The organism is Clostridium sp. J1101437_171009_A5, assembly GCF_015547905.1.
In the GTDB taxonomy this organism is placed as follows: Bacteria; Bacillota; Clostridia; order Oscillospirales; family Oscillospiraceae; genus Pseudoflavonifractor_A; species Pseudoflavonifractor_A gallinarum.
The window spans coordinates 57,023-113,074 of record NZ_JADMVY010000003.1 but is presented as its reverse complement, the minus strand read 5'-3'; the positions used below and the strand labels follow the sequence as shown (position 1 = coordinate 113,074).

Here is a 56,052-nt window from a genome sequence, read left to right as displayed (position 1 = left end):
GAGCCCAAGGTGGTGGGCGATCAGACCGGGCTTCCCCCCGTGGTCTCCCTGATCAGCATCTATGTGGGCATGCAGCTGGCCGGCGTGCTGGGGATGATCCTGGGCCCGGTGGTCTGTATGGTGGTACTCAACATCTGCCGGCTGGGGATTTTTAACCCCGTGCTGGAGGACATCCGCCTGGCAGCCGCTGATCTCTCCGCCTTTTTGAAGCACCGTCCAGGCGGGGATACGAATTCAAAAAACGTGTAAAGTTTCTTCACGCTTTGGACATATTTTGTGGGTATCCTAAGAGCAGTTCAAGAGAGAACCCTCAAAAGGAGCGAGTGTTATGTTTGACAATCAGGAATTTCGTCCCCAGTCCGATGGACCGGATACCAATCCCATAGAGACCACCCAGTTCCACGTACACAGCGACCCCTGGGATACCGGCGCCCAGCCCCCCAAGCCGCCCCGCAAGAAAGGCGGCATGGCCGGCAAAGTCGTAGCCCTCGGCCTGTGCTGCGCCCTGGTCGGCGGTCTGGTGGGCGGCGGAAGCGCCTGGTACATCTCCCGCTCTTCCAACAATACCGTCCTCTATGAGGGCGGGAATCACCCCACCGTCAATGTAGATACCACCAGCGTCAAGTCGGGCGAGGCCATGACCCCCGCCCAGCTCTATGCCGCCAATGTGGATGCCTGTGTGGGTATCACCACTGAGGTCAACACCAATGTCTACGGCTATGTGGTGCAGGGCGCCGCCGCCGGTTCCGGCTTCGTGATCTCCTCGGACGGCTATATCGTCACCAACTACCACGTCATCAAGGACGCCACCTCCATCAAGGTCGCCTTTGTGGACGGCCAGACCTATGACGCCAAGCTGGTGGGCGGCGAGGCCGAGAACGATGTGGCCGTGCTCAAGATCGAGGCCACCGGCCTCCACGCGCTCACCCTGGGCGATTCCGACTCCCTGGTGGTGGGTGAGCCGGTCTACACCATCGGCAACCCCCTGGGTGAGCTGACCTGGTCCCTCACCGACGGCCTGGTCTCGGCCAAGGACCGCTCGGTCACCACCAGCGAGGGGCAGACCATGAATATGCTCCAGACCAACACCGCCATCAACTCCGGTAACTCCGGCGGCCCCCTCTTCAACGCCTACGGAGAAGTGGTGGGCATCACCTCCGCCAAGCTCTCCAGCAACGGCGACTCCTCGGAGGCCAGCATCGAGGGTCTGGGCTTCGCGATCCCCATCAACGATGTGCGCAGCATGATCACCGACATCATTGAGCACGGCTATGTCACCGGAAAGCCCAATGTGGGCATCCTGATGACCGATGTGCCCGACTACGCCACCAAGTACGGCGTGCCCGCCGGTGCCTCGGTGGAGGCCGTCCTCGAGGGCTCCTGCGCTGAGAAGGCCGGCATCCAGAAGGGCGACATCATCTGCGCTGTGGACGGCACGGAGGTGGATTCCAGCACCGCGCTGAAGGACGCCGTGCGGGATAAAAAGGCCGGCGATACCGTCACCTTCACCATTTACCGCGACGGGGAGAAGCAGGACCTCTCCGTGGTCCTGGATGAGGACAACCAGGAGCGGCAGAACGCCCTGAGCGACCTGCAGGAAGAGCTTAGCCAGGAGAAGCTGGAGGCCTCTCAGCAGCAACAGCAGTCCCAGCAGAACAACGGCTACTACAATTGGCCCTTTGGTTTCGGCTATTGATCCAACTGGATATTTCCCCTCTTTCTCAAGTCAGGCGGTCCGGTCAAAGCAGCAGACCGGGCCGCCTGTTCTATTCTGCGGTGTCCCCTGCGCCGCATGCTTTTCCGCAGAAAAAGTTTTCTTTTTTATGATCTGTTCTATTTTTATTTCTATCTTATTTTTGTGTATATTATGCTGTATATGACTCATTTTCCGCAAATATAAAAATAAAAAGTTTTTATATTTTTATTTTTTCTTCATTTAATATAGAAAAGTATCTCCATTCTGTGGTATACTATATAATATTAATAGAAGAGGAGGCCAACTCATGTATCCCGTTGGATCGTTGCTTGTGTACGGCCGGAACGGCGTCTGCCGTGTCCGGGAGATCGCCACAAGGCCCGGCAATGGAGAGGCACCTGAGCGGCTCTATTACACGCTCAAGCCGCTCTATACCACCGAGACCATCATCATCCCTGTGGACACCAAGGTCGCGCTGCGCCCTGTGCTGACCCGGGGGCAGGCCGAGGAACTGGTGCGCAGCATTCCCTCCATCGAGACTGAGGCCATCCGCATCACCAGTCTCCCCGCCCTGTCCCGCTATTATCAGGATGCCTATCAGACCTCCGACTGTGTGGAGCTCCTCCGCCTCATCAAGAGCATTCATGAGAAAAACCGCTCGGCCACCGACAACGGGCGCAAGCCCGGCAAGCTGGATGAGCGCTATCTCCGTCTGGCCGAAGATCAGCTCTACGGTGAGCTGTGCGTCGCCCTGGATTTAGAGCGGGAAGAGGTCCCGTCCTATATCCGTGAGGTGCTGGCCAGCGCCTCCTGAAGCGCCACACATGCAGAAAGCCCCGCTCTCGAAAACGAGAGCGGGGCTTTTTTGTTCCGGGCTCAATAGCGCCCATACTGGAGGGTGGTGTCAAACCACGCCTCCAGATTCTCCTCTTTGTAGTGGTCCAGCACGATGGAGCAGTCCATCAGGAAGCCGCCGCCGGGGGCACAGGTGTCCAGCAGGCGCCGGGTCTCGTCCACCACCTCGTGGGGCTTGCCGTAGAGCAGGAGGGAGGTGGGGAGGTTGCCGCAGATGCAGGCGGTGTCGCCCAGCACTGCCTTGGCCCGGGCGATGTCCACCTGCTCAAACATGTAGATGACCTTGCCCCGGGGGACCTCCCGCAGGACTTCCAGGCGGGTGTCATACTTGCCCTCGCAGAACACATAGGGGATCATGCCGCAGTCGATGATCTCCTCCATCACCCGCCGCAGGGAGGGCCAGTAGAAGGTGCGGTAATCCTCCAGGCTCATGAAGTCGTCCGTACCGCCGTGGAGGGGCATAAAGCAGTACTTGGAGCCGGTGTTCTTCAGGCGGCGCACATTCTGCAGGGCGTACTCCGTCATGATGTCGATGGCCGCCGTCACCTTCTCCGGGATCTCATAGAGGTCCATGGGCACATTCAAAAAGCCCCGGATGTTGTCGGCCAGCATGTCATAGGGGGCGTTCTGCCCCGCCAGCGCACCCAGAGGGGTCTGACAGGCCAGGGCGGTCTCCCGCAGGAGGGCGGAGTTCCGCTGCCACTCCACCGCCTGCTCTCCGGCGAACATGAGGGTCAGAAGGGCCTGCCGGACCTCCGGATCGGCAAAGGCCGCCATGGATGCATAGTGACCGAACTCCACCACCTCGTGGAAGTTCAGCTTGGCCAGCCCCGCCAGCTTCTTGTGCTTGCGGGGAAAGACCTTGGTCATGCAGAAGTGAGAGGGGTCCCGGAGGAACTCGTCGTACTCGTCCTCCTCCATATAGGTGCCGTCTACGATCTGGAAACCCTGGTTCAGGGGCACGCCGCAGGTGGCGCCCGGCCAGCGGATGGCGGTAGTCCCCAGGGTCTCCATCATGGGGATGGGGTAGCCCGAGCCGGCCCAGAACAGGTCGCAGGGATAGGTCTGCAAAAATTTCTCCACACCAGGCCGGAGAAGACGGGCGTCGTTGAGCGCCTCATACCGGTCAATGCCGGCGGTCTGGGCGTAGGCCATGCCAATCTTAGGGGCCATGGGGACCCGGTCGCCCTCCCGCAGGGCGACGGCCGCATCCACCCGGGCGATGCGCTGTTCCAGGTTATTTTCCGTTGTCAATACCATGGGGTGCTCCTCTCAGTCGTCCTTGTGTGTGACCCGGTGCTTGGTGCCGTCGGGCTCTACGATATAGGTATTCTCCAGCTGGCCCACCAGGTTGGCCCGCACCGAGGCGATATAGGCCCGGCGGAGGATGTCCCGCTCCTCCACCTCCGCGGGGGTGAGGCCCTCCGGCGTCTTCGCCTTACGGGCCAGCTCATTGATCCGGTCGATCTGCGCTTGTGTAATCATAAGGGATGTTCCTTTCTTCGTTGGGTTGGGGGGGGAGGGGATTACAGATAGCGCTCCAGCACCACCATGATCCGGCCTTTTTTGGAACGGCCGCCCAGCTCCCGGACGGTGGCCTTGCCCAGTCCCCGGCAGGAGAGCACGTCCCCTTCTTCCACCGCCTTGTCGGCCTTGGTGCACTCCCGGTGGTTGAGCTGTACCCGCCCCGCGGAGATAAAGTCCGCCGCCTTGCTCCGGGAGGTGGAAAAGGCGCAGGCCACCAGGGCGTCCAGCCGGGGGGTGGCTACCGTGTCCCGGATGGTCTTGATGCGCACCTCCGGCGGAGAAATCTGGGAGAGGGAAATGGGTCCCGTCTTGAGGCGGGTCCGCCCGGCACTGTCCAGATGGAGGAGCAGGTAGTCCGCCAGCTCTTCCAGCACCAGCACGTCACAGCTCTCCGGTCCCACCAGCAGGTCGCCCACCTTCTCCCGGGTGATCCCCTGGCCCAGGATGGCTCCCAGGATGTCCCGGTGGGTAAGTCCTCCGTCGGCGTTATAGGTACAGCGCAGGGCCTTCACCGGCCCCTCATCCGCCATGGCCAGGGCCAGGGCATCCTCCGGCTCCTGCCAGTCGGGGAGGAAGAGACAGATGGTCCGCTCCGCCCCCGGGTACCCGCCGAAGAACAGGTGAGGGGGATGGCCGTTGGCCGCGATCAAGTTTTCCACACTGACCCGCTCCGATGGGGATAAAAAGCCGGTGGCCGCCGGGATGTTCTTGCGCCGGGCGGTCTCCAGCTTGTCCAGGGCCCGGGCCAGGAGGAGCCGCTCCTCCCCGTCCCGGGCCAGCTTGTCCAGTTGTTCGGTCTTGGTCATGGCTCTCTCAGCTCCAGCTCCACGGGGCAGTGGTCGCTGCCCATCACCTCAGGCAGGATGCGGCTGTCGGCGATCCGCTCCCGCAGGCGGTCGGAGACGATAAAATAGTCGATTCTCCAACCCGCGTTCTTTTCCCGGGCATGGTACATATAGGACCACCAGGAGTAGGCCCCCGTCACCTCGGGATAGAGCCAGCGGAAGGTATCGGTAAAGCCGGCGGAGAGCAGCTCGGTCATCTTACCCCGCTCCTCATCGGTAAAACCGGCGTTGCCCCGGTTGGATTTGAAGTTTTTCAGGTCGATGTCCTGATGGGCCACATTCAGGTCCCCGCAGAGGATGACCGGCTTTTGCCCGTCCAATCCCTTCAGATAGGCGCGGAAGGCGTCCTCCCACTCCATGCGGTAGGCAAGGCGGGTCAGCTCCCGCTGGGCGTTGGGGGTATAGCAGCACACCAGGAAGAAATCCTCATACTCGGCGGTGATGACCCGCCCCTCCGTGTCGTGCTCCGGCATGCCGATGCCGTAGGTGACAGAAAGCGGCTCCTTCCGGGTAAACACGGCGGTACCGGAATAGCCCTTTTTCTCTGCCGAGTTCCAGTACTGATGGTAGCCGGGCAGCTCCAGCTCGATCTGATGGGGCTGGAGCTTGGTCTCCTGCAGGCAGACCACATCCGCGTCCGCCTGGTGGAAAAAGTCCAGAAAGCCCTTGCCCAGGCAGGCGCGCAGTCCGTTGACGTTCCAGGAAATCAGTTTCAAAGATCAGTCCTCCCGCCCGCTCAGGGCACGGCCCAGGTGGGGCAGAAAACGCAGCACCAGGGGAATATAGGCGGCCACAAAGAGGACCGCCGCCCCCAGCGCGGCCCACTTGCGCCCCCGCTTGGGAACGGCCAGGCCCAGCAGCATTCCCATGGCGCACAGGCAGAACTTGACCAGGGCCATGTCTCTCCAGTCCATCTCGGCAATACAGGCATTTCCGGCTTCCAGCAGACGTTTCATCGTGCTCCCTCCAGTTCCAGTAGTTTTTCTTTCAGGTCCAGCCCCCCGCCGTAGCCGGTGAGCTTCCCCGATGCGCCGATTACTCGGTGGCAGGGGATGAAAATGGGCAGGGGATTGCGGTGATTGGCCTGTCCCACGGCCCGCACCGCCTTGGGCTTTCCGATCCCGGCGGCCACCTGGGCATAGGAACGGGTCTCACCGTAGGGGATGCGCCTCAGCTCGGCCCAGACAGCCTGCTGAAAGGGGGTTCCCATGGGGTCCAGGGGCAGGTCAAAGGAGCGCCGCTCCCCCCGCAGATAGGCCAGGATCTCGTCACGGCCCTTCGAGAGCAGGGGCGTCTCCCGGCTGACCAGGCGCGGGATCCCCTCTCCGGGGAGGAAGAGGCGAGTCAGCGCGCCGCTCTCCTCCGCCAGGGCCATCTGCCCCAACGGCGTATCAAACACCAGGAATTCCATGACTTAATACCGCCGCACCACGGCCACCACTTTCCCCAGGATCTGGGCAAAGGTGCCGTCAATGGGCTCGTAGTCCGGGTTCTCCGGCATAAGCCAGGTCTTTCCATCCTTCCGGCGGAGGGTCTTGACCGTGGCCTCATCCTCAAAGAGGGCCACCACGATCTCGCCGCTGCGGCACTCCTGCTGCCGGTGGACCACCACCAGGTCCCCGGGGAGGATGCCCGCACGGAGCATGGATTCTCCCCGCACCCGCAGGGCAAAATACTCCCCGGCGCGGCCGCCGGTATCAAAGGTGAGATAATCCTCCACGCACTCCTCGGCCAGAATGGGCGCGCCGGCCGCCACATTGCCCACCACGGGCACCCGGTCGGGCCGGGGATCCAGCTCCTCCAGGACCGGATGGGCGGGCGCGCCCACCACGGTGATGGCCCGGGTCTTGCCCTCGGCCTTCGTGATGAGTCCCGCCCCTTCCAGTCCCTTCAGGTGGAAGTGGACGGTGGAGGGGGACTTGAGTCCCACTTCTTCGCCGATCTCCCGCACCGACGGGGGATACCCGTGCTCGGCCTGGAAGGCGATGATAAATTCATAAATCTGCTGTTGCTTGGGGGAAAGCGCCTTCATGGCAGGTCCCTCCTGTTCTATTCGACTGCTCCCCGCACCGATGCGGGGAGAACCTAAATCCTTATCTGGTGCTATTTTATCATACCCCCACCCAAAACGCAAACGTGCGTTCTAAGCGTCTCGGTTTGGGCAGCCCTTTGGTTGTCATAAAATTTTTACAATTTTTTGGTTGACAAATCGATCTTGCCTCCGTAAAATAAGTAAGCCCCCTAATCATTAGTATACTGATGATTTGGGACTCTTTCACCGGACGGGAGGTGATCTCGATTGAAACCCAACTGTAAAATGCCTGGCATCCTGTTTCACGCCCTGCACCGGGCCCATCAGAAACGGGCTCAGGCACAGCTCAACGCCGGCGGTCTGGAGGATCTGGGTTCTCCTCCCATGCTCTTTCTGATCCGCCACTGGAGCGAGCAGGGGAAGCTGGCCTCTCAGAAGGAATTGGCCGATGCCCTGCACGTCACGCCGGCCACCGTGGCCATGTCCCTCAAATCCCTGGAGCGGAGCGGATATGTGGAAAAGAGGGGAGACCCCTCCGACCAGCGGTGCAAGCGGATCGCGATCACTCCAAAGGGGAGCCGGGCCGTTGAGCAGTGCTTTACGATCCTGGGGCAGGTGGATGAGCAGATGTTCGACGGGTTCTCCCCCGAAGAACAGGAGCAGCTCAACAGCTACCACCGCCGGATGCTCCGCAACCTCCGCGGCAGTGATTTTCAAGGCCCGGATGACTTCTGTTAGGAAAGGATGGAACAAGAAGGTATGTTTCGAAAACTGCTTCCATACCTGGGTGAGTACAAGAAATACGCCATACTCACCCCGCTGATGGCGATCCTGGAGGTGGCCTGCGAACTGGCTCTCCCCCGGCTCATGGCCGCCATCGTGGATGTAGGCATTGTCAATCAGGATCTGGCCTACATTCTTCAGACCGGCCTGGGTATGCTGATCCTGGCCATGTTCAGCATGACCTGCGGCATGTTCTGCGCCAAATTCGCCGCAATCAGCGCCCAGGGCTTTGGCGCCAATCTGCGCCGTGGCCTCTTCAATCAGATCCAGGAATTTTCCTTTGCCGACATTGACCGCTTCTCCTCGGCCTCCCTCATCACCCGCACCACCAACGACGTCAACGCCATTCAGATGATGGTGGCTATGGCCCTGCGGATGCTGGTGCGGGCCGTGGTGATGCTGGTGGCCGCTCTCGCGGTGGCTATCACCATCAATGCCCAGCTCACCCTGGTGATGGCGGTCATCATTCCGCTGATGGCGCTGGCCATCGGCCTGCTCATGCGCACGTGCAGCAAGCTCTTTGACCGCATGCAGCGGCGCATCGATGCCCTCAACAACACCACCCAGGAGAACCTGGTGGCCATCCGGGTGGTGAAGGCCTTCGTGCGGCAGGTCCATGAGAAGGCCAAGTTCAAGAAATCCAATGACGAGCTGACGGCCGCCACCATGAAGGTGGATATGACCGTGGTCCTCATCCTGCCCATCATGACTCTGAGCATGAACGCGGCCACCACCGCCGTGCTCTACATCGGCGGCGGCCAGGTCATGGGCGGCACCATGCTCATCGGCGATCTGAGCTCCTTTATCACCTACATCTTCCAGATCCTGATGAGCGTCATGATGCTCTCCATGAGTCTGCTCCAGCTCTCCCGCGCCATCGCCTGCGCCCGGCGCATCGACGAGGTGCTGGAGACCCGCCCCTCCATCCGGGACGGCGCCCGGCGGCCTCTGCCTGCGGGCTATGTGCCCAAGGCGGAAGAGCGGGACCTCTATCTGGAGGCTCCCCGGGGCGAGGTGGAGTTCCGCAATGTCTCCTTCAAGTATCAGGCTCAGGGCTCGGGCGACGACGTACTGGAGGACCTGAACTTCCAGGTCAGGCCCGGCGAGTTCCTGGCCATCGTGGGCGGCACCGGTACCGGCAAGTCCTCTCTGGTCAACCTGATCCCCCGGTTCTACGATGTGACCGAGGGCGCGGTGCTGGTGGACGGCGTGGATGTGCGCGAATATCCCCTGGATGAGCTGCGCGCCCGCATCGGCATGGTGCTCCAGAAAAACGTGCTCTTCTCGGGTACCATCCGGGAGAACCTCCTGTGGGGCCGTCCCGACGCCACCGAGGAGGAGATGATCCAGGCCGCCAAGAACGCCCAGGCCTATGACTTTGTCATGAACCTGCCCGACGGCTTTGACACCATGCTGGACCAAGGCGGCACCAACGTCTCGGGCGGTCAGAAACAGCGGCTGTGTATTGCCCGGGCCATGCTGCGCCATCCCTCCATCCTGATCCTGGATGACTCCACCTCCGCCGTGGACTCGGCCACCGAGGGTCTCATCCGTGCCTCCTTTAAGGAAAACCTGGCGGGCACCACCGTGATCATCATTGCCCAGCGCATCTCCTCGGTGCAGTATGCCGACCGGATCCTGGTCCTGGATGACGGCCGGATCAACGGCATCGGCACCCATGAGGAGCTCATGGCCACGAACCAGATCTATCAGGAGATCTATCAGTCTCAGCAGGAAGGAGTGAAGGAGTAATGGCCAATACACACGGCGCGCCCCGGCGGGGCCCGGGAGCCCACGGCGGCTTTGAAAAGCCCAAGGACCTGAAGCGGACGGTCTCCCGCCTGCTGGGCTACCTTACCAAGCGGAAGTGGCCTCTTTTTCTGGTGCTGGTGTGCCTGCTGCTCTCGGTAGGCACCAACATTGGCGGCTCCACCTTCATCAACCTCATCATCATCAACAACATCGCCTACGGCGGCTATACCGGCCCCATGGACCTCCTTGTGGATATCCTCAAGCTGGTTGGCATCTATCTGGTGGGCGTGGTGGCGGTCTACGCCCAGTCGGCCATCATGGTCCAGCTGGCCCAGCGGGGCACCAACCGCCTGCGCAAAGACCTCTTTGACCACCTCCAGACCCTTCCGCTGTCCTACTTCGACAAGCACACCCACGGCGAGCTCATGAGCCGCTTCACCAACGACGCCGACTATGTCCAGATGGCTCTGGAGCAGAGTCTGGTCTCCCTGGTCTCCAGCGCTATCATGTTCGTGGGCATCGTAGTGGTCATGCTGGTGGTGAGCCCTCTGCTCTTCCTGGTATCTGTTCTGACTCTGGGCTCCACCTTCCTGGTCTTCAAGGTCTTCGGCGGACGCAGCCGCCGGTATTACAAGAAGCAGCAGGATGCCCTGGGTGATGTCAACGGCAACATCCAGGAGATGATCGAGGGCCTCAAGGTGGTCAAGGCCTTTACCCATGAGGAGCAGGCCAAGGAGCAGTTCCAGGGCCTCAATGAGACCTACCGGGATGCGGCTACCAACGCTAGCTTCTATTCCACCGCAGTCATGCCCATCTCCATGAACATTATGAACGTGGGCTATGCCCTCACCGCCGCTTTCGGCGGCGTGCTCTCCCTGCTGGCCGGGTTCAAGCTGGGCTCCTTTACCCTGTATCTGGGCTACTGCCGTCAGGTAGGCCAGCCTCTGAGCCAGATCTCCCAGCAGCTGACCACCATCCTGTCCGCCCTGGCGGGCGCCGAGCGCATCTTTGACGCCATGGACGCCCAGCCTGAGGAGGACCAGGGCGTGGTCACCCTGGTCCCGGCCGAGAAGGACGCCAACGGCACCCTCTCTGCCCACACCGGCTCCGGCCATCCCCACACCTGGGCCTGGAAGACGCCCCGCACCGCCGCCATGTCCCTGGTTCCCGTCCTCCGGGAAGAGGGGAACCTCATCGAGCTGGGGCAGGCCGTCCGGGCAGGAGAGGGGCTCAAGCTCCTGCCCCCCCATCAGGATTCGGAGGAGAGCCTCTGGGTGCGGGTGGAGGCCGACGGGGCCCTGACTCCCATCGCCGACCTGTCCCTGCTCTCCGCACACGGCTGGGCCTGGAAATACGCCGATCCCAACGGTAAGACCACCCTCCACCTTATCCGGGGCACGGTGCGCAATGTGCCTGGCGAGGACTACTACCTCACCGAGCTCAAGGGCGCGGTCCGCTTCGCCGATGTGGACTTCTCCTATGTGCCCGGAAAGCGCATCCTGAAAGAGATCAATGTCTATGCCAACCCCGGCCAGAAGATCGCCTTCGTGGGCTCCACCGGCGCGGGCAAGACTACCATCACCAACCTCATCAACCGGTTCTATGAGATCGAAGGCGGCATGATCACCTTTGACGGCATCAACGTCCAGTCCATCCGGAAGGACGATCTCCGCCACGCCCTGGGCGCGGTGCTCCAGGATACCCACCTCTTCACCGGCACCATCATGGACAACATCCGCTACGGCCGGCTGGACGCCACCGATGAGGAGTGCATTGAGGCCGCCAAGATCGCCAATGCCCACTCCTTCATCCGCCGCCTGCCCGACGGGTACAACACCTTCGTCACCGGCGACGGCGGCAACCTGAGCCAGGGCCAGCGGCAGCTGCTGGCCATTGCCCGGGCGGCGGTGGCCGATCCCCCGGTCATGATCCTGGACGAGGCCACCTCCTCCATCGATACCCGGACCGAGGCCCTCATCGCCCAGGGCATGGACGCCCTGATGGAGGGCCGCACCGTCTTCGTCATCGCCCACCGCCTCTCCACCGTGCGCAATTCCGACTGCATCGTGGTCATCGAGCACGGCGAGATCGAGGAGAAGGGCTCTCACGAGGAGCTTCTGGAGCAGAAGGGACGCTACTACCAGCTCTACACCGGACAGTTCCAGCTCTCCTGAGCCGATCTTTTTTCCGGCCCCCGGTACGGGGGCCGGATTTTTATTTACAGGAGCAAGCCTCCATGATAAAATTTGACAAAAGGAGGGGCTTCCCATGCATTGATGGTATGTTTCACCGCAGATATCATCCATTTATGTGGTATGTATAGGTCGGTTGAAGGAGGTGGCCCCTGTGAGTAAGCGGACCATCGGATATATCGTCTACTATGTCCTCTTTGCACTCTTCGCCATTTACGGCACCGTGAAGCACTGGCCCATGCAGATCTTTGTGGCCATCATCCTGCTGGTGGAGATCCTATGCTGTGTGGGTACGGATGGCACCATGAGCAACCTGAGCTATTACACCAGAAGTCCCACCGTCGCTTCCGAAGCCCCACCCCCTAAACGGGATATTTCCAGTCTGCCCTTTGTCTCCTCTCTGTTAATCCTCCTGCCGCCCATCCTGTATTTTGTGATTTACACGGTGGTGTGGTGCCTGCTGTAAGGGGTTTGGCGGCCCCCGGCTCTCTGAGAGAGCCGGGGGCTTTTTTGCACGCAGCCTTGTGTTTTGCCCCGGTATCCAGTATAATAGATAGGCTAATTTCGTATTTTCACACCGAAAGGACGTCTTTGATATGAAGCTCGGCATCGTGGGTCTCCCCAACGTGGGCAAATCGACCCTCTTCAACGCCATCACCAACGCCGGCGCGGAGAGCGCCAACTACCCCTTCTGCACCATCGACCCCAACGTGGGCGTGGTGGCCGTGCCCGACGCGCGGCTGGACTGGCTCTCGGACTTCTACAAGCCCAAAAAGACTACCCCCGCCGTCATCGAGTTCGTGGACATCGCTGGCCTCGTGAAGGGCGCCTCCCGGGGCGAGGGCCTGGGCAACAAGTTCCTGGCCAACATCCGGGAGACCAACGCCATTGTCCATGTGGTGCGCTGCTTTGACGACGAGAACGTCATCCACGTGGAGGGTTCCACCGATCCCGTCCGCGACATCGGCATCATCGACATCGAGCTCATCATGGCCGACGTGGAGATGGTGGAGCGGCGCATCGACAAGGCCCAGAAGGCCGCCAAGAGCGATAAGAAGTTCCTCCACGAGGTGGAGCTCTTCACCGCCCTGCGGGACTGGATGAACGACGGCAACTCTGCCCGCTCCTTCCAGTGTGACGAGGAGGACCGGGCCATCATCGCCACCAGCGAGCTGCTCTCTCTCAAGCCCATCATCTACGCCGCCAACCTGGATGAGGATGGCTTTGCCGACTACCAGAACGTCTCCTACTACAAGCAGGTAGAGGAGATCGCCGCCAAGGAGGGGGCCCAGGTTATCCCTGTGTGCGCCAAGCTGGAGGCCGAGATCGCCGAGCTGGACGGGGAAGAGAAGGCCATGTTCCTGGAGGATCTGGGTATCCAGGAGTCCGGTCTGGACCGCCTCATCAAGGCCAGCTACACCCTGCTGGGCCTCATCTCTTTCCTCACCGCCGGTGAAGACGAGTGCCGCGCCTGGACCATCACCAACGGCACCAAGGCCCCCCAGGCCGCCGGTAAGATCCACACCGACTTTGAGCGTGGCTTCATCCGCGCCGAGGTGGTGGCCTTTGAGGATCTGAAGGCCAACGGCTCCATGAACGCCGCCAAGGAGAAGGGCCTGGTCCGCTCCGAGGGCAAGGAGTATGTCATGCACGATGGCGACATCGTCCTCTTCCGCTTCAACGTGTAAGCGTAAAAAACAAGTAACCCCCGGGGTACGGAGATTTTCCGTGCCCCGGGGGTTTTTATAATGGGAAGTGCGCCTGTTCGGCGGGCATCACCTGCCCGGCGAGGGCACCGCTTTCTTTTCCGTAAGAAAGCGGTGGGAAAGAACGGGCCGGGGGATGGTTCCCCCGGCGCCCCCTCAAGTACGCCCCAACGGGCTGGGCTCAAGTCTCTGCGATTGCAAAGGTCGGTTGTGCCAAAGGCAATGGCGTTTGCCTATGAGGTACCTGGTGAGCCTGGTAGTAAACTGGGTACTCTCTCCCGACGGCAGTCGAAGTTGGAGACTACCAAAAGCGCCAGACCAAAACCTCTCGTCAGCGGCGGAAAGCTTCCCCGGATGTGGGTACGCACCCCGCAGACGCTGGTCTGCCGTCGCCGCCGGGGGTGCACTGAGGGGGAGGTCCGGAGGGGGAAGCGTCCTCGTTCCCCCTCCGGCGTTTTCTTTCCCCCCTCTTTCTTTTTGAAAAGAAAGAGGGGTTCCCGCCGAACAGGCGGCCCGCGCGGCGAGCGCAGCAAATGCCCCCGCCTAGTAGGCATAATTACGGCTCTTCCTTCAGCTCAAAGAGGTTCTTGTGAAAGTCCAGGATCCCCTCCCGGCGCATTTTCCCCAGCTCAGCGGAGAGGGCACTGCGGTCCACGGCCAGGTAGTCGGCCAGCCCCTGCCGGTCAAAGGGAATGGCAAAGCGGGCCGTCCCCGCCCGCTGGGCCTGCCAGGACAAATAGGCGAGGACCTTGCTGCGGGTGGTGCGCTGGGAGACCTGGTCGATCTTGCTGCTGAGCAGACGGTTTTTCTGGGCCAGCACGCCCACCAGATTGTGGATCAGCCGGGCGTGGAAGGGGCAGGAGGAGGGGCACACCGTCAGAATCCGCTCCACATCCAGGAAGACGATCTCGCTCTCCTCCACCGCCTGGACGCTGACCCCCAGAGGCTCCTCTCCGCAGGCGTAGGCCTCTCCGAAGAGGTCGCCGGGCCCGGCCTGGCCCTGGATGCTCCGGTTGCCCCAGAAGTCGTCCCGCAGGATGTGTACCGCTCCGGAGCGCACCACGCCCACCTCCCGTACGGCGCGGCCCTCCTCCCAGATCATACACCCCTTTTCATAGTGTGCCGACCGGGCCTGGAGACAGTTCCACATAGCCGAGAGCTCCCCGGCGGACACGCCCCGGAAGAGGGGACAGGGGAGAAGGGATGCTGCCAATGATTCCATGATTACCTCCGTTGGATTTCCAACCGCTTTTTTTCTCTTACCATAGTATACTCAGAGCACAAAGTCAAGAAAAAGGCGGCGAAGCCGCCCATCGCTGAGGGAGGAAATCACTATGGTCCGCAAGATCATTCACATCGACGAGGAGGCCTGCAACGGCTGCGGAGCCTGCGCCAAGGCCTGCCACGAGGGGGCCATCGGCATGGTAAACGGCAAGGCCCGCCTGCTGCGGGACGACTACTGCGACGGTCTGGGGGACTGCCTGCCCGCCTGTCCCGTCAATGCTATCACCTTTGTAGAGCGGGAAGCCGCCCCCTACGACCAGGCCGCTGTTCTGGCCCGGCAGGCGGCCGCCAAGGCCGCCCAGTCTGCACCCCTGCCCTGCGGCTGTCCCGGCAGCGCCGCCCGGTCCCTCTCCCGTCCGGCTCGGACGGCCGCGCCTGCTCCCGCCCAGCAGGAGAGTGAGCTCATGCAGTGGCCGGTCCAGATCAAGCTGGTCCCCACCCGGGCCCCCTGGCTGGACGGGGCCAAGCTCCTGGTGGCCGCCGACTGCACTGCCTACGCCTACGCCAACTTCCACCGGGACTTCATCCGTGGAAAAATTACCCTGGTGGGCTGTCCCAAGCTGGACAGCGTGGATTACAGCGAAAAGCTCACCGAAATTCTGGCCAACAACGATATCCAGAGCGTCACCGTGGTGCGCATGGAGGTCCCCTGCTGCGGCGGGATCGAGCTGGCGGTCAAGCAGGCCCTCCAGCGCAGCGGCAAATTCCTCCCCTGGCAGGTGGTGACCATCTCCACCCAGGGCGAGATCCTGCCCTGATCTCTCCGCACGTTTCCAAAAACGCTTCCTGGTTTTCCACATACTCCCCGCTCCTTTCACATATAGTTAGCTGTGCATCTGCAAGCGCAGAGGAGTTGTTGCTATGTGAAGGGAAACATGGAAGAGCGGGCCGTACAGCTGGCCTTGTACATCATCGAGCATAGGGCCACTGTCCGTGCCGCCGCCCAGAAGTTTGGCATCAGCAAATCCACGGTACACAAGGACCTGAGCGAACGTCTGCCCGGGTTTAACCGGCCGCTCTACCACCAAGTCAAGCGCGTGCTGGACGAGAACAAGGCCCAGCGGCACATCCGGGGAGGGATCGCCACCCGGGAGAAGTACCGCCACGCCCACCAAGTATGAACACCAGAAAGAACGCCGCCGGCATCTGCCGGCGGCGTTCTCTTGTTCCGTATGGTCTTCTCTTTTACAGGCAGCACAGCAGCACGCCCACCGTCAGACACAGGATGGCCCCGGTGGCGCACAGATCCAGCACCAGGCCTACCCGCTCACTCCACGGGCGGCTGCGGGCCGGTATTTCCTCCCGCATGGGGGTGGGCAGGGAAGGGGCCTCCTCGGGCTCTGAGGCGCACTCCAGCTGGCGGCGGTAGGCCGCCAGGTCCACCACCTTCCCGGCAGGAGACGGGGCGCAGGAGGGGGTGCGGGACCGCCGGGTAAAACATACCCGATCCCCGCCGCTGGCCTGCTCCTCTACCCCGCGAAAGACCGTCACATAGCGGGCATCCATACTCAGATAGGTTGTCTCCATACCGATCCCTCCTGCGTGGCCCTTGCGCGCTGCCCCGGTCCTCCGTCTGTCCCGGGCGGGGGCCTTTTCCTTTTGGACGCGGCAGCGGGGCACTTTGTTCCCCTTTGGCAAAAAGAACTTTTGTTCGACAAGATTATACAACATACGTTCGATTCTTGCAAGAGGGATTTTCCAGGTATTGTCCACTTTTTTCTGCTTACCTGTGGAAAAGGCGGGACCCGAAACGGGTCCCGCCTCTTGCTGCAAATTTACTTACCGGTGCTCGCCCCGGCTGTAAGCCACCACGGTACGGCGGTTGGGCTCAGTGCCCACCGAGTAGGTGGTGATGTCGGGGTAGTCCTGAAGCGCAGTGTGGATCACATGGCGCTCATAGGCGTTCATGGGCTCCAGCGTGACGTTGCGGCGGTACTTGACCACCTTACCGGCCACCTTGTTGGCCAGACGCTCCAGAGATTCCTCCCGCTTGGCCCGATAGTGCTCGGCATCCAGATGGATGCGCACCCGCTTGTTCAGGCCGCGGTTGACGGCATAGACAGTGAGCTGCTGGATGGCGTCCAGGGTCTCACCCCGGCGGCCGATGAGGGCCCCCAGGTTGTGGCCCACCAGCTCCACCTGGTAGTTGCCGCGCTCGTCCAGCTCGATGCGGGGCGTGGCCTCCGCACCCATATGGGCCAGCAGGCCGGTGAGGAAGCTGTGGATCCGCTCGGCCGCCTCGTCGCCGCTCAGGTCGGCAGCAGGCTCCGCCGCGGGGACAGGCTCAGTCACAGACTCAGGCTGTACCGGGGCAGCGGCCGGGATCACCTCTTCCACGGGAGGAGCGGAAACCACGGGGGCCTCCTCTACCTCGTCCGGGGCCTCATAGGTCACTTTCACCTTGGCAGGGCAGCTGCCGATACCCAGAAAACCGGACTTGGCCCGCTCCAGGACCTCCACCGAGACATCGTCCCGGTCCAGGCCCAGCTTGGCCAGGGCCGCCTCTACGGCGGCCTCCTCCGTCTTGCCGGTGCTCTCAATCCATTTCAGCACGGCTTATCCCTCCTTGCTGTCGTCTTCCGGGGAAGTCTCCTCCTCGGACTCCGGGGCATAGGGCGCCTCGGCCACATCGTCTGCGGACTCATTTTCCACCGCGGGAGTCTCCGGTGTGGAAATCTTGGGCTCCTCCACAGGCGTCACAGGTTTCTCTTCTTCCACCACGGGAGTCTGTACCGGCTCCTCGGCCTTCTTTTTGCGGCCGAAGAGGGACTTCTTCTCCTCCTGGGTGTCCTGGGCCTGCTTGGCGTTGTCCCAGTCCCGGTCGGGATCGTGGTAGGGGGTGGGGCCGTCGGGGCTGAAGCGGTTGGGGTCATAGGCCCGGCCACGGGCATAGGAGCGCAGTCCGATGCCGCTGACCGAGATGACGGCGGTATCCTTGTTGTCCTTTTCCATGGACTCCAGGATTTCCTTCTTCTTCTTGCCCTTGGCGTGCTTGGCCTCCTCGATGCGGCGGGCCCGCTCCTCCGCGGCCAGGCGCTTGCGCTCCTTTTCCTCTTCCTTCTCCAGGCGCTCCCGCTCGGCTGCCTTGGCGGCGGCCTCCTCATAGTCCTTCTTAAGCATCTTGCCGCAGATGAACTCCTGCACCATGGAGAGCAGGTTCTGGATGATCCAGTAGAGACACAGGGCCGCGGGCATGGAGAAGCCGATCCACAGGGAGATCAGAGGCATGGTGATGAGCATGGTCTTCATGGTGGGGTTGTTCTGGGCGTCGGCCGACTGCTTGTTCACCGCGTTGGTCTTCTGGGAGATCAGGGAGAAGATGAAGCCAGACACCGCGGAGATCACGGGCAGCAGGAACAGGGCAAAGCCCCCGCTGATGGTCCAGAACTTGAGCTGGGGCACCAGAGCCAGGTTGAAGATGCCCAGGAAGTCAAAGTTGATGGGGAAGATATTGGCGCCCTCCCCGGCCACGGCCTGGACCGCCGCCATGTTTTCCGGGGTAATGAGGGAGGACAGGTACAGCTGATGATAGCCGCCGTTGTTGAAGGCCTCGCCGGCGGTCTTGATCCAGTTCTGGTCAAAGGCCACCTGGCCCCAGTTGAGCACATCGGCGATGGCGCTCAGGTTGTTCACATCCACGTTCATCAGGTAAACCAGAGGCTCGCGGATGATGGAGTAGAGGGGCAGCAGGATGAACAGGGGGATAAAGGACCACAGGCAGCCGCCCATGGGGTTGACCTTTTCCCGCTCATAGAGCTTTTGTACCTCTGCGTTGTAGCGTTCCCGGTCCTTGCCGTACTGCTTTTGCAGCTTCTGCATCTGACCGGAGAGCATGTTCATCTGGATCATGCTCTTCTTGCCCTTGAGCTGGAAGGGGAAGAGGATGATCTTCACCACCAGCGCAAAGAGGATGAGGGCAAGGCCGTAGCTGCCCGTCATCTGATAAAACGTGTTAAGCACCCATACAAAGGGGGAGAGGAGAATTTTCATGTGTCAGCCTCCAAAGTGATAGTCACGCGCGGGATGGGGGCGCTGGGATACATTTGGAAGACAAACGGCTCAGGGAACGGGGTCATACTGGATGCTCTTCTGCCGGTGAAAGGGATGACATTTCAAAATCCGGCGCAGGGCAAGCCAGCCCCCCCTGCACGCGCCGTACTTCTCCACCGCCTCCAGGGCATAGGCCGAGCAGGTGGGGATGAACCGGCAGCAGGGGGGACGCAGCGGGGAAATGTTGGCGCGGTAAAAGCGGATCAGGGCCAAAAGGAGACCCTTCATACGCTCTCCCTCCGGACCAGTCCCAGCTTGTCCATGGTCTTGAGAAGCTGCCGCTCGATCTCCCGATAACGGGCGAAGGAGGCACGCACCCGCGCCACCACCACGATGTCATAGCCCACCTGGAACTGCCCCTCATGGAGCCGGTAGGCCTCCCGAATGCGGCGGCGGGTCCGGTTGCGGACCACCGCCTTGCCCACCTTGGTCCCCACGGTCAGGCCCAGCCGGTTCTTCCCCAGCTTGTTCCGGCGGCAGTATACCGCCACACAGGGCGAGACCGCCGACTTTCCCTTGCTGTAGAGCCGGCGGAATTCGTGGTTCAATTTGAGCGAGACGGTATCTTTCACGGCGCTTCCCCTTTTTTCTTTCCCGGGGAAGGGAGGACCAGCCTCTTTTCCCCATGATGCTACGCAGGGGCGGTGGGATGAAACTCCCCCGCCCCTTGTTATGACGCTATGCCGTTTGTTTCCCGGAGCGCGAGCTGTTCCAGCTTAGTGGGACAGACGGGCGCGGCCCTTGGCGCGGCGACGAGCCAGCACCTTGCGGCCATTCGCGGTGGCCATGCGCTTACGGAAGCCGTGCACTTTGGAGCGCTGGCGCTTCTTGGGCTGATAGGTACGAACCATTTCCGGTACACCTCCTGTACTTATTCTGGCAGGTTTTCCACCTGCCCGCCACAACGGCCGGATTCCGGCCGCGGTCGTCAAAAGGAAAAATGCTTTACACCAGATAAGGACATGGTGCAATCTGTATTATAGCGTATGAAGAAATACCCTGTCAACACCATTTTTCTGTCTTTTTGGGCTTCATTTTTTCCACTTTTCCACATCCACGCTATATCTTGTACCCGCCGAGGCAGTTTTCCACAACCCTATTTACTATTTTAAAGGTATATGTGGAAAACTCGTTGCCTTGCTGCGGTTTGTCTGGTATAATAAAATGTCAACATATAGAATTGGGGAAATGGACCCTTCCGGCCTCCGGGCCCTCCCATTTCTCCCCCAAGGGGTGGTCTTACTCATGAATTCTCCAGCGGACGTCTGGGCTAAAATACTCTCCCTCATGGAGGCGGACATGACCGCCACCACCATCAACACCTGGTTCGACGACGCCAAGGCCGTCTCCCTGGACGCCAACCGCTTCGTCCTCCACACACCCTCCAATTTCAAGCGGGACATCATCCTCTCCCGCTATCTTCCCTCCATCAAAAAGGCCCTCCACGAGCTCTTTTCCTCCGAATTTGACGTGGTGGTCCTGGGCGAGGGGGAGCTGCAGGAGTTCACCGAGACCGCCAAGCCGGTGGACGACGGCTCCTTCATGCCCGGCACCGAGGACTATACCTTTGAGCGCTTTGTCGTGGGCTCTTCCAATAAATTTGCCCACGCCGCCGCCCTGGCCGTGGCCGAAAACCCCGCCCACAGCTATAACCCCCTCTTCATCTACGGGGAATCCGGCCTGGGCAAGACCCACCTGCTCTACGCCATCGCCCACCGGATCCACCAGAACCACCCGGACTTCCGGGTCATCTACCTGAAGGGGGACACCTTCACCAACGAGCTGGTCCAGGCCATCCGGGAGGGCCGCAACGAGGAATTCCGGGAAAAATACCGCTCTGCCGACGTCTTCCTCATGGACGACGTGCAGTTCATCGCCGGACGGGAGTCTACCCAGGAGGAGATGTTCCACACCTTCAACACCCTCTATGAGGCCGGACGCCAGATCGTCTTTACCGCAGACCGTCCCCCCAAGGAGATGCTGCGCCTGGACGACCGGCTGCGCACCCGGTTCGAGTGGGGCCTGCCCGTGGACATCCAGCCCCCCGACTACGAGACCCGGGTGGCCATCATCAAAAACAAGGCCATCCGCCGGGGCATGAACCTGCCCGAGCCCGTCCTCCAGTATATCGCGGACAACATCACCTCCAATGTACGCCAGATCGAGGGCACCGTCAACAAGATCCTGGCCTTCCAGGAGCTGATGGGGGAGAGCGTGGACGTGGACACCGTCATCCGCGCCGTCCGGGACATGTGCAAGGACAAGGCCGATTTTCTCCCCTCTCCCGATGTCATCATCGAAGAGGTGTGCAAGTTCTATAACATCGAAAACGACGCCCTCCGGGGACAGGGCCGCACCAAGGACACCGCGCTCGCCCGGCAGATCGCCATGTACCAGATCCGCCGCATGACCAATCTCTCTCTCAAGGAGATCGGTAAGGAATTTGAGGGCCGGGACCACACCACCGTCATGCACTCCATCGACCGGGTGGAAAAACTCATGAAGACCAACCCCGAAGTGGCCGAGATCATCAAAGATCTCAACTCCAATATCAACGCCCGCTACGACAATTAAAGCCCCCTTTTCCACCCCGCAGACCCACTGTGTGGAGGGAGCGGCGGCCCGCCGCCGCAGCGATTTTCCACTTTTCCACATCTCCACCGCAAATTGTGGGCTTGTGGACAATTCCCTGTGCAAAACCTGCAGCCGCCCAAAAGGGGTGTGGAAAGCCCCCTTTTTTATCCACACCCCCTGTGGACGGGCAAATCTTAGCGCCGCAAGCAAAACATCCACTTTTCCACATAATTTTCCCCTACTGCTATTACTACGAACTTATTACCCTCTCCTTTTCTCCCCATCGGAGGCCAGGAGCACCGAAACGGAGGTCCCATCTCAATGAAATTCTCCTGCGAAAAAGCCCTTCTTCAGGCAGCCATCAGCACAACGTCACGTGCTGTGTCTCCAAAGAGCTCCATTCCAGCTCTAGAAGGTATCCTGTTAGAAGCCGATCAGGAACTCAGACTCACCGGCTACAATCTGGAAACCGGTATCCGCACCACCGTACCCGCCGAAATCCGCGCCAAAGGTACCCTCGTCCTGGGAGCGCGTCTTTTTGGGGAGATCATTCGTAAGCTCCCCGATGACATCGTAGAATTTACTGCCGAACACTACATGGTAAACATCAAATGCGGCATGAGCGAATTCAACATTCTGGGCACCGACCCGGAGGAATTTCCAGAACTTCCCACTGTCGAGTACCAAAACTCCCTGGAAATTGGGCAAAATAAGCTGAAATCCATGATTTCCCAGACCCTCTTTGCCGTCAGCGACAACGAAAGCCGCCCCATCCACACCGGCTCCCTCTTCGAAGTGGGCCAGGACGGCCTCACAATCGTATCGGTAGACGGTTACCGGTTGGCCCTGCGGCACGAGAGCATCGAAAAAAAGGAAGGGGCGGAAGAATTTTCCTTTGTTGTGCCCGGCGCCGCCCTCTCCGAGGTGGAAAAAATCTGCTCCGATGTGGAAGAACCGGCCTCAATCACTCAGGGTGCCCGCCATGTGATGTTCAAAGTGGGGGAGACCATGCTGGTCTCCCGCCGGTTGGAGGGCGAATTCCTGGCCTACCGCCAGGCCATCCCCCGCAACAATTCCATCAAGGTAGAGGGAGACACCCGTGCCCTCCTCTCCTCCATCGACCGTGTCTCCCTCATCATCAGTGATAAACTAAAAAGCCCGCTTCGCTGCGTTTTTGAGCAAAATATGCTGAAAATCAGCACAAAAACGGCCATTGGAGACGCAGCCGACCAGTGCCCCATCGACGGGGACGGCGGCGGTCTGGAGATCGGCTTCAACAACCGCTATCTCATGGACGCCCTGAAGGCGGCCCCCGCCGACCGGGTCCGGCTGGAGCTGACCACCAGCGTGTCCCCCTGCGTGATCCTGCCCGCCGAGGGAGAAGAAAACTTTCTGTATATGGTCCTGCCCGTCCGCCTGAAGGCCGGGGAGTAAGGGAGAGCCGCACGGGGCGCATAATTATGCAGTCCCGTGCAGGAGAAAGGAAGCACACATGCAAGAAAAGGAAGTAGCCATTACCACTGAATTCATCAAACTGGAGGCCTTTCTCAAGTTTGCCGGGGCCGTGTCCACCGGGGGAGAGGCCAAGAACCTGATCCAGGACAGCCTGGTGCGGGTCAACGGCGAGGTCTGCACCATGCGGGGCAAGAAGCTGCGCCCCGGTGACACCGTGGAGCTGCGGAACGACCGGCTGACCGTGCGATGATGGTCCGCACCCTGGAGCTGGAGGGGTTTCGCAATTACCGCTCCTTTTCCGCCGACTTCGCCCCGGGCGTCAACGTGATCTACGGGGAGAACGCCCAGGGCAAGACCAATCTGCTGGAGGCGGTGCGCTACCTCTCCGGGGCGCCCTCGCACCGGGCCAGGAGCGAGGGGGAGCTCATCGGCTTCGACGTTCCCTCCGCCCGCATCTGCGCCCAGCTGGAGAGCCGGGGGCGGGACTTCAAGGTGGAGGTACAGCTGACCCGTGGCCGGCGCCGGCGGATGACCTCCAACGGCGTGCGGCTCAAGACGGCGGGGGAACTGTCCGAGCGGCTGCACACCGTGCTCTTCTGTCCGGAGGACCTGATGCTCATCCGAGCCGGGAGCGCCGAGCGCAGGCGTTTTCTGGACCAGTCCCTCTGTCAGCTGCGCCCCCGGTATGCCGCCGCCCTGGCCGAGTATAACCGTCTCCACGAGCACAAGCGGCGCATCCTCCGGGACTGGGAGGAGAAGCCCTCCCTCCTGGACCTGCTGCCCGAGTTCAATGACCGCATGGCCCGCTGCGGGGCGATCCTGATCCACTACCGGGCCCATTTTATCCGCAAGCTGGCCCAGTTTGCCGCCCCCATCCACGCGGAATTCTCGGGGGAGCGGGAGAAGATGACCCTCTCCTATGAGACGGTCAAGACGGTGGAGGATCCCCTGATCCCCACCCGGGAGATCTATCCCAGACTGCTGGAGCACCAGGAGAGCCACCGCCGGGCCGAGCTGGAGAGCCGTACCTGTCTCTCCGGGCCCCACAAGGACGACCTGCTGGTCTCCATCGACGGGCGCAGCGCCAAGCAGTTTGCCTCCCAGGGGCAGACCCGCACCGCGGCCCTCTCCCTCAAGCTGGCCGAGCGGGAGCTCCACCAGGAGGACATGGGGGAGTGGCCAGTGCTGCTGCTGGACGATGTGCTCTCCGAGCTGGACCAGCGCCGGCGGGACTTCGTGCTCCGGCGCATCCGGGGCGGACAGGTCTTCATCACCTGCTGTGAGGAGGAGGCTCTGGACGGCCTGGGGGAGGGGAGGACCTTCCACATCCGCGCCGGCGCGCTGGCCGACTAGCCCCCGCCGGGAGAGAGGAACGCAATATGATCCTAGTGCTCTTTACGCTGCTGCCCCTGCTGCTGGGGGCGGCGCTGGAATATACCGTCTGCCGCCTCACCATGCGGGAGACAGGACGGGGATGGCGTCTGCTGCGGCTCTTGCGCCTCCTTCCGCCCCTTGGGCTGCTGGGGATCGCCTGGGCCATCGGGGCGGGGCGCTGGCGCCTCTGGCAGAGCCAGCAGGTCTCCCCCCTGACCCAGATCATTCTGTTTCCCGGCGTGCCCGCCCTCTTTGTCCTGCTGGGCATGGCGCTGGGCTGGCGGATCTTCCGCCGCCGCTGGAGTCCCCGAATTGTAGAGGAGGAATAGCGCCGTGTATCTGCATCTGGGCCAGTCCGTGGTGGTCCCCTTCCGGGACGTGGTGGGGATCTTTGATCTGGACAACACCACCGCCTCCCACCGCACCCGCAGTTTCCTCACCCGGGCCGAGAAGGAGGGACGGGTGGTCAACGTGTCCGAGGATCTGCCCAAGTCCTTCGTGCTTTGCGTGGGGCGGGACGGCAGGCGGACCGTCTACATCTCCCAGCTCTCGCCGGCCACACTGCTGCGCCGGGCCGAGAGCAATACCTTTGATACCTGAGGTCCGCTCTGCCCCCAACGGGGCGGCGCGCCCCTTTTATCCGGAAGCGCGATTCCGGGGAGCTCTCCCGGAAGCGCTTCCCGTGTTTTGTTATTTCCCATCCCAAACTGGAGGTTTTACATTATGTCTGAAGAACTGGAACTGAATTCGACCCAGGTGGACCACGAGTACACCGGCTCCGAGATCCAGGTCCTGGAGGGTCTGGAGGCGGTGCGCAAGCGCCCGGGCATGTATATCGGCTCCACCTCCTCCTCCGGCCTGCACCATCTGGTGTACGAGATCGTGGACAACGCCATCGACGAGGCCCTGGCCGGCTACTGTGACGATATCTCGGTCACCATCCAGGAGGGGGACGTGATCCGCGTCACCGACAACGGCCGCGGTATCCCCGTGGATGTCCAGCCCCAGACCGGCAAGCCCGCCCTGGAGGTGGTGTTCACCATCCTGCACGCCGGCGGCAAGTTCGGCGGCGGCGGCTACAAGGTTTCGGGCGGCCTGCACGGCGTGGGTGCCAGCGTGGTCAACGCCCTGTCCGAGTGGCTGGAGGTCCAGGTCCACAAGGACGGCAAGATCTATGAGATGAAGTTCTCCCGGGGCCATGTGACCCAGGACATGACCGTAGTGGGGGAGACCGACCGCCACGGCACAGTGGTCACCTTCAAGCCCGACCCCGAGATGTTCGAGGACACGGTGTACGACTACGATATCCTCCACACCCGCATGCGGGAGGAGGCCTTCCTCAACGCCGGCGTGCGCATCCGCACCGCGGACGAGCGTCCCGGGCAGGAGCAGGAAGACACCATGCACTACGCCGGCGGTATCCGGGAGTTTGTGACCTACATCAACCGGAACAAGACCCCTCTCCACGGCGATGTGATCTACATTGCCGGCCAGAAGGACGACGCCATGGCCGAGGTGGCCTTCCAGTACAACGACGGCTACAACGAGAACATCGTCTCCTTCGCCAACAACGTCCACACCCCCGAGGGCGGCATGCACGAGACCGGCTTCAAGACTGCTCTGACCCGGGTGCTCAACAACTACGGTCTGCAGAAGGGCATCCTGAAAAACGACGACAAGGTCTCCGGCGAGGACTGCCGCGAGGGCATCACCTGCGTCATCTCGGTCAAGCTTACCAACGCCCAGTTTGAGGGCCAGACCAAGGCCAAGCTGGGCAACAGCGAGATCCGTACCCTGGTGGACTCCATCGTCTCGGACCGTCTGGCCGAGTACCTGGAGGAGAACCCCGCCGTGGGCAAGATCATCCTGGAGAAGGCCATGACCGCCAACCGGGCCCGGGAGGCGGCCCGCCGCGCCCGGGAGAACATCCGCCGGAAGAACGCTCTGGACGGGGCCACCCTCCCCGGCAAGCTGGCCGACTGCTATGAGCGGGACGCCTCTCTCACTGAGATCTACATCGTCGAGGGTGACTCGGCCGGCGGCAGCGCCAAGCAGGGCCGGGACTCCCGCTTCCAGGCCATCCTTCCCCTGTGGGGCAAGATGCTCAACGTGGAGAAGGCCCGGGCCGACAAGGTCTACGGAAACGACAAGCTCACCCCCGTCATCACCGCCCTGGGCGCCGGCATCGGGGAGGACTTTGACGCTGAGAAGCTCCGCTACCACAAGGTGGTCATCATGGCCGATGCCGACGTGGACGGCGCCCACATCCGCACGCTGCTGCTGACCTTCTTCTTCCGCTTCATGCGTCCCCTCATCGACAAGGGCTATGTCTATGCCGCTGTGCCCCCCCTGTACAAGCTGGTGCGGGGCAAGACCACCCGCGTGGCCTTCTCCGATGAGGAGCGGGATGCCATCTCCGCCGAGATGCGGGGCGGCAATCCCAACGTGAAGGTGGAGATCAGCCGCTTCAAGGGCCTGGGCGAGATGGACCCCCATGAGCTGTGGGAGACCACCATGAACCCCCAGACCCGTACCCTCAAGCGCATCACTATGGCAGACGCCGTCAAGGCCGACGAGATCTTCACCCTCCTCATGGGCGAGAAGGTGGAGCCCCGCCGGGAGTATATCGAGCGCAATGCCAGCAAGGCCATGAACCTGGACTACTGATGCCAAGCCCGGCGGGGAGTGGAAAGCCCCGCCGGAACCATCTATCTCTTGAACGGAGTTGAGCTTTTTGGCGAGCAATAACGATTATCAGACCAAAGATATCACCTTTCCCGATCAGAAGATCGTGGAGATCAATCTGGAGCATGAGATGCAGGACGCGTACATCGAGTACGCCATGTCGGTCATCGTGGGCCGGGCCCTGCCCGACGTGCGGGACGGCCTCAAGCCCGTCCACCGGCGCATTCTCTACTCTATGTATGAGAGCGGCCTGACCAGCGACAAGGCATTCAAGAAGTCGGCCACCTGCGTGGGCGACGTGCTGGGTAAGTACCACCCCCACGGCGACCAGAGCGTCTATGACGCCTTGGTCCGTCTGGCCCAGGACTTCTCCATGCGCTATCCGCTGGTGGACGGCCACGGAAACTTCGGCTCGGTGGACGGCGATCCCCCGGCCGCCTACCGTTACACCGAGGCCCGCATGGCAAAGATCGCAAACGAGATGCTGCGGGACATCGAGAAGGAGACCGTGGACTGGGACCCCAACTTTGACGAGTCCCTGAAGGAGCCCCGTGTCATCCCCTCCCGCTTCCCCAACCTTCTGGTGAACGGCTCCTCCGGCATCGCCGTGGGCATGACCACCAACATCCCGCCCCACAACCTGCGGGAGGTCATCGACGCCACCATCTGCGTGCTGGACAACCCCGAGGCCGAGCTGGACGACCTCATGGAGCACATCAAGGGCCCCGACTTCCCCACCAAGGGCATCATCATGGGCCGCAGCGGCATCCGGGCGGCCTACGCCACCGGTAAGGGCCACATCCGGGTGCGCGCCCGCACCGAGATGGAGGAGTTCGGCAACAACCGTACCCGCATCATCGTGACCGAGCTGCCCTATCAGGTGAACAAATCCCGCCTGGTGGAGAATATTGCCGACCAGGTCCACGACAAGCGCCTGGAGGGAATCTCCGGCCTGCGGGATGAGTCGGACGGCAAAAAGGGCATGCGCATCGTCATCGAGCTCAAGAAGGATGCCAATCCCCAGGTGGTGCTCAACCGGCTCTTTGCCCAGACCCAGATGCAGACCACCTTTGCCATCGTCATGCTGGCTCTGGTCAACAACCAGAAGCAGCCCAAGATCCTCACCCTGCGCCAGATCCTGGACGAGTACATTTCCTTCCAGGAGGAGGTCATCACCCGGCGCACCATCTTTGACCGCCGCAAGGCGGAGGAGCGGGCTCATCTCCTCAAGGGCCTGCTCATTGCCCAGGACAACATCGACGAGGTCATCCGCATCATCCGGGAGAGCTATGACAACGCCAAAGAGCGCCTGATGGAGCGCTTTGGCCTGGATGAGGTCCAGGCCCAGGCCATCCTGGACATGCAGCTCAAGCGGCTCCAGGGCCTGGAGAAGGAGAAGCTGGAGGCCGAGTACGCCGAGCTCATGAAGAAAATCGCCTACTACAACGACCTGCTCTCCAACGAGCAGATGCTCCGGGGCGTCCTCAAGGAGGAGCTCACTGAGATCCGCAACAAGTACGGCGACGAGCGCAAGACCGAGATCGGCTTCGTGGAGGACGACATCGACATCGAGGACCTGATCGAGGAGGAGGAGTGCGTCTTCACCCTCACCTCCGCCGGTTACATCAAGCGTCTGCCCGCCTCCACCTACCGGGCGCAGCGCCGGGGCGGCAAGGGTATCTCGGCCCAGACCCTCAAGGAGGAGGACATGGTAGAGACCGTGTTCACCGCCTCTACCCACGATTTCATCCTCTTCTTCACCAATAAGGGCCGGGTCCACCGGAAGAAGGGCTATCAGATCCCGGAGGCGGGCCGCACCGCCAAGGGCACCAACATCGTCAATGTCCTGCCCGTGGAGAGCGACGAGAAGGTCACCGCCATGATCCACCTGCGGGAGTTCCCGGAGGACCGCTATCTGGTCATGGTGACCCGCAACGGCACGGTCAAGCGGCTCCAGCTCTCCTCCATCAACACCGCCCGCAAGGCGGGCATCCGCTGCATCACCCTGGACGAGGGGGACGAGCTCATCGCCGTGCGGGAGACCGACGGGGAGCAGGCCGTGCTCATCGTCACCCACGAGGGTATGGCCATCTGCTTCAAGGAGACCGACGTGCGCTGCATGGGCCGGGACGCCTACGGCGTGCGCGGCATCAAGCTGCGGGACGGAGACTATGTGGTGGCGGCCGCCCGGGCCAAGCGGGACCACCAGGTGCTCATGATCACCGAGAACGGCTTCGGCAAGCGCACCGAGATGGACGAGTATATCCGCGCCGACGGACCCCAGAACCGCGGCGGCTACGGCCTGAAGGGCTATCAGGTCACCGATAAGACCGGCCCCATCGCCGCCATGAAGGTGGTCAACGAGAATGACGACATCCTCATCATCTCGGATGACGGCACCATCATCCGTACCCATGCCGTGGGCATCAACGTCTATTCCCGTACCGCCCAGGGCGTGAAGGTCATGAATCTGAGCGAGGGCGTGAAGGTCATCTCCATCGCCCGTACCGAGCGGGAAGAGGAGGAGGAGACCGTCCTCCCGCCTGCCGGTGAGGAGGGCGAGAGCACTCCGGAGGCGGCTCCCCAGGAGACGGAGGAGTAATCGGATATGCGTGAGAAAAAGACCATGAGCCGGGGGGCCAAGCAGGCCCTGGTGGAAGGGCTCATCATGGCGGTGCTGGCCGTACTGGGCGCCATCTACGGCGTGCCTAAGCTGGGGATGTTCGGCGTGGTGTGGGTGGTGGCCGCCGGTGCCATCGCCCTGGTGGACCTCTACCGGGCCCTCATCAAGAGCCGCCGGGTGGGACGGAATGCGCCCACTGCCCCGGCCGCTGCAAAGCCCGCCGCGCCTCAGGCCGCCCCCGTGGAGCCTTCCGCTCCGCCCGCCCCGGAACAGCCGGAGCAGGCGGAGGAGCGCCTGCGCAAGCTCCAGTCCCTCCGGGACGAGGGGCTCATCACCCCGGAGGAGTATGAGCAGAAGCGGCAGGAGGTCCTCCGGGATCTGTAAGAGGAGTTTTCATGAAGCAAGTGACCATCTATACGGACGGGGCCTGTTCCGGGAATCCCGGACCGGGCGGGTGGGGGGCCATCCTCCAGTATGGCCCCCACAGGAAGGAGCTCTCTGGCGGTGAGGCCCAGACCACCAACAACCGCATGGAGCTCACCGGAGTCATCACGGCCCTCCAGGCGCTGAAAGAGCCCTGTGAGGTGGACCTCTATTCCGACTCGAAATATGTCCTGGACGCCCTGGAAAAGGGCTGGGCCAAGGGCTGGCGTGCCCGGGGCTGGGTGAAGTCCGACAAGAAGCCCGCCCTCAATTCCGACCTGTGGGCGGTGCTGCTGGACCTGTGCGACTATCATACGGTCCATCTCCACTGGGTGAAGGGCCACGCTGAGAATCCCTTCAACAACCGCTGCGATGAGCTGGCGGTGGCCGAGAGCCGGAAGTTCCGGTAGGAGGCGCGCCTATTCGACGGGGGCACCGCTTTCTTACGGAAAAGAAAGCGGTGCCCCCGCCGGGAGGGTGCGCTCTCCAAAGTGAAGAAAAAGAGAGAGGATCGTTATAAAAAACGATCCTCTCTCTTTTTCTTGGTATCTTACCCTTCCACCGGTTTGATGGGGCGGCAGGGGTTGCCCACGGCCACCACGCCCTCCGGGATGTCATGGACCACCACGCTTCCAGCGCCGATGACGCTGTTGCTGCCGATGGTGACGCCGGGGAGCACGGTGACTCCTCCGCCGATCCACACGTTATCGCCCACGGTGATGGGCTTGGCCCACTCCAGGCCGGCGTTTCGGGTGGCAGGGTCCATGGGATGTCCGGCGGTATAGAAGCCGCAGTTGGGGGCGATAAACACGTTATCCCCAAAGGTCACCGGGGCGCAGTCCAGAATGACCAGATTGTGGTTGGCATAGAAGTGCTCCCCCAGGGTGATGTGATAGCCGTAGTCACACCAGAAGGAGGGTTCGATGGTAAAGTGTGTGCCGGTGCGGCCCAGAATGGTGCGCAGGAGGGCATTTCTGGCCTGCTGCTGGAGCGGGGGGATCTGGTTTGCCTGGTGGCACAGCTCCTTACAGCGGCTGCGCTGTGCCTCGAGAGCGGGGTCTGTGGCGTCGTAGAGCAGGCCGGAGGCCATTTTTTCCTGTTCCGTCATGGGAGTTCCTCCTTCGTTGAAGTTAAGAGAAACGCTGCGCTCCACCGGGAGGGCGGAGCGCAGCGGGAAGAATCATTCGGCTTTAGGGGCGCCGCCCTCACCCTTGGGGCGGTTTCCACGGGGACGGCGGTACCGGCGGCGGGGCTTCTTGGTGCTCTCCTGTCCCTCGCCGCCCTCCTGGGTGGGTGCGGACTCGGTGTGCTCCTTGGCCTCCTTGGCCGGTGCGGGCCGCTCACTCTTTGGCTTGGGGGGCCGGGCGGGCCGCTCCGTGCGGGGCTTGTCCCCGCGGGACTCCTTGGCAGGCGCCTCCTCGCCCTGGGGCTTGGCCGCCTGTGCGGGCTTTTTGCTCCGGGAGCGGCGGCGGCGGGAACGCTTCTCGCCTTCGGCGCCCTCTTCCGGAGCCGGGGCAGCGGGCTTGGGCTCCTCCGCCAGGGTCAGATTGGCCAGGGCGGCGGAGAGACGGTCCTCCTCACTCTCGGGGGGAGCGGTCACCTTGCGGAGCTTGGCCAACTCCTCGGGGGGCGGGGCCACATAGCCCTCGGGCCGCTTGCCCTTGCCGTTGCGGACCACGCAGATCTCACAGTTGTGATAGCAGCGGGGATTTTCCGGCTCGTCATCCAGGCGGACCTTCACGGTCTCCCGCAGGAGGTTGACCTGCGAGACCGTACCCACGCCGTCGGGGGTCTCCACAAAGGACTCGTTCTTGGGCATGCGCTTGACGGCGTCCTCATAGGCGTCCTGCTCGTACTTCAGGCAGCACATGAGCCGGCCGCAGGTGCCCGAGATCTTGGTGGGATTGAGGGAGAGGCTCTGGGTCTTGGCCATCTTGATGGAGACGGGCTGAAAATCGTCCAGGAAGCCGCAGCAGCAGAAGGGCCGCCCGCAGATGCCCAGACCGCCCAGCATCTTGGCCTCGTCCCGCACGCCGATCTGGCGCAGCTCGATGCGGGTGTGGAACACGCTGGCCAGATCCTTTACCAGGGCCCGGAAGTCCACCCGGCACTCGCTGGTGAAGAAAAAGAGGATCTTGTTGCCGTCAAAGTTGTATTCCACGTCCACCAGCTTCATGTCCAGCCCGTGGTCGGCAATCTTCTCCTGGCAGATGCGGAAGGCCCGCTCCTCCTTTTCATGGTTGCGCCGTACAGTCTCCAGATCCTTGGGGGTGGCGATGCGGACCAGGGGACGCAGAGGCTGCACCACGGCGGAGTCCTCCACCATGGTGTTGGCCTGGACGCACTCGCCGTATTCCACGCCCCGGGAGGTCTCGATGATGACCCCCTGTCCGGCCTGGACCTGGGTGCCCTTTGGATCGAAATAGTATTGTTTGCCCCCGCTCTTAAAGCGGACGCCAATGATTTCCGTCATAGTTTGGAACCTCATCTATCTGGTAATTTGCGCCGTTTGGATGGAGGCCAGGCGGGCGCAGAGCCACCCGGCCAGATGACCTGCGCCGACGTAAAAGCCGCAGGCGGTGCGCAGCTCCTCCAGGACCCGAATGGCCTCCAGCATAGCCCGGGGGGAGAGGGCAGACGCCAGGGAGGCCGCGGCGGCGCGGCGCTGGGGGTCTTCCTCCTGTCCGGCCCCGGCACGCTGGACCAGCGCGTCCCGCAGGAGGAGCACAGTCTCCCCCATGAGGGCGGCCAGATCGTCCCGTTCCCACTTTTCCAGGGAAATGCAAAGCTCGGCCAGGGCCAGCTCGTCCCCGGCGGAGAGACGCTGGGCCAGCAGCAGGGCAGTGTCCCGCAGGCGGGAGTCCACGGCGGCCGTTCCCTCCAGCTCGGCCACAGCCCGTCCCAGCAGGCCCTCACACCGCCGGGCGGCGGCCGAGAGCTCCTCCCGGCTGCGCTGGGGATAGCGTGCATATAAAAAGGCCTCCGCCTCAGGCAGAGAGACGGGGGAGAGGGTCAGGGTCTCACACCGGGAGCGCACGGTGGGGAGCAGAGCGGCCGCGTTTTCGGTGAGCAGCAGAAAAGCCGCGTAGGGCGGTCCCTCCTCCAGCAGCTTGAGCATGGCGTTCTGGGCGCTGGGATTCATGGTGTGGGCGCGCTCCAGCAGATAGACCTTGCGTGCGGCCTCATTGGGCCGGATATAGGCGTCGGCGCGCAGGGCGCGGATCTGGGCCACGTTGATGTCGCCCTCCGCCCCGGCGCGCACAATGTCCGGATGGATGCCGCCCATGGCCTTGCGGCAGCCCGAGCAGTGCAGGCAGGGGGCCTGCTCCGCGGGACCGGAGCACACCAGCGCGGCCGAGAGCAGAGCGGCCAGGGTGCGCTTGCCCGAGCCCGCCGGGCCGCTGAGAATGTAGGCGTGGGAGAGGCCCCGCCGGGCAGTCTGGAGGTCCAGCTGCCGCTTGAGGGGACCGTTGCCCGCCAGCGCGTGGAGATCCATCCTTACACGCGCTCGAACCGCTCGATGTCCACCACGAAGATGGTGGCGCCGCCCACCACGACCTCCACCGGCATGCTGGGATAGTAGCCGTAGCTCATCTCAGAGGTGGTGGGGATCATCTGCTTGCGGCTATGGGACTGCTCCTTGATGATGTCAATGACGGACTGGACCTTCTCCTCGTCCACGCCCACCAGGATGGTCACGTTGCCTGCCATCAGGAAGCCGCCGGTGGTGGCCAGCTTGGTGGAAGAGAACCCGTGCTTGGTCAGAGACTGGGTGACCGCATTGGCGTCGTCATGGTTGATGATTGCAAGGATCAGTTTCATAAGTAATCCCTCCTCGGAATAAAAGACAGGGGGCCCCGGGCCACACACCGTCAGGGGAGAACCACTTCCATGTCTTTCTCCATATTATAACCTATTTGCGATAAATATGCGATAGTTTTTTTCGTTACACGCTCTCCCGGGGCAAGAACGGGGACGCCCGGGGGATAGGGTGCCACCTGGGAGGCGGCGATCTCATCCAGGGCCGCGCCGACCGGAAGGGACCGGGTGGAGGAGAAGCGGGCCTGCCGGGGGGAGAGGGCCTGCTCGGGCGCCGGGGCCGGGGGCAGGGGCGGGAGTTCGGAGAGGGGAGGCTGATGGGCCCACACGGCGGAGAGGGCCTCCTCCAGCCGGGCAAAATCCGCCTCCGTGTCGGCGGCGGTACAGATGAAGACCACATGGCGGGCATCGGCCATCTCGGGGTAGACTCCCAGGTCTTGCAGGGCCTTCTCGGCGGCAAAGCCGTTGGCGCAGCGGAGGACCAGCCGGGTGGGGTCCAAGGGGGCCTGCTCCGGGGTGAGGGCGGGGAAGCGGCGGCGCAGGCGGGCCACCTGCTCGGCGGTGCGCCGGAGAGCGGTGCGGCCCTCCTCCTCCATCCAGGCCCGGGCGGCATCCAGGGCGGCCATCATGGGGTAGGAGGGAGAGGAGCTGCCGTAGAGGGAGGCCGCCCGGCGCAGCTCGTCCAGGGAGAAGCGGGAGGAGAAGAGGAGGGCGGACTGCCCGGGGGCGGGCAGGGTCTTATGGGCCGAGACCACCGCCACGTCGGCCGCGGCCAGGCTCCGGTCCTCCAGAAAGGGCAGATGGGCTCCGTGGGCCCCGTCTACCAGGAGCAGCGCACCGTGGGCATGGCAGACCTGGGCCAGGGCGGGCAGATCGGAGCACACCCCGTAGTAGGTGGGGGAGGTGACGCACACGGCCCGGACAGCGGGGTGGGCCTCCAGGGCCTCCTCCAGGTCTCGGGGGGAGATGGGGCCGGTGACCTCGCCCTCCCGGAGCCAGGGGCGGAAGAGGTAGTGGGGGTGGAGATCCAGCAGGGCCATGGCGTTGAAGGCCGAGCGGTGACAGCCCCGGTCCACCAGGACCTGGTCCCCCGGGCGGCATGCCAGAGTAAAGGCGGAGAGGACGCCCTGGGTGGAGCCGCCGGTGAGGAAGAGACAGTGGGCGCTGCCAAAGGTGCGGGCCCAGAGGGCCTCGGCGGCCTCGATGGGACCGCCGGACTCAAAGAGGTTGCCGGTGGGGGGGAGCTCGGTCACATCCAGAGCCGCGGCGGGGGAGAGCTCCGGCAGGGGGAGAAAGTGGCCCTTGTGGCCGGGCATGTGCATTCGCAGGGGGCGCTGTTCGGCAAAGCGGCGCAGGGCATCGCAGAGGGGCGTCTGGTTCATGGGGGGACCTCCTGTGAGAAAAATGGTATTTGATATGGTTATAGCACAGCCCTTCCCAAAAGAAAAGAAAGTTTTCCACATTTGCATGTGGAAAACTTGGGGGAAAAGTGTAAAACTAATGTTCCATTGAAAAAGACAAAAAGGGAGCACTCCAAACGGAGTGCTCCCAAGGGGTAAAAATTAGTCGGCCAGAGCGGCGGTGATGATGGCCATGGAGTAGACCTCCTGGGCGTTGCAGCCGCGGGAGAGGTCGTTGATGGGGGCGTTCAGGCCCAGCAGGATGGGGCCGTAGGCGTCGAAGCTGCCCAGACGCTGAGCAATCTTGTAGCCGATGTTGCCGGCGTTGATGTCGGGGAAGATGAAGGTGTTGGCGTGACCGGCCACCTTGGAGTCCTTGCACTTGGTGCGGGCCACGTTGGGGGACACGGCGGCATCGAACTGGATCTCGCCTTCCACGGGCAGATCGGGAGCGGCAGCGCGGATCTTGGCGGTGGCGTTGCGGACCTTGTCCACGTCCTCGCCGGCGCCGGAGCCCAGGGTGGAGTAGGACAGCATGGCGACCTGAGGATCCACGCCGAAGATCTTGCCGCACTGAGCGGCCTCCAGGGCGATCTCCACCAGATCATCCTCGGTGGGCTTGATGTTGATGGCGCAGTCGCCCATCACCAGGACCTCGTTGCCGCCGGTAGCGGAGGGACGGACCATGATGAAGCAGGAGGAGACGATCTTGTTGCCCGGCTTGGTCTTGATGAGCTGCAGGGCGGGACGCACGGTGTCGGCGGTGGAGTAGGTGGCGCCGCCCAGCAGAGCGTCGGCCTCGCCCATCTTCACCAGCATGGTGCCGAAGTAGTTGCCCTTCTTCAGGTAGCCGCGGACCTGCTCCTCGGTCATCTTGCCCTTGCGCAGCTCCACCATCTTCTGGACCATCTCCTCCATGCGGGGATAGGTCTCGGGATCCACGATCTCGGCGCCGCGGATGTTGAAGCCGGCCTCCTCGGCGGCGGCGCGGACCTCATCGGGGTTGCCCACCAGCACGGGGGTCAGCCAGGTACCGGCCAGCAGACGGGCGCTGGCCTCCAGGATGCGGGGATCGGTACCCTCGGTAAAGACGATCTTCTTGGGGTTTGCTTTCAGCTTTGCGATTAGCTTGCCAAACATTGTCGTAACGCCTCCATAAAGTTGGTTCATAGGGGTTTAAATATGGTGTTACCTATTATACACCATTTTCAGGAATCTTCACAATGGACAAAAACGAAAAAATCCAAGAAAATACCCCTTTACTTTTTGTATTTACTACGCTATACTATACACGCTGTTTTTTGGATTTCTCCGGTAAAACCTGCTGTGCAGGAGTGGAAGATCCTCTTTTTTGGTTACTTTTTTGCGATTTTGAGAGGGGTATCGACTATGCATTCGGATTTTTCCCGCTGCCTTTCCCTGCTGCGTCAGGAGAAGGGGATCTCCCAGCGCGCCGCGGCCAAGGATCTGGGGATCAGCCAGGCCCTGCTGTCCCACTATGAGAACGGCGTGCGGGAGCCGGGACTTGCCTTTGTGACGCGGGCCTGTGACTACTACAACGTGTCGGCGGATTTTCTGCTGGGCCGCACCCTGACCAAAAACGGTGCCACCATCGTCTCGCCCGACGAGCTGTATGACTATTCTACCGAGAAGGACAATGTGCTCCACGGGAGCATCGTGGCCACCCTGAACAAGAAGCTGCTGGTCAACTCCATCAGCGTCCTCTTTGATCTGCTGGGTAAGACGGGCTGCAAGGGGGCGGTCAAGGCCGCGGCGGAGTATCTCTCCACCGCCATTTATACCCTCTTCCGCCATCTCTACCGGGCCCCCGGCACCCAGAATGAGGACTTTTTTGCCGTGCCTCCGCTGTCCTTTACCGCGGGCGTGGCCCAGAGCGATCTCATCTACGCCCAGTGTGCCTATGTGGAGTCCCTGGAGGAGCACCGCAGGGAGAAGGGCGAGTTCCCCAGCATGAACCACGACGCCCTGATGGAGAACTATCCGGGCACCTACCAGTCTCTGCTCCAGATCATCCACAATACGGGCGGGCGGATTACCGCTTGCGTCCAGGAGCGGAAAACGATAAAATAAGGGTCATAAAATACCGCATCGGCCTCCGGAACGTGTCCGGAAGGCCGGTGTTTTCTCTCCAAAACGGCGGAACATCCGGCCGTGGCGGGATACACGCCGCCGGAGCCCACAGGCACCGCGCGGACATTTAGACGGAGGTTTCTGTATATGCGCGACCAGAGCAAGATCCGCAATTTCAGTATCATCGCCCATATCGACCACGGGAAATCCACCCTCTCCGACCGGCTCATCGAGAAGTGTGACGCCGTCTCCCAGCGGGAGATGGAGAGCCAGCTGCTGGACAACATGGATCTGGAGCGGGAGCGTGGCATCACCATCAAGGCCCGGGCGGTCAAGCTCAATTACAAGGCCCAGGACGGGGAGGAGTATGAGCTCAATCTCATCGATACCCCCGGCCACGTGGACTTCAACTATGAGGTCTCCCGCTCGCTGGCGGCCTGTGAGGGCGCCATCCTGGTGGTGGACGCCGCCCAGGGCATCGAGGCCCAGACCCTGGCCAACACCTATCTGGCCCTGGAGCACGACCTGGAGATCCGCCCGGTGGTGAACAAGATCGATCTGCCCGCCGCCGACCCCCAGAAGGTCAAGCACGAGATCGAGGACGTCATCGGCCTGCCCGCCATGGACGCACCCGAGATCTCGGCCAAGGTGGGACTCAACATCGACGCGGTGCTGGAGGACATCGTCCACAACATCCCCGCCCCCCAGGGCGATCCGGATGCCCCCCTCAAGGCCCTGATCTTTGACAGCCAGTATGACGCCTATCGGGGAGTCATCGTCTATTTCCGGGTCATGGAGGGCACCATCCGCACCGGGATGAAGGTCAAGATGATGGCCTCTGGTGCCTCCTACGAGGTCATCGAGTGCGGCTACCTGCGTCCCCTGGGGCTGGAGCCCACCGACAGCCTGTCGGCCGGCGAAGTGGGCTATTTCACCGCCTCCATCAAGAACGTGAAGGACACCCGGGTGGGCGACACCATCACCGGCGTGGAACATCCCGCCGCCGAGCCCCTGCCCGGATACCGGCCCGCCCAGGCCATGGTGTACTGCGGCGTGTATACCGAGGACGGCTCCAAGTACCCCGATCTGCGGGACGCGCTGGAAAAGCTCCAGCTCAACGACGCATCCCTCTCCTTTGAGCCGGAATCCTCCGCCGCCCTGGGCTTCGGCTTCCGCTGCGGCTTTTTGGGCATGCTCCATATGGAGATCATCCAGGAGCGGCTGGAGCGGGAGTTCGACCTGGATCTGGTGACCACTCTGCCCTCGGTCATCTATGAGATCACCAAGACCGACGGCACCGTGGTACAGGTGGACAATCCCCACAACTACCCGGACCCCGCCCACATTGAGGAGGCGCGGGAGCCCTTTGCCAAGGTTTCCATCATCGCGCCCCCCGACTACGTGGGAAATATCATGCCCATGTGCCAGGAGCGCCGGGCGGAGTTCAAGGACATGCAGTATCTGGACACCAATCTGGTGGAGCTCCACTACTCCATGCCCCTCAATGAGATCATCTATGATTTCTTTGACGCCCTGAAGGCCAACACCAAGGGCTATGCCTCTCTGGACTATGAGGTAGAGGGCTACCGGCCCAGCGAGCTGGTCAAGGTGGATATGCTTCTTAACGGCGAGCAGGTGGACGCCCTCTCCTTCATCGCGCATAAGGAGAAGGCCTACAAGCGGGCCCGCCGCATCTGCGAGAAGCTCAAGGACAACATCCCCCGTCAGCTCTTTGAGGTGCCGGTCCAGGCCGCCATCGGCGGCAAGGTCATCGCCCGTGAGACCGTCCGGGCCATGCGCAAGGACGTGCTGGCCAAGTGCTACGGCGGCGACATCACCCGAAAGAAAAAGCTGCTGGAAAAGCAGAAAGAGGGCAAGAAGAAGATGCGCTCTCTGGGGTCGGTGCAGCTGCCCACCGAGGCCTTTATGGCTGTGCTCAAGCTGGACGAGGAATAAGAAGATTGGGAGCCGCCCTGATGGGCGGCTCTCTTTTTAGTTTCCGGGGCTGGTATAGAGCACGCCTATTTGGAGGGAACCGCCTGCCCGGCGGGGGCACCGCTTTCTTTTCCGTAAGAAAGCGGTGGGAAAGAACGGGCCGGGGGAGGTATCCCCCGGCACCCCCTCCAAGTACGCCCCAACGGGCTGGGCTCAAGTCGCTGCAATTGCAAAAGTGCGGTGGGCCAAAGGCAATGGCGGTTGCCTATGAGGTACTTGGTGAGCCTGGTGGTGTTTTAAGCTGCTCTCTCCCGACGGCAGTCGAAGTCGGGAGTACGCACTTCTGCGGACGCTGGTCTGCCGTCTCCGCCGGGGGTGCACGGAGGGGGAATCATCCCTGTTCCCCCTCCGGCGTTTTCTTTCTCCCCTCTTTCTTTTCGAAAAGAAAGAGGGGTTCCCGCCGAACAGGCGGCCCGCGCGGCAGCAAAAGAAAAGATTCCCCCTCGTGAAAGATTTCCCGGTCCTGAATCGTATTCCAGGTGAAAGCGCTTTTGAAACGGAAGAAAAGGATGTGAGGCATACGAGACCGACGTTGAGCCGCCAGGAGGCGGAGCGGCTGGTGGAGACCTATTCCGATCTGGTCTTGCGGCTGAGCTATACCTATCTCAAGAGCCGGGAGGACGCGAAAGACATCTGTCAGACGGTCTTTCTCAAGCTGCTGGAGAAGCCACGGGCCTTTCACTCGCCGGAGCATGAGAAGGCATGGATCATCCGCACGGCGGCAAATGCCTGTAAGGATATGCTGAAGAGTCACTGGCACAGGACCAGGGCCGATCTCCAGGAGGCCGACGGGATGGCCTGTCCCCAGGCCGAGGAGGGAAGCCTTTTGGCGGCGGTGGAGCTCCTTCCGCCCAAATACCGGGCCGTCATTTATCTCTATTACTACGAGGGCTATACCGCCAAGGAGATCGCACAGATGCTGGGGGAACACCCGGCGACCGTATCCACCCAGCTCAGCCGGGGCCGCTCCCGGCTGCGCACACTGCTGGAACAGGAGGGTTTGGCATGAAAACCTATCATCAGTCCATGGATGAACTGCATTTTACCCCCGAGGAAAAAGAGGCCATGACAGAGCGTCTCCTGAAGGCGTCCCAGGCACCGGTACATCGGGTGCGCCCGCTTCGGCGGATGGCCGCGGTGGGCGTGGCTGCCGCGTTGGTGCTGACCGTTGGGGTGGGAGCCGCGGCCACCGGCGTGCTCAAGAGCGCGGGTGAGGCCTTTTCCGAGGTCTTCGGCGGCGCTCCTGCACAGACGGAGATCATCGACCGGATCGGCCGTCCCGTGGGCGCCAGCGACACGGCGGACGGCGTGGTCATCACGGCCGACGCCATTGTGGGCGACCGGTACAGCTACGCCATCGTCTATACCATTGCCCGGGAGGACGGGAAGCCTCTGGCCGAGGATTTGACCCCCAATGCCTTCGGCTATCTCCCCCTCCGGTTTGAAAGCGCCGATGTGGACGTGGGACAGCAGGGCGGGAGCCACGGCGCCTCCTACTTCTTTGACGCCGACCCGGAGGACAATGCGGTGCAGTATGTGGACCTGCGCACCGGGGATACCCCGCTCACGCCGGGAACGGCCAAGGCCTCCTTCCGGAACCTGTCGGTCTATACTGACAATGACTATACCAAGAGTACCCCGGTGGCCCAGGGGAAGTGGAAGATGCGCTTTGCCTTCCAGTTTGAGGATACCTCGGTGAGTCTTCCGGCTGGGCAGTCCTTCCTGCTCAATGGGATGGAGGCTACGCTGGACTCGGTGGTCCTCTCTCCGCTCTCCTTCCAGGTGAGCTACACCGTGCAGCAGGAGGTACAGTGGGACAACGCCGGAGGAAATGGCCAACAGAGCGCCCACGATCGGGAGGAGTCCCTGCGCTATCTGGAGTCCCTCCCCGTGGTACTCACCAAGCGGGACGGCACCACCATAGACCTCACCTCCAGCGGCGGGAGCATCTCCCCCCAGGGGAGTAAGACGGTGTGCCAGAAGAGCGATATTTTCTCCTCCGTCCTTTCGCTGGAGGAGATCGAGAGCATCACGGTGGCCGATCTGACCTTCCCCCTCACACAGGGAGAATGACCCCGAAAAAATGTCCCCCGGACAGACCGTTTTCCGTCTGCCCGGGGGACGTTCTTTATTCCCGGATGACAATGCCCAGCCGCCGGGCCAGCTCTCCGGCCTGCCAGCGATCCACGATGACGCCCCGGAGCTCCTCCCCGGCATCCGAGAGGATCAGCTCCTCCAGGCGGCAGGTGGTGAGATCCACCCCCGCCAGCGGGGTGTGGAAAAAGCGCACCCCGGTGAGGTTGCATTCCGAGTATGCCACGCCCTTCCACACACAGGAGGCCATGGAGGCCTGAGAGAGGTCACAGCCGCTCCACAGTCCCCCCTTCACCCGCTGGGCGGTAAAGTTGGCATAGGAGAGCTTGCAGCCCCGGAAGGACACATGCTGGAGCCCGCATTGCTGGAAGGCGGTCCCCAGGGCCCGGCAGTCCTCCAGTGCCACCCGGCACCAGATCCCGTCGGCAAAGGTGCTGCCCGAGAGGTCGCAGTCCTGAAAGACCACGTCGGTCATCTCCCAATGGGAACAGTCGCACTCCAGAAACCGGCAGCCCTGAAAGCGCACCCCCTCCAGGGTCAGACCGGAGAGATCGGACCCGGTGAGGAGGGCGTGCTCCACCAGAAGACCGGAGAGGGGCTCCTGCGTTTCCGCGCTGTGGGCAGCCTGTATGGAGAAATCAGGGGCGGGAGAGAGGTTTTGCGGGAGGGATGGGGACAGGAGTTTCATGGGACGACCTCCGAAGAAGGGATGGGGTAAATTATTTGCGGTGTCTGCGCCGCCGGCAGACCAGAAAGACGATCAGGGCCAGCAGGAGGACCAGGGGTACCAGGAGGAGACGGAAGAAGGCCAGGGTATAGGTGGTGATCCCCAGGGAGGCGGTTACCCGGTCGGAGAGGGAGAGCTGGGGTGCGGAGTAGAGGGTAAAGGAGAGGTCCTCCTCGGGCAGGCCCTGGGTATGGGCGGTGTAGGAGCCGTCTGGCTGCGCCTCCAGAGGAAGGGAGGAGCCGATCACATAGGGATAGCCGCTCTCCCCGGCGTCCACCGTGAGATCCAGGGTACCGAAGTCCGCCCAGTGCCGGGCGGGCGAGAGAAGATAGGTAAAGGTGTGCTGCCAGTCGGCGGTGCCCTTCCGCACGCCGTCGCTCCGGGTGGTGTAGGTCACGGCCACCTCCATGGTGCTCTCCGGAGGAAAGTCTACCGTGTAGAGGAACTGAAGAGGCAGGGCGGAGGGATCGGAATTTTCGATCCATTCAGCCAGAAGGATGGGATTGTTTTCCCAGGATTCCCACAGCTCCTCCAGCTGGCGGTATTTGAGGGCCTGGATGGAATCCATATGCCCGGCAAAGCGGGTCCCATACCGTTCCTCCAGATAGGACTGAAAAACGGTGCGGAAGGGCAGCTCCTCCGTGGTCACGGTATAATTGCCCGAGACGGTATAGTCCGGCGCTCCATTCAGACCGTAGACCAGGACAGTGGCCTTCTCACTGGTACCCAGGGTCACGGAGCCGTCCTCCTCCCCGGAATAGGAGTGGATGCCGTCATAGGTCACCCACATACGCCCGCCGGAGGCAGGGAGAGTGAGGGTGTTGTCGCTCCCGTCCTGGGTGGGCGTGAGGATAAAGGTGCAAAGCGTGCCGGTCTGGTCCGGGTCAAAGGTCTGGGGCTGAGCGCCCGGGGATACGCCGTCCCAGATCAGCTGAAAGGGGAGGGCGCGCCCGTCGGCGGTGATGGACACGCTGGCGGGGTCAAAATCCCACACGGACTCCTCCAGGGAAAAGGCCATCTGGACTGCTCGGGCCTCCTCCGTGGGATTCTCCATCTGATAGCGGGCGGTGACCTGGGCCTCCAGTGAGTAGGAGTCCCCCCGGTCGATCTGAAAGGCGAGATCCTCATGGGTGACCGAAATAGGGCAGTTCTCCTCCACGGAGAGCACCTCTGAGCCGGGGGAGCCCTCCCAGCGGGTGGGAGCCGAGTTGGCCTGGGCCGGCAGGAGCAGAACCGGCACAAGCAGAGCGCAAGAGAGCAGTCGTTTCATAAGAGCCTCCTTTCCTGAAATGGATCCTTACAGGTGCATCATATCATGGATTGGAGGAGAGAACCAGAACAAAAGGGTAACAAAAGCGCACCCGCCGGGCAGGCGGCGGATTTCAAAAGCAAAATAAGCCCCCCGCAGAGATCTGCGGGGGGCCGCTCAAAGTTTCTTAAAACGCCATCTTCTCAGCCAGATAGGCCTTCAGCTCGGAGATGGGCATACGCACCTGCTCCATGGTGTCGCGGTCGCGGACGGTGACGCAGTGGTCGGCCTCCTCGGTGTCGGTGCCCACGGTCTGGAAGTCCACGGTGACACAGAAGGGAGTGCCGATCTCGTCCTGACGGCGGTAGCGCTTGCCGATGGAGCCGGCCTCGTCGTAGTCCACCATAAAGTCCTTGGCCAGCATGTCGCGGATCTCCATGGCTTTGTCGCCCAGCTTCTTGGACAGGGGGAGCACCGCGCACTTGAAGGGGGCCAGAGCGGGATGGAGGCGCAGGACGGTGCGCACATCGTTCTTCGCGGCGTCCACAACCTCCTCGTCGTAGGCGTCGATGAGGAAGGCCAGGGTCACGCGGTCGGCGCCCAGGGAGGGCTCGATGACGTAGGGGATATAGTGCTCGTTCTTCTCCTGGTCGAAGTAGGTCATATCCTTGCCGGAGGTGTTCTGATGCTGGGTCAGGTCGAAGTTGGTGCGGCTGGCCACGCCCCACAGCTCGCCCCAGCCGAAGGGGAAGACGAACTCGAAGTCGGTGGTGGCGTTGGAGTAGTGGGAGAGCTCCTCCGGGTCATGGTCGCGCAGGCGCAGGTTCTCGTCCTTCATGCCCAGGTCCAGCAGCCACTGGTGGCAGAACTGCTTCCAGTAGTTGAACCACTCCAGCTCGGTGCCGGGCTGGCAGAAGAACTCCAGCTCCATCTGCTCGAACTCACGGGTGCGGAAGGTGAAGTTGCCCGGGGTGATCTCGTTGCGGAAGGACTTGCCCACCTGGCACACGCCGAAGGGCAGCTTCTTACGGGTGGTGCGCTGGACGTTCTGGAAGTTGACAAAGATGCCCTGGGCGGTCTCGGGACGGAGATAGACGGTGTTCTTGGCATCCTCGGTGACGCCCTGGAAGGTCTTGAACATCAGGTTGAACTGGCGGATGTCGGTCCAGTTATGCTTGCCGCAGGAGGGGCAGGGGATCTGGTGCTCATCTACAAAGGCCTTCATCTCGGCCTGGGAGAGGGCGTCCACCGGCTTGGGCAGGGTGAAGTCGTGCTCAGCGCACCAGTCCTCGATGACCTTGTCGGCGCGGAAGCGCTCCTTGCACTCCTTACAGTCCATCAGAGGATCGGAGAAGCCGCCCACATGGCCGGAGGCCACCCACACCTGGGGATTCATCAGGATGGCGGCATCCAGGCCCACGTTGTAGTGGTTTTCCTGGACAAACTTTTTCCACCAGGCCTTCTTCACGTTGTTCTTGAGCTCCACGCCCAGAGGGCCGTAGTCCCAGGTGTTGGCCAGGCCGCCGTAGATCTCACTGCCGGCAAAGACAAAGCCGCGTCCCTTACACAGGGCGACGATTTTTTCCATGGTCTTTTCGGTGTTCTTCATACAAATCAAACTCCTTCGCTTGTTGTTTTTAGGGAAAGAAAGGGGGACCCCGACGGCACGGTTTGAAGGGAAGCGGCGGATAAAAAAACGCCCTGAGCCGATTTCGGCTCAGGGCGAACAAAGTCCGTGTTTCCACCTGAATTCGAAGCGGCAAACCGCTCCGCACTCAAACCCAATAACGGCGGGGGACCGGCGGCGCCTACTGGGGAATTCTCCCGTTGGGGCCGCGGCTCGCGGGCGCCTTCCGCACAGCCCTTCGGAAGCCTCGCACCAGACGGCTTCTCTCTTGGGCCGGGACCATGCGTACTCTTCCCGGTCAATGCCTTGCTCGATGTTGGGGACATTCTACCACCTTTTTTTCAGGCCGTCAAGCCGGAAAACGGGGCTGTTTTTGGAGAAATGGGGATTAACTGAGCAAGAGCTCGGCATCCTCCAGGGTGAGATGGGGCTGGAGGGCCAGGGTGATGGCATATCCCAGCACCTTGGAGAGATCGGCCATCTGGGCGTCGATGTCCTTGGGGGTGACGATGAGCCCATCCCCGGCGCCCATAAGGGTCTCCGGATCCAGATCGGCGCCCCCAGCCTCGGAGAGCACGTCGGCGGCCAGGGTGGCGGCATCCACCACGGTGGGCACGCCCACTGCCAGCACCGGCACCCCCAGCGTGGAGCGGTCCAGGGCGTGCCGGTGATTGCCCACCCCGGAGCCGGGGGAGATACCGGTATCGGAGAGCTGGACGGTCCGGCACACCCGCTTCAGGCTCCGGGAGGCCAGTGCGTCCACCGCGATGATGCAGGAGGGGCGGATGTGCTCGGCCACTGCCCGGGCCAGCTCGCCGCTCTCCACGCCGGTGGTGCCCAGCACGCCGGCCACCAGGGCGGCCACCGGGCGGAAGGGGGCAAAGTGCTCCGGCGCGCCCGAGACCAGATGGCGGGTGACCAGGGTGTGCTCCACCGTTTTGGGGCCGATGGCATCGGGGGTGATGGCCCGGTTGCCCAGTCCCACCACCAGCACCGGCGCCTGAGCGGGCAGGGAGCCCAGCAGGGCAGTCAGTTCCGCCGCGATGGCCCGCACCGCCCGGGGAAGGGCCTCCGGTTCCCGCCGCTCCAGGCCGGAGAGCTCCAGAGTCACATATTGCCCCTCGGGCTTGCCCAGCGCCCGGGCCCCTTGATGGTCCAGGATCTCCACCCGGGTGACCGGGTAGCCCTCCCGGGTGTCGTCCCGGGCCCGCACGCCCGGAAGCGTAGTCTCCCGGGCGGCGCTCTCTTTCCAGAGGTCGTGGGCCTCCACGGCCAGGTCGGTCCGTCGCTGTAACATATGCCTTCCCCCTATATCTGGTGTTTTATCCCTATTCCGTTCCCAATAAAACCGGAAAGGGGACTACGGCCTAAAATTTTCCGAAAAAAATTCAATTTACTAGTTGCATTTTTCCCAATTGCCTGCTAAAATATAAATCTGCACGGGTGAACTGTGCGAATCGTCATCGGAGGAGGTGTTTGGTTTGCCGAATATCAAGTCTGCCAAGAAGCGTGTCCTGGTGAACAAGACCAAGGCCATGCAGAACAAGACCGCTAAGTCCGCGCTGAAGACCGACATCAAGAAGTTTGAGGCCGCGGTGGCCGAAGGCAACCGCAGCGAGGCCGATAGCGCTTACAAGGTGGCTGTCAAGGCCGTCGACAAGGCCGTGCTGCATGGTCTGCTGCATAAGAACAACGGCGCCCGCAAGAAGAGCGCTATGACCATCAAGCTGAACAAGCTGGCCTAATTGATTTGTGGTCTGAAAAAACCGTCTGCATTGCAGGCGGTTTTTTTGTCAAATTCCGTCGAACAGGGCGCAATACGTTCTATCCCGCCCAAGAGCGGGGAAAGATAGGTGGAGTGGTGCGGACGAAAAGGGGGTATGTGTGTGAAGCAAGTGCTCAACTGGCCGCTGGTGCGCTTTCTGCATGAGATCGTGGACATTTACTTCAGCAAGCGGATTTCCCGGTCTGCGGCTGAGCTGGCCTATTTTCTGATCCTGACCTTTTTTCCCATTCTGATCTGTGTCAACGCCTTTATCGGCCTGCTGCATCTGGATATCGGGGCGGTGCTCCAGGCGGCGGACGAACTGCTGCCCCGGGAGAGCCTGAGTATCCTGGCCGACTATCTCGCCTATATCAGCATCAATCAGTCCAGGGGCCTGCTGGTGGCGGGGATCATGACCACCCTGTTTGCCGCCTCGGCCGCCTTCCGGTCCCTGATGAACATTATGGATGACATCTATGACCGGCGCAGCTATCAGGGGATCCGGCAGATCGTGGCCAGCGTGGTCTTTTCCGTGCTGATGCTCATTACCATCTACCTCTCCATCGTGGTGGTCCTCACCGGGGAGTGGCTTTTCCAGCTCATCGCCCAGCTGCTGCGTCTGGAGGAATTGTGCCTGCCCTGGACCTGGCAGTGGCTGCGGTTTCTGCTGCTCTTCTGTCTGGTGATGGTATTTATCTCCCTGGTCTACCGGATGTCCGCCCCCATCGGGAAACCCCGCCCGCCGGTGCTGCGGGGGGCCTTTCTGGCGGCGGTGGCATTGGTAGGAGCATCGGCGCTCTTTTCCTGGTTTATCGGCATGTCCTCCCGCTACTCCCTGGTCTACGGGTCCCTGGCCTCGGTGATCATTCTGCTGGTGTGGCTCTACCTGTGTGGAAACATCCTGATCCTGGGGAATGTGGTCAACTGCGTGTGGTATACCCATAAGAAAAAGCGTTACCTCCAGCGCCTCAAGCGGGAGGAGAACGGACGTTAAAATAGGCAGCGCCCCCGCTCCGATCGGAGCGGGGGCGCTGTTTGCTTCATCAGGGGAGATAGTTATAGGGGTTGACCAGGCTGCCGTTCACATGGACCTCGAAGTGGCAGTGATTGCCGGTGGAGCGTCCGGTGGAGCCGGCCTTGGCGATGGTCTGACCCTGATAGACCTTGTCGCCCACATTGACCAGAAGGCTGGAGTTGTGGCCGTAGTAGGACTGACGGCCGTCGCCGTGGTCGATGATGACCAATTTGCCGTAAGTGCCCTGCCAGCCGGAGTAGATGACCGTTCCGCCGTCGGCGGCGGCAATGGAGGTGCCGTAGGGGACAGCGATGTCAATGCCCCGGTGGAAGCTGTAAGAACCAAAGATGGAGCGGTAGCCGTAGCCGGAAGTGACGTTGCCGTAAGTGGGCCAGATGAAATAGCCCTTGGGCAGCCAGGAGGGACGCTCCTTGGTGCCCACCGCCACGACCTTCTCGGTGGGCTGGGTGAGAACAGTGGTGTTGGTGACCTCCCGGGCGGTCTCCTTGCCGTTGATATAGGTAACGTTGGCGGAGACCTGCTGGGTGCCGGCTGAACCGGCGGAGAGGACCTTGGTGTCCCCCTCATACATGGAGCTGTCCTCCACCTCGCGCACGGGGGCGGCAATGGACTCGGTATAGGTCACCGCGTCCACGGTCTCCACCGAGAGGAAGGGGATCTCCTCCTTGATGTTGAGGACCTGACCGATCATGAGCTTGTTGACATCAATGCCGGGGTTGAGGGCCTCCAGCTCCTTCATGGTCATGCCGTTGTCAAAGGCCAGCGCCATAAAGGTATCTCCGGCCTGCACCTCATAGGTGGTCTCGCCGTTGGTGTTGGAGGTGAGGGTGGCCTGGATGTCGGCCACATCCTGCTCCACATCGGCGGAGATGTACTCCCGGGTGATGTTGACCTGATCCACAAACTTGGAGGAAATGGTATTCTCATCCTCATAGGTAGCCTGGATGGAATCCAGGAGAGCGGTAAGAGTGGACTGATCCTCGGCCGCGCCCACCACCTGGCCGTTGACCGAGAGGACGTAGCTCTTCATCACGTCGCCGATCCGGTCCAGCAGATAGGGCTCCAGGGTGGTGGCGGGGGGGATGCTGTCCCGCTCGGAGAGAGCGAAGCGATACTCCACCTCGCCGTCCATCACATATGTATGCCCCAAGATCTCAGTGGCCCGGGCCTCCACCCGATCCACCGCGCCCTCAAAGTCGCTCTTGGTGGCGACCACGCCGATGGCCTGACCGTCCACCAGCACCTGATAGCTGGGAACATAGACGGTGGCGAGCACGCTGGCCACGCCCATCAGAGTGGCGGCAGCCAGAAAGATCAGCGGGTTGAAGGAGCGCATCCAGGCCAGGGCCTGATCCACCCGGCGCACCGCAGCGGAGTTCTCCTGCAGGAAACGCTCTGCCCGCGCAAAGGCGGAATCCCGCAGGCGGCGGGGAAGGGCGGCCGCATCGGCCGCAGAAAAGCCCTCGCGCCGCGGGGCGCGGGGCTGCTGTAATAACTCGTCCATGGGAAGGACCTCCCTTTTATCGTCGTTGTGCAGGACACAAACTGGTATCAAAAGATTACAAATTGGTTACAAAGAGTAGTTTACACTGTTTTGTCCTTCCCGTCAACCCCTTATTCTTGTGTTTTTGTGCGAATCAGGTCACAAGATGGGGGAGTTTGTCTGGAATCTAAAAAATTTTGTTCAGAGATATGCAAAATGAGGCGGCGCGCCTGCCCGGCGGGGGAGCGCGCCTGTTCGGCGGGAACTCCTCTTTCTTTTCGAAAAGAAAGAGGAGGGAAAGAAAACGCCGGAGGGGGAACGAGGGCGCTTCCCCCTCCGGACCTCCCCCTCAGTGCACCCCCGGCGGTGACGGCAGACCAGCGTCCGCGAGGCGTGTACCCCCTTCCGGGGTGGTTTTTACCCCTGCGGAAAGGGTTTGGTCTGGCATTTGTGGAAGCCCCCGGCCCGTTCTTTCCCAGCGCTTTCTTGCGGAAAAGAAAGCGGTACCCTCGCCGGGCAGGCGCGTCCTGAGAATTGGCCCATACAAAACACCGGCGCCCACGGAGTAATCCGCAGGCGCCGGTGTTGTTTTATTCGGCGGTCTCTTCTTCCTTCTTGGTGCAGACGATGTTCAGCTCATCCAGCTGCTTGGGCTCCACGAAGGAGGGGGCGCCCATCATCAGGTCCTGGGCGTTCTTGTTCATGGGGAAGGGGATGATCTCCCGGATGGAGTCCTCACCGGCCAGCAGCATGACCATGCGGTCCACGCCGGGGGCGATGCCCGCATGGGGGGGCGCGCCGTAGGTGAAGGCGTTGTACATGGCGGGGAACTTGGCCTTCACGTCATCCTCGCCCAGACGGACCAGCTGGAAGGCTTCGATCATGATCTCAGGATCGTGGTTCCGCACGGCGCCGGAAGAGAGCTCCACGCCGTTGCACACCAGGTCGTACTGGAAGGCGGTGATGGTGAGGGGGTCCACCTCACCGGCGGCGGCCTGCTTCAGGATCTCCAGTCCGCCGTTGGGCATGGAGAAGGGGTTGTGGCAGAACTCCAGCTCGCCGGACTCCTCGCCCATCTCGTACATGGGGAAGTCCACGATCCAGCAGAACTCATAGCGCTCCTTGTCGAAGTGCTCGGGGGCCAGGGCGGCCACCTGCTTGAGCAGGACACCGGCGGTCTTCTGGGCGGTGAGCTTCTTGCCGGCGGTCAGACCCACGAAGGTGTTGGGCTGAAGGTTCAGCGCGGCAATGACGGCGTCCTTGATGGGCTGGACAAACTTGGCGATGCCGCCCACGATCTCGCCCTTCTCGTCCAGGCGGAACCAGTAGGCCTTCTGACCGGACTGGACCTCCACGTCGGCGCAGAGCTTGTCGATCTGCTTGCGGGTGGCGGTGAAGTTGGTGACGGGCACGGCCTTGACGGTGTTGCCCTCAAAGGGACCGAAGCCGCAGCCGGCCAGGACCTCGGTGGCATCCTGAACGGTCAGGTCGATGCGCAGGTCGGGCTTGTCGGTGCCGTACTTCTCCATGGCCTCCAGGTAGGGGATGCGCTGGAAGGGGGCGGAGGAGGCTACGTTGTAGGTGCCGTACTTGGCGAAGATGGGGGGAAGCACGTCCTCCAGCACGGCGAACACGTCCTCCTGATCGGCGAAGGCCATCTCCATATCCAGCTGGTAGAACTCGCCGGGGGAGCGGTCGCCGCGGGCGTCCTCATCCCGGAAGCAGGGAGCGATCTGGAAATACTTATCGAAGCCGGAGGCCATCAGCAGCTGCTTGAACTGCTGAGGAGCCTGGGGGAGAGCGTAGAATTTGCCGGGGTGCTTCCGGCTGGGCACCAGATAGTCTCTGGCTCCTTCCGGCGAAGAAGCGGTGAGGATGGGGGTGGTGATCTCCATGAAGCCGTGGTCGATCATGGAGGCGCGGAGGGCGGCCACCACGTTGGAGCGCAGGATGATGTTCTGCTTCACGGCGGGGTTGCGCAGGTCCAGGTAGCGGTACTTCAGGCGGGCGGTCTCATCGGCCTCCCGGCTGCGGTTGATCTGGAAGGGGAGCTCGTTGTGGCGGCAGCGGCCCAGCACCTTGATCTCGGTGGGGACCACCTCGATGTCGCCGGTGGGGAGCTTGGGGTTCTTGGAATCACGCTCCCGCACCACGCCGGTGACCCGGATGGTGGACTCCTTGTTGAGGGGCTTGACCACGTTCATCATGTCCTCGGTCTCGATGACCACCTGGGTGGTGCCGTAGAAATCCCGCAGGACCAGGAAGGCGAAGTTCTGGCCCACCTCACGGACATTCTCCAGGAAACCGGCCAGGGTAACGGTCTGGCCCACATGCTCCATGCGGAGCTCGCCGCAGGTATGCGTGCGGTTCTGTGTCATAAAATCAACTCCAAATCGTAATATAGAAAAGAAATATAACTAACTGGCTTAAAAATTTGGGGGATAGGCCCCAAACATCAGTTGTGGGGATCCCGGATGGGGGTGCCCTCAGCCCGCTGGGCCAGACCCGCACGGATGCGGTCGATGGCCTCCTCCACGCTCTGGGTGAGCTGCTCACCGGTGGCCATGTCCTTGACGGCGGCCTTGCCCTCTTTCACCTCATCTTCGCCCAGGAAGATGACATAGGGGATGCCCAGCTTGTCGGCGTAGCCGATCTTCTGCTTGAACTTCTTGTTCTCGGTGTAGAGCTGGGTGCGGATGCCCGCCTCCCGCAGCTGAGTGGCCAGGGCAATGGCGGGGGAGAGGTCCTGCGTCATGGGCAGCACCAGCACGTCGGCGGGGGCAGTGAGCAGGTCGTCGTTCAGGTACTTCTGGTCCTCCAGCACGAAGAAGAGCCGGGTCAGGCCGATGGAGATGCCCACGCCGGGGAGTTGTTTGTTGGTGTAATATTCCGCCAGGTTATCATACCGGCCGCCGGAGCAGATGGAGCCGATCTCCGGGTGATCCAGCATGGCGGTCTCGTAGACGGTGCCGGTGTAGTAGTCCAGACCGCGGGCGATGGTCAGGTCCACCTGATAGTTTTCCGCGGGGACGCCGAAGGCAGACATATAATTCACCACGGTGGAGAGCTCCTCCACGCCCCGGTCAAAGAGCTCGTTCTGCCCCTTGAGGGCGTTGAGGGCGGCCATGGGATCGGCGGTGGAGAGGAGCTCCAGCAGCTGATCGGCGGTGGCGGCGGGGACGGAGAACTCGTTCACCAGCAGCTCCTTGACCTTCTCGGGGCCGATCTTCTCCAGCTTGTCGATAGTGCGCATCACGTCCCCAGCTTGCTCCTTCAGGCCCAGGATCTCAAAGAGGCCGTTCAGGACCTTGCGGTTGTTCACCCGGATCTGGAAGCGCTTGAGGCCCAGGGCGGTAAAGGTCTTGTAGATGATGGAGGGGATCTCCGCCTCGTTGATGATGTCCAGGGAGCCGTCGCCGATGACGTCGATGTCGGCCTGATAGAACTCCCGGAAGCGGCCCCGCTGGGCCCGCTCGCCCCGATAGACCTTGCCGATCTGGAAGCGGCGGAAGGGGAAGGTCAGGTCACCGGTGTGGAGGGCCACATACTTGGCCAGGGGGACGGTGAGGTCAAAGCGCAGGGAGAGGTCGCTGTCTCCCTTGGTGAAGCGGTAGATCTGCTTCTCGGTCTCGCCGCCGCCCTTGGCCAGCAGGACCTCGCTGGCCTCGATGGCGGGAGTGTCCAGGGGGGTGAAGCCGTAGAGGGAATAGGTCTTGCGCAGGGTCTCCACCATCCGGTCAAACTGGACCTGCCGGGCGGGCAGCAGTTCCATAAAACCGGAAAGGGTGCGGGGTTTGATTTGAGCCATAGTGATTTCTCCTTTATAGAAGGATAGTGGATGTGACGGGATATCCGTATTGGGAGCGGGAGGATAAAAAAACGCTTTCGTCCCATCTCCTATGGGACGAAAGCGTCTGCTTCCGTGGTGCCACCCATGTTCAGCGGAGAGAGAAACCTCCGCCCTCTGGCCTTCACTGGTGCGGGAAGGGGACCGCGCCCGTCTCCGGGCCCGCTGGTAAGGCCGTCTCCCGTGTTCCTTGCCGTGGCGCGCTTGCAGCCCAAAGGCGCGCCTCTCTGTCCGGCGGTGTCCGCGGTACTTGCCCCGTCATAGCGGTCATGCCCCTCAATAGTATCCCAAACCGGGGAAAAAGTCAACTATCCTCCGGAAAAACCGGGACAAGATTAAAGGAACCGTAGGCATAGGAGAAGCTGTTGTCCGAAGAGAAGACCACCTCACTGGCGGAGTAGGAGCTGCGCAGTTCCAGACCGCCGTCGCTGCGCCCGGCGATCCAGTAGAGGAGAGGCTCCTCGTGCCCGTCCCCGGAAAAGGAGCTCAGATCGGCCTGCCAGCTTCCGTCGGGCTGCTTAGACGCGGGGAAGGAGGCTAGCAGCTCACCGGGCAGACTCTCGTCCGTGGGATGGACAGCGCGGACCTCTACCTCCAGGGTGGAGAGGGTGAGGGTGGAATCAGCGGGGTAGAGGTTCAGGTCCATCCGGGTGGGAAGGACGGTGTCCTCCGGCCCTATACTGCACTCCCCGCTGAGGTAGAGCGTATCACTGGAAAGGGTGGGAAGTGCCTCGGAATAGCGTGTCTCCCCCCGCAGGAGGGTCACCGACGGCTTGAGCTCCCGCCGCAGAGAGCAGGGGAGGGCGCCGGTGAGCCGCCCGTTCTCCTGGTAGGTCAGAGGGATGCTCTCCCCGGTGTCCAAGGCGAGGAGGGCGGTATCTCCGGGGGAAAACTCCTTGGGGATGAGAGAGACCGCCAGGACCAGGCCGCCGTCCTGGTCGTCCAGCGCGGTCTCCACGCCGGTAAAGAGGCTGGCCTCGGACGCCAGGGCGTCCCGGATGGTGGTCTCCTGGTTGGAGAGGGAGCGGCTGAATTCCTGGTTCCAGTGGGTCACATTCTCCTGATAGTCACTGACCCGGCGGGAGAGGTTTTCCACCTCGCTGTGGAGGGAGAGGTTCATCCAGCCCAGGGCCAGAAACCCAATCCCCACGCCCAGGACGGAGAGACGGTATCGCTTTTTGGGGTCCATAGGGGTGCCTCCTCTCTGAAAAAGCGAAATGTTTTCCACAAAAAGAGCGCATAATGTGGAAAACCGGGCCGCGAGAGACGGCCCGGCTGCACTTAGGCGGTAAAAGGTTTGGTCTTGGGATTGATGATATCTCTCCAGTCCAGATCGCCCCGCTCCAGACCGTGGATCAGCATCTCGGCCGTGGCCACGTTGGTGGCGAAGGGGATGTTGTACTGGTCGCACAGGCGGGTGATATAGTTGAGATCGGCCTCCAGATCGGTGGACTGGGGATCGGAGAAGAAGAGCACCATGTCGATCTCATTGTAGGCGATGCGGGCGCCGATCTGCTGGCTGCCGCCGTGGGTGTGGGACAGGAAGAGATTGACCGGCAGACCCGTGGCCTCGGCCACCAGCCGTCCGGTGGTGTTGGTGGCGCACAGGGTGTGCTTGGACAGGATGCCGCAGTAAGCGATGCAGAACTGCACCATCAGCTCTTTCTTGCGGTCATGGCTCATCAGGGCGATATTCATAACAGGACTCCTCTCGTGTTGAGAAATACAGGGGCGGACCGGCTTACCGGATCCGCATCAGCGGGACGCGCTCGCCGGTCAGGCGGCGGGCAATGTTGAGATAGGCCCGGGCGGCGCCGTAGCGGGCCATCAGGATGAGGGGCTGGCCCCGGTTGGCGGCCAGCATGACCTGAGGGTCCTCGGGCACGACGCCCAAAAGGGGCAGACCGGCGGCGTCCATGGCGTCGTCAATGGTCGTGCGCAGCTGCCGGAGCAGCTTGGGCTGCACCCGGTTGACCACCAGATGCAGGGAACGGATGGAACGGCTCAGCTCTCCAACGGTGCGCTGGGCGTCCCGCAGGGCGGAGGCGTCGGTGGTGGAGACCACCAGCGCCCGGTCCGCGCCGCAGACCGACATACGGAACCCGCCGCCCAGACCGGCGGGGGCGTCCATCAGCACATAGTCGTAGGAAGCCTTGGCCTGCGCCAGGAAGGCGCGCAGTTTTTCCTCAGTGATCACATCCCGGGGCTGGGTCAGCGGCGCGGTGAGAAGATAGAGGCCCTGGATGACCGGGTGGGCCACCGCTGCCTTTTCCAGCGTCGTGCGGCCGGATACCACGTCGGTAAAGTCCATCAGGGCGCGGTCGCTCATCCCCAGGGAAAGGTCCAGATTGCGCAGTCCGATGTCCATATCGATGCACAAAACCTTGTGTCCCAGGGCGGCCAGGCAGGAGGCCACGCCGCCGGTGAGTGAGGTCTTGCCCGTCCCACCCTTGCCGGAGGTGATCGCGATTGCAGTTGACATGGGGTTGCCTCCCTTTTCGCCAGTCTAATGTATCATAAAATGGCGGAAAATACAATGGTCTTTCCCTCTGAATTTGTGCAAATCAGAAAAAATGAAACCATTTTTTAGAATTTCTTTATCTTATTGGCGATTTCTGTATTTTAGCCCATCTTCTGGGATACCCCTTTGGGGTGGGGGAAGTCTTGTCCATACGCACCAGACGGTGGGTGACTTCCGTGCCGGGGATGGTATAGTCCTGGCTGGGGCGCAGGGTCCCGCCCAGCTTGGCGATCCCCGCCGCGGCGCGGGAGAGCTCTTCTTCACAGTCCACGGCCTTCATGGCCAGGAACTGTCCGCCCACCTTCACATAGGGAAGGCACAGCTCGCTGAGCAGCTCCAGGGACGCCACCGCCCGGGAGGTCACCAGGTCAAAGCTGTCCCGCCAGCCGGGATGGAGGGCCTGCTCCTCGGCCCGGGCGTGGAGGGTCTGGATGCCGGAGAGCCCCAGAGTCTGGGCCACCTCGCCCAGCCAGTCCAGGCGCTTATTCAGGCTGTCCAGCAGCACCACATCCAGAGATGGGACCAGGATCTTGAGCACCATG

Annotated in this window: 56 protein-coding genes, 1 pseudogene and 1 other annotated feature (2 of these 58 only partly in view); of the genes and pseudogenes, 26 read left to right on the top strand and 31 right to left on the bottom strand. The window is 62.2% G+C overall.

Annotation, left to right across the window (positions count from 1 at the left end):
• The 3 genes from ytvI to I2C21_RS05970 form a co-directional block, all read left to right on the top strand.
• Positions 1–249, top strand: the 3' end of a protein-coding gene (gene ytvI / locus I2C21_RS05980; protein WP_180956820.1) for a sporulation integral membrane protein YtvI. The gene continues 930 nt to the left of window position 1, outside the view; 249 of the gene's 1,179 nt are visible here — the last part of the coding sequence; its start codon lies beyond the left edge, outside the window; its stop codon occupies positions 247–249.
• A gap of 79 nt (positions 250–328) precedes the next feature.
• Entirely contained in the window at positions 329–1,696 is a 1,368-nt protein-coding gene (locus tag I2C21_RS05975; protein WP_195278787.1) for a S1C family serine protease, read from the top strand.
• Positions 1,697–2,003: 307 nt separating this feature from the next.
• Positions 2,004–2,510: a CarD family transcriptional regulator gene (locus tag I2C21_RS05970; protein ID WP_101692515.1), complete on the top strand. Its 507-nt coding sequence runs from the start codon at positions 2,004–2,006 to the stop codon at positions 2,508–2,510.
• 62 nt (positions 2,511–2,572) lie between these two features.
• Here the strand turns inward: I2C21_RS05970 and I2C21_RS05965 are convergent, their stop codons facing one another.
• From I2C21_RS05965 to lexA, 7 genes are read right to left on the bottom strand one after another with little or no spacing between them, the layout of a single operon-like run.
• A complete protein-coding gene (locus I2C21_RS05965) occupies positions 2,573–3,811 on the bottom strand; it encodes a uroporphyrinogen decarboxylase family protein (protein ID WP_195278786.1) in 1,239 nt (412 codons plus the stop codon).
• Between the two features lie 12 nt (positions 3,812–3,823).
• A complete protein-coding gene (locus I2C21_RS05960; RefSeq protein ID WP_186963250.1) occupies positions 3,824–4,033 on the bottom strand; it encodes a DUF896 domain-containing protein in 210 nt (69 codons plus the stop codon).
• Positions 4,034–4,077: 44 nt separating this feature from the next.
• The gene (locus I2C21_RS05955; protein ID WP_195278785.1) at positions 4,078–4,884 is read right to left on the bottom strand and encodes a YlmH family RNA-binding protein; all 807 of its coding nucleotides are present in this window, start codon (positions 4,882–4,884) and stop codon (positions 4,078–4,080) included.
• A complete protein-coding gene (locus tag I2C21_RS05950) occupies positions 4,881–5,639 on the bottom strand; it encodes an exodeoxyribonuclease III (RefSeq protein WP_101692518.1) in 759 nt (252 codons plus the stop codon). The genes I2C21_RS05955 and I2C21_RS05950 overlap by 4 nt, the downstream gene beginning before the upstream one ends.
• Positions 5,640–5,642: 3 nt before the next feature.
• A complete protein-coding gene (locus tag I2C21_RS05945) occupies positions 5,643–5,879 on the bottom strand; it encodes a permease of phosphate ABC transporter (RefSeq protein WP_101692519.1) in 237 nt (78 codons plus the stop codon).
• A complete protein-coding gene (locus I2C21_RS05940; RefSeq protein ID WP_101692520.1) occupies positions 5,876–6,334 on the bottom strand; it encodes a methylated-DNA--[protein]-cysteine S-methyltransferase in 459 nt (152 codons plus the stop codon). Before I2C21_RS05940 ends, I2C21_RS05945 begins: the two co-directional genes overlap by 4 nt.
• 3 nt (positions 6,335–6,337) lie before the next feature.
• Complete coding sequence (lexA, locus tag I2C21_RS05935; protein ID WP_101692521.1) at positions 6,338–6,955, bottom strand: transcriptional repressor LexA; 618 nt, start codon at positions 6,953–6,955, stop codon at positions 6,338–6,340.
• 267 nt (positions 6,956–7,222) lie between these two features.
• Between lexA and I2C21_RS05930 the strand changes: the two genes are divergently transcribed.
• The 5 genes from I2C21_RS05930 (at position 7,223) to ychF (ending at position 13,370) form a co-directional block, all read left to right on the top strand.
• Positions 7,223–7,693 carry a MarR family winged helix-turn-helix transcriptional regulator gene (locus I2C21_RS05930; RefSeq protein WP_145996852.1) on the top strand — a complete coding sequence of 157 codons (471 nt, stop codon included), beginning with the start codon at positions 7,223–7,225 and terminating at the stop codon, positions 7,691–7,693.
• 21 nt (positions 7,694–7,714) lie between these two features.
• The gene (locus tag I2C21_RS05925) at positions 7,715–9,490 is read left to right on the top strand and encodes an ABC transporter ATP-binding protein (protein WP_195278784.1); all 1,776 of its coding nucleotides are present in this window, start codon (positions 7,715–7,717) and stop codon (positions 9,488–9,490) included.
• Entirely contained in the window at positions 9,490–11,664 is a 2,175-nt protein-coding gene (locus tag I2C21_RS05920; protein WP_195278783.1) for an ABC transporter ATP-binding protein, read from the top strand. Before I2C21_RS05925 ends, I2C21_RS05920 begins: the two co-directional genes overlap by 1 nt.
• Positions 11,665–11,836: 172 nt before the next feature.
• Positions 11,837–12,148, top strand: a complete 312-nt coding sequence (locus I2C21_RS05915) for a hypothetical protein (protein ID WP_193535720.1) — start codon at positions 11,837–11,839, stop codon at positions 12,146–12,148.
• A 130-nt stretch (positions 12,149–12,278) separates the two neighbouring features.
• Positions 12,279–13,370: a redox-regulated ATPase YchF gene (gene ychF / locus I2C21_RS05910; protein ID WP_101692555.1), complete on the top strand. Its 1,092-nt coding sequence runs from the start codon at positions 12,279–12,281 to the stop codon at positions 13,368–13,370.
• A gap of 574 nt (positions 13,371–13,944) precedes the next feature.
• Here the strand turns inward: ychF and I2C21_RS05905 are convergent.
• Positions 13,945–14,610 carry a Crp/Fnr family transcriptional regulator gene (locus I2C21_RS05905; protein ID WP_186963195.1) on the bottom strand — a complete coding sequence of 222 codons (666 nt, stop codon included), beginning with the start codon at positions 14,608–14,610 and terminating at the stop codon, positions 13,945–13,947.
• Positions 14,611–14,722: 112 nt separating this feature from the next.
• On the opposite strand from I2C21_RS05905, the gene I2C21_RS05900 reads away from it, so the two are divergent.
• Positions 14,723–15,430: an ATP-binding protein gene (locus tag I2C21_RS05900; RefSeq protein ID WP_195278782.1), complete on the top strand. Its 708-nt coding sequence runs from the start codon at positions 14,723–14,725 to the stop codon at positions 15,428–15,430.
• Between the two features lie 105 nt (positions 15,431–15,535).
• Positions 15,536–15,793, top strand: a complete 258-nt coding sequence (gene spoIIID / locus I2C21_RS05895) for a sporulation transcriptional regulator SpoIIID (protein WP_195278781.1) — start codon at positions 15,536–15,538, stop codon at positions 15,791–15,793.
• 64 nt (positions 15,794–15,857) lie between these two features.
• On the opposite strand, the gene I2C21_RS05890 is transcribed toward spoIIID, so the two are convergent.
• From I2C21_RS05890 to rpmH, 6 genes are all read right to left on the bottom strand, one after another.
• Positions 15,858–16,199, bottom strand: a complete 342-nt coding sequence (locus I2C21_RS05890) for a hypothetical protein (protein ID WP_101692559.1) — start codon at positions 16,197–16,199, stop codon at positions 15,858–15,860.
• A 252-nt stretch (positions 16,200–16,451) separates the two neighbouring features.
• Positions 16,452–17,225 (bottom strand): RNA-binding cell elongation regulator Jag/EloR, encoded by a 774-nt coding sequence (gene jag / locus I2C21_RS05885; protein WP_195278780.1) that lies wholly within the window; start codon positions 17,223–17,225, stop codon positions 16,452–16,454.
• A gap of 3 nt (positions 17,226–17,228) precedes the next feature.
• A complete protein-coding gene (locus tag I2C21_RS05880; protein ID WP_195278779.1) occupies positions 17,229–18,662 on the bottom strand; it encodes a YidC/Oxa1 family membrane protein insertase in 1,434 nt (477 codons plus the stop codon).
• 69 nt (positions 18,663–18,731) lie between these two features.
• Positions 18,732–18,950, bottom strand: a complete 219-nt coding sequence (gene yidD / locus I2C21_RS05875; protein WP_101692562.1) for a membrane protein insertion efficiency factor YidD — start codon at positions 18,948–18,950, stop codon at positions 18,732–18,734.
• Entirely contained in the window at positions 18,947–19,294 is a 348-nt protein-coding gene (gene rnpA / locus I2C21_RS05870) for a ribonuclease P protein component (RefSeq protein WP_101692563.1), read from the bottom strand. Before rnpA ends, yidD begins: the two co-directional genes overlap by 4 nt.
• 144 nt (positions 19,295–19,438) lie before the next feature.
• Positions 19,439–19,573 carry a 50S ribosomal protein L34 gene (gene rpmH, locus I2C21_RS05865; protein ID WP_087261554.1) on the bottom strand — a complete coding sequence of 45 codons (135 nt, stop codon included), beginning with the start codon at positions 19,571–19,573 and terminating at the stop codon, positions 19,439–19,441.
• Positions 19,574–19,967: 394 nt separating this feature from the next.
• Here rpmH and dnaA point away from each other — a divergent pair, with 394 nt between their 5' ends.
• The 10 genes from dnaA to rnhA all read left to right on the top strand — a co-directional run bounded on the left by dnaA (position 19,968) and on the right by rnhA (position 30,266).
• On the top strand, positions 19,968–21,296 hold the full coding sequence (dnaA, locus tag I2C21_RS05860) for a chromosomal replication initiator protein DnaA (RefSeq protein WP_101692564.1): 1,329 nt from the start codon (positions 19,968–19,970) through the stop codon (positions 21,294–21,296).
• Between the two features lie 321 nt (positions 21,297–21,617).
• Positions 21,618–22,730 (top strand): DNA polymerase III subunit beta, encoded by a 1,113-nt coding sequence (gene dnaN / locus I2C21_RS05855; RefSeq protein WP_186963199.1) that lies wholly within the window; start codon positions 21,618–21,620, stop codon positions 22,728–22,730.
• A 58-nt stretch (positions 22,731–22,788) separates the two neighbouring features.
• Positions 22,789–23,001 carry an RNA-binding S4 domain-containing protein gene (locus tag I2C21_RS05850; RefSeq protein WP_101692566.1) on the top strand — a complete coding sequence of 71 codons (213 nt, stop codon included), beginning with the start codon at positions 22,789–22,791 and terminating at the stop codon, positions 22,999–23,001.
• Positions 22,998–24,104 carry a DNA replication/repair protein RecF gene (gene recF, locus I2C21_RS05845; protein ID WP_101692567.1) on the top strand — a complete coding sequence of 369 codons (1,107 nt, stop codon included), beginning with the start codon at positions 22,998–23,000 and terminating at the stop codon, positions 24,102–24,104. Before I2C21_RS05850 ends, recF begins: the two co-directional genes overlap by 4 nt.
• Positions 24,105–24,130: 26 nt before the next feature.
• Positions 24,131–24,454, top strand: a complete 324-nt coding sequence (locus I2C21_RS05840; protein WP_195278778.1) for a Tat pathway signal protein — start codon at positions 24,131–24,133, stop codon at positions 24,452–24,454.
• A gap of 4 nt (positions 24,455–24,458) precedes the next feature.
• On the top strand, positions 24,459–24,725 hold the full coding sequence (gene remB, locus I2C21_RS05835; protein ID WP_101692569.1) for an extracellular matrix regulator RemB: 267 nt from the start codon (positions 24,459–24,461) through the stop codon (positions 24,723–24,725).
• Positions 24,726–24,848: 123 nt separating this feature from the next.
• Positions 24,849–26,792 (top strand): DNA topoisomerase (ATP-hydrolyzing) subunit B, encoded by a 1,944-nt coding sequence (gyrB, locus tag I2C21_RS05830; RefSeq protein ID WP_101692570.1) that lies wholly within the window; start codon positions 24,849–24,851, stop codon positions 26,790–26,792.
• 67 nt (positions 26,793–26,859) lie between these two features.
• On the top strand, positions 26,860–29,412 hold the full coding sequence (gene gyrA / locus I2C21_RS05825; RefSeq protein WP_286167221.1) for a DNA gyrase subunit A: 2,553 nt from the start codon (positions 26,860–26,862) through the stop codon (positions 29,410–29,412).
• A gap of 6 nt (positions 29,413–29,418) precedes the next feature.
• Positions 29,419–29,817 (top strand): SHOCT domain-containing protein, encoded by a 399-nt coding sequence (locus I2C21_RS05820; protein WP_193535687.1) that lies wholly within the window; start codon positions 29,419–29,421, stop codon positions 29,815–29,817.
• A gap of 11 nt (positions 29,818–29,828) precedes the next feature.
• On the top strand, positions 29,829–30,266 hold the full coding sequence (rnhA, locus tag I2C21_RS05815) for a ribonuclease HI (RefSeq protein WP_101692572.1): 438 nt from the start codon (positions 29,829–29,831) through the stop codon (positions 30,264–30,266).
• A gap of 140 nt (positions 30,267–30,406) precedes the next feature.
• Here the strand turns inward: rnhA and I2C21_RS05810 are convergent, their stop codons facing one another.
• From I2C21_RS05810 to pta, 6 genes and pseudogenes are all read right to left on the bottom strand, one after another.
• Positions 30,407–30,964 (bottom strand): sugar O-acetyltransferase, encoded by a 558-nt coding sequence (locus I2C21_RS05810; protein WP_101692573.1) that lies wholly within the window; start codon positions 30,962–30,964, stop codon positions 30,407–30,409.
• A 603-nt stretch (positions 30,965–31,567) separates the two neighbouring features.
• Positions 31,568–32,329: pseudogene (locus I2C21_RS17900) on the bottom strand (PSP1 domain-containing protein); the annotation flags it as partial.
• A gap of 15 nt (positions 32,330–32,344) precedes the next feature.
• Entirely contained in the window at positions 32,345–33,352 is a 1,008-nt protein-coding gene (locus I2C21_RS05800) for a DNA polymerase III subunit (RefSeq protein ID WP_186963202.1), read from the bottom strand.
• A gap of 2 nt (positions 33,353–33,354) precedes the next feature.
• Positions 33,355–33,678, bottom strand: a complete 324-nt coding sequence (locus tag I2C21_RS05795; protein ID WP_101692575.1) for a cyclic-di-AMP receptor — start codon at positions 33,676–33,678, stop codon at positions 33,355–33,357.
• A 50-nt stretch (positions 33,679–33,728) separates the two neighbouring features.
• Complete coding sequence (locus I2C21_RS05790; RefSeq protein WP_195278776.1) at positions 33,729–35,057, bottom strand: aminotransferase class I/II-fold pyridoxal phosphate-dependent enzyme; 1,329 nt, start codon at positions 35,055–35,057, stop codon at positions 33,729–33,731.
• Positions 35,058–35,237: 180 nt separating this feature from the next.
• Complete coding sequence (gene pta, locus I2C21_RS05785; protein ID WP_186963204.1) at positions 35,238–36,215, bottom strand: phosphate acetyltransferase; 978 nt, start codon at positions 36,213–36,215, stop codon at positions 35,238–35,240.
• A 249-nt stretch (positions 36,216–36,464) separates the two neighbouring features.
• Here pta and I2C21_RS05780 point away from each other — a divergent pair, with 249 nt between their 5' ends.
• From I2C21_RS05780 to I2C21_RS05765, 4 genes are all read left to right on the top strand, one after another.
• Positions 36,465–37,166 (top strand): helix-turn-helix domain-containing protein, encoded by a 702-nt coding sequence (locus I2C21_RS05780; RefSeq protein WP_101692578.1) that lies wholly within the window; start codon positions 36,465–36,467, stop codon positions 37,164–37,166.
• Between the two features lie 147 nt (positions 37,167–37,313).
• Complete coding sequence (lepA, locus tag I2C21_RS05775; protein ID WP_195278775.1) at positions 37,314–39,122, top strand: translation elongation factor 4; 1,809 nt, start codon at positions 37,314–37,316, stop codon at positions 39,120–39,122.
• Positions 39,123–39,693: 571 nt separating this feature from the next.
• Positions 39,694–40,170 (top strand): RNA polymerase sigma factor, encoded by a 477-nt coding sequence (locus I2C21_RS05770; protein ID WP_235964138.1) that lies wholly within the window; start codon positions 39,694–39,696, stop codon positions 40,168–40,170.
• On the top strand, positions 40,167–41,234 hold the full coding sequence (locus I2C21_RS05765; RefSeq protein ID WP_195278774.1) for a DUF4179 domain-containing protein: 1,068 nt from the start codon (positions 40,167–40,169) through the stop codon (positions 41,232–41,234). Before I2C21_RS05770 ends, I2C21_RS05765 begins: the two co-directional genes overlap by 4 nt.
• A 55-nt stretch (positions 41,235–41,289) precedes the next feature.
• On the opposite strand, the gene I2C21_RS05760 is transcribed toward I2C21_RS05765, so the two are convergent.
• The 4 genes from I2C21_RS05760 to gpr form a co-directional block, all read right to left on the bottom strand.
• Positions 41,290–41,943: a pentapeptide repeat-containing protein gene (locus I2C21_RS05760; protein ID WP_195278773.1), complete on the bottom strand. Its 654-nt coding sequence runs from the start codon at positions 41,941–41,943 to the stop codon at positions 41,290–41,292.
• A 31-nt stretch (positions 41,944–41,974) separates the two neighbouring features.
• Positions 41,975–43,252 carry a hypothetical protein gene (locus I2C21_RS05755; RefSeq protein ID WP_195278772.1) on the bottom strand — a complete coding sequence of 426 codons (1,278 nt, stop codon included), beginning with the start codon at positions 43,250–43,252 and terminating at the stop codon, positions 41,975–41,977.
• A 166-nt stretch (positions 43,253–43,418) separates the two neighbouring features.
• Complete coding sequence (locus I2C21_RS05750; protein WP_101692585.1) at positions 43,419–44,840, bottom strand: glycine--tRNA ligase; 1,422 nt, start codon at positions 44,838–44,840, stop codon at positions 43,419–43,421.
• A 106-nt stretch (positions 44,841–44,946) separates the two neighbouring features.
• Positions 44,947–45,169, bottom strand: a binding site (T-box leader).
• 77 nt (positions 45,170–45,246) lie between these two features.
• Positions 45,247–46,155, bottom strand: a complete 909-nt coding sequence (gene gpr / locus I2C21_RS05745; protein ID WP_195278771.1) for a GPR endopeptidase — start codon at positions 46,153–46,155, stop codon at positions 45,247–45,249.
• Positions 46,156–46,339: 184 nt separating this feature from the next.
• Between gpr and rpsT the strand changes: the two genes are divergently transcribed.
• Both rpsT and I2C21_RS05735 read left to right on the top strand, forming a co-directional pair.
• Complete coding sequence (gene rpsT / locus I2C21_RS05740; RefSeq protein WP_101692587.1) at positions 46,340–46,603, top strand: 30S ribosomal protein S20; 264 nt, start codon at positions 46,340–46,342, stop codon at positions 46,601–46,603.
• A gap of 141 nt (positions 46,604–46,744) precedes the next feature.
• Positions 46,745–47,617: a YihY/virulence factor BrkB family protein gene (locus I2C21_RS05735; RefSeq protein ID WP_101692675.1), complete on the top strand. Its 873-nt coding sequence runs from the start codon at positions 46,745–46,747 to the stop codon at positions 47,615–47,617.
• Between the two features lie 49 nt (positions 47,618–47,666).
• Here the strand turns inward: I2C21_RS05735 and I2C21_RS05730 are convergent, their stop codons facing one another.
• From I2C21_RS05730 to rsmG, 7 genes are all read right to left on the bottom strand, one after another.
• Complete coding sequence (locus I2C21_RS05730; RefSeq protein WP_195278770.1) at positions 47,667–49,163, bottom strand: peptidoglycan DD-metalloendopeptidase family protein; 1,497 nt, start codon at positions 49,161–49,163, stop codon at positions 47,667–47,669.
• Between the two features lie 569 nt (positions 49,164–49,732).
• Positions 49,733–51,520, bottom strand: coding sequence for an aspartate--tRNA ligase (aspS, locus tag I2C21_RS05725; protein WP_101692589.1), 1,788 nt, complete (start codon positions 51,518–51,520; stop codon positions 49,733–49,735).
• 77 nt (positions 51,521–51,597) lie between these two features.
• Positions 51,598–52,950, bottom strand: coding sequence for a histidine--tRNA ligase (gene hisS / locus I2C21_RS05720; protein WP_101692590.1), 1,353 nt, complete (start codon positions 52,948–52,950; stop codon positions 51,598–51,600).
• 343 nt (positions 52,951–53,293) lie between these two features.
• Positions 53,294–54,178 (bottom strand): hypothetical protein, encoded by an 885-nt coding sequence (locus tag I2C21_RS05715; protein WP_195278769.1) that lies wholly within the window; start codon positions 54,176–54,178, stop codon positions 53,294–53,296.
• Positions 54,179–54,270: 92 nt separating this feature from the next.
• A complete protein-coding gene (locus I2C21_RS05710; protein WP_101692592.1) occupies positions 54,271–54,687 on the bottom strand; it encodes a methylglyoxal synthase in 417 nt (138 codons plus the stop codon).
• A 43-nt stretch (positions 54,688–54,730) separates the two neighbouring features.
• Complete coding sequence (gene minD, locus I2C21_RS05705) at positions 54,731–55,471, bottom strand: septum site-determining protein MinD (protein WP_101692593.1); 741 nt, start codon at positions 55,469–55,471, stop codon at positions 54,731–54,733.
• Between the two features lie 115 nt (positions 55,472–55,586).
• Positions 55,587–56,052, bottom strand: partial view of a 16S rRNA (guanine(527)-N(7))-methyltransferase RsmG gene (rsmG, locus tag I2C21_RS05700; RefSeq protein ID WP_195278768.1) — the 3' portion only. The gene runs 251 nt beyond the window's last position; 466 of the gene's 717 nt are visible here — the last part of the coding sequence; its start codon lies beyond the right edge, outside the window; it ends in the stop codon at positions 55,587–55,589.

What these genes read in the sequence shown, in the direction of transcription:
- recF (WP_101692567.1), top strand. Translation starts at nt 22,998, where the DNA reads ATGATGGTCCGCACCCTGGAGCTGGAGGGGTTTCGCAATTACCGCTCC.
- I2C21_RS05880 (WP_195278779.1), bottom strand. Translation starts at nt 18,662, where the DNA reads ATGAAAATTCTCCTCTCCCCCTTTGTATGGGTGCTTAACACGTTTTAT.
- I2C21_RS05750 (WP_101692585.1), bottom strand. Translation starts at nt 44,840, where the DNA reads ATGAAGAACACCGAAAAGACCATGGAAAAAATCGTCGCCCTGTGTAAG.
- lexA (WP_101692521.1), bottom strand. Translation starts at nt 6,955, where the DNA reads ATGAAGGCGCTTTCCCCCAAGCAACAGCAGATTTATGAATTTATCATC.
- I2C21_RS05800 (WP_186963202.1), bottom strand. Translation starts at nt 33,352, where the DNA reads ATGGATCTCCACGCGCTGGCGGGCAACGGTCCCCTCAAGCGGCAGCTG.
- I2C21_RS05765 (WP_195278774.1), top strand. Translation starts at nt 40,167, where the DNA reads ATGAAAACCTATCATCAGTCCATGGATGAACTGCATTTTACCCCCGAG.
- minD (WP_101692593.1), bottom strand. Translation starts at nt 55,471, where the DNA reads ATGTCAACTGCAATCGCGATCACCTCCGGCAAGGGTGGGACGGGCAAG.
- I2C21_RS05970 (WP_101692515.1), top strand. Translation starts at nt 2,004, where the DNA reads ATGTATCCCGTTGGATCGTTGCTTGTGTACGGCCGGAACGGCGTCTGC.
- I2C21_RS05810 (WP_101692573.1), bottom strand. Translation starts at nt 30,964, where the DNA reads ATGACGGAACAGGAAAAAATGGCCTCCGGCCTGCTCTACGACGCCACA.
- I2C21_RS05755 (WP_195278772.1), bottom strand. Translation starts at nt 43,252, where the DNA reads ATGAAACGACTGCTCTCTTGCGCTCTGCTTGTGCCGGTTCTGCTCCTG.
- dnaA (WP_101692564.1), top strand. Translation starts at nt 19,968, where the DNA reads ATGAATTCTCCAGCGGACGTCTGGGCTAAAATACTCTCCCTCATGGAG.
- I2C21_RS05715 (WP_195278769.1), bottom strand. Translation starts at nt 54,178, where the DNA reads ATGGACCCCAAAAAGCGATACCGTCTCTCCGTCCTGGGCGTGGGGATT.
- rnhA (WP_101692572.1), top strand. Translation starts at nt 29,829, where the DNA reads ATGAAGCAAGTGACCATCTATACGGACGGGGCCTGTTCCGGGAATCCC.
- I2C21_RS05760 (WP_195278773.1), bottom strand. Translation starts at nt 41,943, where the DNA reads ATGAAACTCCTGTCCCCATCCCTCCCGCAAAACCTCTCTCCCGCCCCT.
- I2C21_RS05730 (WP_195278770.1), bottom strand. Translation starts at nt 49,163, where the DNA reads ATGGACGAGTTATTACAGCAGCCCCGCGCCCCGCGGCGCGAGGGCTTT.
- lepA (WP_195278775.1), top strand. Translation starts at nt 37,314, where the DNA reads ATGCGCGACCAGAGCAAGATCCGCAATTTCAGTATCATCGCCCATATC.
- I2C21_RS05795 (WP_101692575.1), bottom strand. Translation starts at nt 33,678, where the DNA reads ATGAAACTGATCCTTGCAATCATCAACCATGACGACGCCAATGCGGTC.
- I2C21_RS05780 (WP_101692578.1), top strand. Translation starts at nt 36,465, where the DNA reads ATGCATTCGGATTTTTCCCGCTGCCTTTCCCTGCTGCGTCAGGAGAAG.
- I2C21_RS05975 (WP_195278787.1), top strand. Translation starts at nt 329, where the DNA reads ATGTTTGACAATCAGGAATTTCGTCCCCAGTCCGATGGACCGGATACC.
- I2C21_RS05955 (WP_195278785.1), bottom strand. Translation starts at nt 4,884, where the DNA reads ATGACCAAGACCGAACAACTGGACAAGCTGGCCCGGGACGGGGAGGAG.
- I2C21_RS05905 (WP_186963195.1), bottom strand. Translation starts at nt 14,610, where the DNA reads ATGGAATCATTGGCAGCATCCCTTCTCCCCTGTCCCCTCTTCCGGGGC.
- I2C21_RS05920 (WP_195278783.1), top strand. Translation starts at nt 9,490, where the DNA reads ATGGCCAATACACACGGCGCGCCCCGGCGGGGCCCGGGAGCCCACGGC.
- ychF (WP_101692555.1), top strand. Translation starts at nt 12,279, where the DNA reads ATGAAGCTCGGCATCGTGGGTCTCCCCAACGTGGGCAAATCGACCCTC.
- I2C21_RS05940 (WP_101692520.1), bottom strand. Translation starts at nt 6,334, where the DNA reads ATGGAATTCCTGGTGTTTGATACGCCGTTGGGGCAGATGGCCCTGGCG.
- I2C21_RS05925 (WP_195278784.1), top strand. Translation starts at nt 7,715, where the DNA reads ATGTTTCGAAAACTGCTTCCATACCTGGGTGAGTACAAGAAATACGCC.
- hisS (WP_101692590.1), bottom strand. Translation starts at nt 52,950, where the DNA reads ATGGCTCAAATCAAACCCCGCACCCTTTCCGGTTTTATGGAACTGCTG.
- aspS (WP_101692589.1), bottom strand. Translation starts at nt 51,520, where the DNA reads ATGACACAGAACCGCACGCATACCTGCGGCGAGCTCCGCATGGAGCAT.
- I2C21_RS05850 (WP_101692566.1), top strand. Translation starts at nt 22,789, where the DNA reads ATGCAAGAAAAGGAAGTAGCCATTACCACTGAATTCATCAAACTGGAG.
- I2C21_RS05965 (WP_195278786.1), bottom strand. Translation starts at nt 3,811, where the DNA reads ATGGTATTGACAACGGAAAATAACCTGGAACAGCGCATCGCCCGGGTG.
- dnaN (WP_186963199.1), top strand. Translation starts at nt 21,618, where the DNA reads ATGAAATTCTCCTGCGAAAAAGCCCTTCTTCAGGCAGCCATCAGCACA.
- I2C21_RS05890 (WP_101692559.1), bottom strand. Translation starts at nt 16,199, where the DNA reads ATGGAGACAACCTATCTGAGTATGGATGCCCGCTATGTGACGGTCTTT.
- I2C21_RS05820 (WP_193535687.1), top strand. Translation starts at nt 29,419, where the DNA reads ATGCGTGAGAAAAAGACCATGAGCCGGGGGGCCAAGCAGGCCCTGGTG.
- gyrB (WP_101692570.1), top strand. Translation starts at nt 24,849, where the DNA reads ATGTCTGAAGAACTGGAACTGAATTCGACCCAGGTGGACCACGAGTAC.
- I2C21_RS05710 (WP_101692592.1), bottom strand. Translation starts at nt 54,687, where the DNA reads ATGAATATCGCCCTGATGAGCCATGACCGCAAGAAAGAGCTGATGGTG.
- rpmH (WP_087261554.1), bottom strand. Translation starts at nt 19,573, where the DNA reads ATGGTTCGTACCTATCAGCCCAAGAAGCGCCAGCGCTCCAAAGTGCAC.
- pta (WP_186963204.1), bottom strand. Translation starts at nt 36,215, where the DNA reads ATGTTTGGCAAGCTAATCGCAAAGCTGAAAGCAAACCCCAAGAAGATC.
- I2C21_RS05840 (WP_195278778.1), top strand. Translation starts at nt 24,131, where the DNA reads ATGATCCTAGTGCTCTTTACGCTGCTGCCCCTGCTGCTGGGGGCGGCG.
- I2C21_RS05900 (WP_195278782.1), top strand. Translation starts at nt 14,723, where the DNA reads ATGGTCCGCAAGATCATTCACATCGACGAGGAGGCCTGCAACGGCTGC.
- gpr (WP_195278771.1), bottom strand. Translation starts at nt 46,155, where the DNA reads ATGTTACAGCGACGGACCGACCTGGCCGTGGAGGCCCACGACCTCTGG.
- I2C21_RS05945 (WP_101692519.1), bottom strand. Translation starts at nt 5,879, where the DNA reads ATGAAACGTCTGCTGGAAGCCGGAAATGCCTGTATTGCCGAGATGGAC.
- yidD (WP_101692562.1), bottom strand. Translation starts at nt 18,950, where the DNA reads ATGAAGGGTCTCCTTTTGGCCCTGATCCGCTTTTACCGCGCCAACATT.
- I2C21_RS05790 (WP_195278776.1), bottom strand. Translation starts at nt 35,057, where the DNA reads ATGAACCAGACGCCCCTCTGCGATGCCCTGCGCCGCTTTGCCGAACAG.